The organism is Rhizobium indigoferae (assembly GCF_034554815.1).
GTDB classification, from domain to species: Bacteria; Pseudomonadota; Alphaproteobacteria; order Rhizobiales; family Rhizobiaceae; genus Rhizobium; species Rhizobium leguminosarum.
The window spans coordinates 898,547-953,844 of sequence record NZ_CP140635.1 but is presented as its reverse complement, the minus strand read 5'-3'; the positions used below and the strand labels follow the sequence as shown (position 1 = coordinate 953,844).

General features: G+C 61.2%; 54 protein-coding genes and 5 pseudogenes (2 of these 59 running past the window's edge). 18 read left to right on the top strand and 41 right to left on the bottom strand.

Going from position 1 to position 55,298, the window contains the following annotated elements; translation table 11 throughout:
• A protein-coding gene (locus U5G49_RS04875) for an MDR family MFS transporter (protein WP_193444785.1) crosses the window boundary here: on the bottom strand, positions 1-1,368 show its 5' portion. It extends 252 nt beyond the left edge of the window; only the first 1,368 of its 1,620 coding nucleotides appear in the window; the start codon lies at positions 1,366-1,368; its stop codon lies off the left edge, out of view.
• A gap of 98 nt (positions 1,369-1,466) precedes the next feature.
• Complete coding sequence (locus U5G49_RS04870) at positions 1,467-2,768, bottom strand: HlyD family secretion protein (protein ID WP_182565369.1); 1,302 nt, start codon at positions 2,766-2,768, stop codon at positions 1,467-1,469.
• 138 nt (positions 2,769-2,906) lie between these two features.
• Between U5G49_RS04870 and U5G49_RS04865 the strand changes: the two genes are divergently transcribed.
• Complete coding sequence (locus U5G49_RS04865; RefSeq protein WP_018446283.1) at positions 2,907-3,809, top strand: LysR family transcriptional regulator; 903 nt, start codon at positions 2,907-2,909, stop codon at positions 3,807-3,809.
• A gap of 115 nt (positions 3,810-3,924) precedes the next feature.
• Here the strand turns inward: U5G49_RS04865 and U5G49_RS04860 are convergent, their stop codons facing one another.
• Positions 3,925-4,812: a branched-chain amino acid aminotransferase gene (locus tag U5G49_RS04860; protein ID WP_193444786.1), complete on the bottom strand. Its 888-nt coding sequence runs from the start codon at positions 4,810-4,812 to the stop codon at positions 3,925-3,927.
• A gap of 247 nt (positions 4,813-5,059) precedes the next feature.
• Between U5G49_RS04860 and U5G49_RS04855 the strand changes: the two genes are divergently transcribed.
• Positions 5,060-6,103: a zinc-dependent alcohol dehydrogenase family protein gene (locus tag U5G49_RS04855; RefSeq protein WP_193444787.1), complete on the top strand. Its 1,044-nt coding sequence runs from the start codon at positions 5,060-5,062 to the stop codon at positions 6,101-6,103.
• Between the two features lie 66 nt (positions 6,104-6,169).
• Here the strand turns inward: U5G49_RS04855 and U5G49_RS04850 are convergent, their stop codons facing one another.
• Positions 6,170-6,988: a sugar phosphate isomerase/epimerase family protein gene (locus tag U5G49_RS04850; protein ID WP_193444788.1), complete on the bottom strand. Its 819-nt coding sequence runs from the start codon at positions 6,986-6,988 to the stop codon at positions 6,170-6,172.
• A gap of 445 nt (positions 6,989-7,433) precedes the next feature.
• On the opposite strand from U5G49_RS04850, the gene U5G49_RS04845 reads away from it, so the two are divergent.
• Entirely contained in the window at positions 7,434-7,901 is a 468-nt protein-coding gene (locus U5G49_RS04845; RefSeq protein ID WP_193444789.1) for a cupin domain-containing protein, read from the top strand.
• A gap of 18 nt (positions 7,902-7,919) precedes the next feature.
• Here the strand turns inward: U5G49_RS04845 and U5G49_RS04840 are convergent, their stop codons facing one another.
• From U5G49_RS04840 to U5G49_RS04820, 5 genes are all read right to left on the bottom strand, one after another.
• On the bottom strand, positions 7,920-8,558 hold the full coding sequence (locus tag U5G49_RS04840) for a TetR family transcriptional regulator (RefSeq protein ID WP_193444790.1): 639 nt from the start codon (positions 8,556-8,558) through the stop codon (positions 7,920-7,922).
• Between the two features lie 66 nt (positions 8,559-8,624).
• Complete coding sequence (locus U5G49_RS04835) at positions 8,625-9,914, bottom strand: alpha/beta hydrolase (RefSeq protein WP_193444791.1); 1,290 nt, start codon at positions 9,912-9,914, stop codon at positions 8,625-8,627.
• Position 9,915: 1 nt separating this feature from the next.
• Positions 9,916-12,966, bottom strand: coding sequence for an efflux RND transporter permease subunit (locus U5G49_RS04830; RefSeq protein ID WP_193444792.1), 3,051 nt, complete (start codon positions 12,964-12,966; stop codon positions 9,916-9,918).
• Positions 12,963-14,060 carry an efflux RND transporter periplasmic adaptor subunit gene (locus U5G49_RS04825; RefSeq protein ID WP_193444793.1) on the bottom strand — a complete coding sequence of 366 codons (1,098 nt, stop codon included), beginning with the start codon at positions 14,058-14,060 and terminating at the stop codon, positions 12,963-12,965. Before U5G49_RS04825 ends, U5G49_RS04830 begins: the two co-directional genes overlap by 4 nt.
• A gap of 1 nt (position 14,061) precedes the next feature.
• The gene (locus tag U5G49_RS04820; RefSeq protein WP_193444794.1) at positions 14,062-15,126 is read right to left on the bottom strand and encodes an efflux RND transporter periplasmic adaptor subunit; all 1,065 of its coding nucleotides are present in this window, start codon (positions 15,124-15,126) and stop codon (positions 14,062-14,064) included.
• Between the two features lie 121 nt (positions 15,127-15,247).
• Here U5G49_RS04820 and U5G49_RS04815 point away from each other — a divergent pair, with 121 nt between their 5' ends.
• Complete coding sequence (locus U5G49_RS04815; protein WP_246289034.1) at positions 15,248-15,931, top strand: TetR/AcrR family transcriptional regulator; 684 nt, start codon at positions 15,248-15,250, stop codon at positions 15,929-15,931.
• A 111-nt stretch (positions 15,932-16,042) separates the two neighbouring features.
• On the opposite strand, the gene U5G49_RS04810 is transcribed toward U5G49_RS04815, so the two are convergent.
• The 5 genes from U5G49_RS04810 to U5G49_RS04790 all read right to left on the bottom strand — a co-directional run bounded on the left by U5G49_RS04810 (position 16,043) and on the right by U5G49_RS04790 (position 20,965).
• A complete protein-coding gene (locus U5G49_RS04810) occupies positions 16,043-16,777 on the bottom strand; it encodes a hypothetical protein (protein WP_246289037.1) in 735 nt (244 codons plus the stop codon).
• A gap of 380 nt (positions 16,778-17,157) precedes the next feature.
• A complete protein-coding gene (locus U5G49_RS04805; RefSeq protein WP_193444795.1) occupies positions 17,158-18,054 on the bottom strand; it encodes a DUF2092 domain-containing protein in 897 nt (298 codons plus the stop codon).
• A 136-nt stretch (positions 18,055-18,190) separates the two neighbouring features.
• Entirely contained in the window at positions 18,191-18,973 is a 783-nt protein-coding gene (locus U5G49_RS04800; protein WP_193444796.1) for a 3-hydroxybutyrate dehydrogenase, read from the bottom strand.
• Between the two features lie 26 nt (positions 18,974-18,999).
• Positions 19,000-19,758, bottom strand: coding sequence for an acetoacetate decarboxylase (locus U5G49_RS04795; RefSeq protein WP_028733823.1), 759 nt, complete (start codon positions 19,756-19,758; stop codon positions 19,000-19,002).
• Positions 19,759-19,786: 28 nt separating this feature from the next.
• Entirely contained in the window at positions 19,787-20,965 is a 1,179-nt protein-coding gene (locus U5G49_RS04790; RefSeq protein WP_112906313.1) for a patatin-like phospholipase family protein, read from the bottom strand.
• Positions 20,966-21,148: 183 nt separating this feature from the next.
• Between U5G49_RS04790 and U5G49_RS04785 the strand changes: the two genes are divergently transcribed.
• Positions 21,149-21,835 (top strand): TetR/AcrR family transcriptional regulator, encoded by a 687-nt coding sequence (locus tag U5G49_RS04785; RefSeq protein ID WP_193444797.1) that lies wholly within the window; start codon positions 21,149-21,151, stop codon positions 21,833-21,835.
• Positions 21,836-21,962: 127 nt separating this feature from the next.
• On the top strand, positions 21,963-22,412 hold the full coding sequence (locus U5G49_RS04780) for a hypothetical protein (protein ID WP_018484320.1): 450 nt from the start codon (positions 21,963-21,965) through the stop codon (positions 22,410-22,412).
• A 251-nt stretch (positions 22,413-22,663) separates the two neighbouring features.
• Here U5G49_RS04780 and U5G49_RS04775 read toward each other — a convergent pair whose 3' ends face one another.
• From U5G49_RS04775 to U5G49_RS04750, 6 genes and pseudogenes are all read right to left on the bottom strand, one after another.
• Entirely contained in the window at positions 22,664-23,239 is a 576-nt protein-coding gene (locus tag U5G49_RS04775) for a histidine phosphatase family protein (RefSeq protein WP_193444798.1), read from the bottom strand.
• A gap of 53 nt (positions 23,240-23,292) precedes the next feature.
• Positions 23,293-23,787 (bottom strand): AAA family ATPase, encoded by a 495-nt coding sequence (locus U5G49_RS04770; RefSeq protein WP_193444799.1) that lies wholly within the window; start codon positions 23,785-23,787, stop codon positions 23,293-23,295.
• A 67-nt stretch (positions 23,788-23,854) separates the two neighbouring features.
• Positions 23,855-24,331 carry a GNAT family N-acetyltransferase gene (locus U5G49_RS04765; RefSeq protein WP_193444800.1) on the bottom strand — a complete coding sequence of 159 codons (477 nt, stop codon included), beginning with the start codon at positions 24,329-24,331 and terminating at the stop codon, positions 23,855-23,857.
• Positions 24,306-24,739, bottom strand: a pseudogene (locus U5G49_RS04760) (AAA family ATPase). The gene U5G49_RS04765 and the pseudogene U5G49_RS04760 overlap by 26 nt, the downstream one beginning before the upstream one ends.
• Positions 24,740-24,968: 229 nt before the next feature.
• A complete protein-coding gene (locus U5G49_RS04755) occupies positions 24,969-25,820 on the bottom strand; it encodes an alpha/beta hydrolase (protein WP_193444801.1) in 852 nt (283 codons plus the stop codon).
• A gap of 111 nt (positions 25,821-25,931) precedes the next feature.
• Positions 25,932-28,313 (bottom strand): methyl-accepting chemotaxis protein, encoded by a 2,382-nt coding sequence (locus U5G49_RS04750; protein WP_193444802.1) that lies wholly within the window; start codon positions 28,311-28,313, stop codon positions 25,932-25,934.
• Between the two features lie 210 nt (positions 28,314-28,523).
• Here U5G49_RS04750 and U5G49_RS04745 point away from each other — a divergent pair, with 210 nt between their 5' ends.
• From U5G49_RS04745 to zwf, 4 genes are all read left to right on the top strand, one after another.
• A complete protein-coding gene (locus U5G49_RS04745; protein WP_193444803.1) occupies positions 28,524-28,973 on the top strand; it encodes a hypothetical protein in 450 nt (149 codons plus the stop codon).
• A gap of 209 nt (positions 28,974-29,182) precedes the next feature.
• Positions 29,183-30,457 (top strand): hemolysin family protein, encoded by a 1,275-nt coding sequence (locus U5G49_RS04740; protein WP_018241201.1) that lies wholly within the window; start codon positions 29,183-29,185, stop codon positions 30,455-30,457.
• Positions 30,458-30,540: 83 nt separating this feature from the next.
• Positions 30,541-31,311: a trans-aconitate 2-methyltransferase gene (tam, locus tag U5G49_RS04735; RefSeq protein ID WP_193444804.1), complete on the top strand. Its 771-nt coding sequence runs from the start codon at positions 30,541-30,543 to the stop codon at positions 31,309-31,311.
• A 112-nt stretch (positions 31,312-31,423) separates the two neighbouring features.
• The gene (gene zwf / locus U5G49_RS04730) at positions 31,424-32,941 is read left to right on the top strand and encodes a glucose-6-phosphate dehydrogenase (protein WP_193444805.1); all 1,518 of its coding nucleotides are present in this window, start codon (positions 31,424-31,426) and stop codon (positions 32,939-32,941) included.
• A 15-nt stretch (positions 32,942-32,956) separates the two neighbouring features.
• Here zwf and U5G49_RS04725 read toward each other — a convergent pair whose 3' ends face one another.
• Both U5G49_RS04725 and U5G49_RS04720 read right to left on the bottom strand, forming a co-directional pair.
• The gene (locus tag U5G49_RS04725) at positions 32,957-33,280 is read right to left on the bottom strand and encodes a hypothetical protein (protein ID WP_193444853.1); all 324 of its coding nucleotides are present in this window, start codon (positions 33,278-33,280) and stop codon (positions 32,957-32,959) included.
• Between the two features lie 189 nt (positions 33,281-33,469).
• Positions 33,470-33,580 (bottom strand): annotated as a pseudogene (locus U5G49_RS04720) (DNA mismatch repair protein MutT); the annotation flags it as partial.
• A gap of 124 nt (positions 33,581-33,704) precedes the next feature.
• On the opposite strand from U5G49_RS04720, the gene U5G49_RS04715 reads away from it, so the two are divergent.
• Complete coding sequence (locus U5G49_RS04715; protein WP_018241196.1) at positions 33,705-33,971, top strand: type II toxin-antitoxin system ParD family antitoxin; 267 nt, start codon at positions 33,705-33,707, stop codon at positions 33,969-33,971.
• Positions 33,972-33,974: 3 nt separating this feature from the next.
• A pseudogene (locus tag U5G49_RS04710) lies at positions 33,975-34,288 on the top strand (type II toxin-antitoxin system RelE/ParE family toxin).
• 171 nt (positions 34,289-34,459) lie between these two features.
• On the opposite strand, the gene U5G49_RS04705 reads toward U5G49_RS04710, so the two are convergent.
• Positions 34,460-34,852 carry a hypothetical protein gene (locus U5G49_RS04705; RefSeq protein ID WP_003546502.1) on the bottom strand — a complete coding sequence of 131 codons (393 nt, stop codon included), beginning with the start codon at positions 34,850-34,852 and terminating at the stop codon, positions 34,460-34,462.
• A 222-nt stretch (positions 34,853-35,074) separates the two neighbouring features.
• On the opposite strand from U5G49_RS04705, the gene U5G49_RS04700 reads away from it, so the two are divergent.
• The gene (locus U5G49_RS04700; protein WP_193444806.1) at positions 35,075-36,640 is read left to right on the top strand and encodes a helicase HerA-like C-terminal domain-containing protein; all 1,566 of its coding nucleotides are present in this window, start codon (positions 35,075-35,077) and stop codon (positions 36,638-36,640) included.
• Between the two features lie 195 nt (positions 36,641-36,835).
• Complete coding sequence (locus tag U5G49_RS04695) at positions 36,836-38,428, top strand: ABC-F family ATP-binding cassette domain-containing protein (protein WP_193444807.1); 1,593 nt, start codon at positions 36,836-36,838, stop codon at positions 38,426-38,428.
• 7 nt (positions 38,429-38,435) lie between these two features.
• Here the strand turns inward: U5G49_RS04695 and U5G49_RS04690 are convergent, their stop codons facing one another.
• Positions 38,436-38,933: a metal-dependent hydrolase gene (locus U5G49_RS04690; RefSeq protein ID WP_028733809.1), complete on the bottom strand. Its 498-nt coding sequence runs from the start codon at positions 38,931-38,933 to the stop codon at positions 38,436-38,438.
• Between the two features lie 382 nt (positions 38,934-39,315).
• On the opposite strand from U5G49_RS04690, the gene U5G49_RS04685 reads away from it, so the two are divergent.
• Positions 39,316-40,836, top strand: coding sequence for an ABC-F family ATP-binding cassette domain-containing protein (locus tag U5G49_RS04685; RefSeq protein WP_193444808.1), 1,521 nt, complete (start codon positions 39,316-39,318; stop codon positions 40,834-40,836).
• A gap of 203 nt (positions 40,837-41,039) precedes the next feature.
• Here the strand turns inward: U5G49_RS04685 and U5G49_RS04680 are convergent, their stop codons facing one another.
• From U5G49_RS04680 to U5G49_RS04670, 3 genes are all read right to left on the bottom strand, one after another.
• Positions 41,040-41,819 (bottom strand): VOC family protein, encoded by a 780-nt coding sequence (locus U5G49_RS04680; RefSeq protein WP_018241191.1) that lies wholly within the window; start codon positions 41,817-41,819, stop codon positions 41,040-41,042.
• A 78-nt stretch (positions 41,820-41,897) separates the two neighbouring features.
• Positions 41,898-42,365 (bottom strand): DUF1579 domain-containing protein, encoded by a 468-nt coding sequence (locus tag U5G49_RS04675; RefSeq protein ID WP_193444809.1) that lies wholly within the window; start codon positions 42,363-42,365, stop codon positions 41,898-41,900.
• Positions 42,366-42,450: 85 nt separating this feature from the next.
• Positions 42,451-43,179: a DUF899 domain-containing protein gene (locus U5G49_RS04670; protein ID WP_193444810.1), complete on the bottom strand. Its 729-nt coding sequence runs from the start codon at positions 43,177-43,179 to the stop codon at positions 42,451-42,453.
• Positions 43,180-43,267: 88 nt separating this feature from the next.
• Between U5G49_RS04670 and U5G49_RS04665 the strand changes: the two genes are divergently transcribed.
• Entirely contained in the window at positions 43,268-43,714 is a 447-nt protein-coding gene (locus tag U5G49_RS04665; RefSeq protein ID WP_193444811.1) for a MarR family winged helix-turn-helix transcriptional regulator, read from the top strand.
• 91 nt (positions 43,715-43,805) lie between these two features.
• On the opposite strand, the pseudogene U5G49_RS04660 reads toward U5G49_RS04665, so the two are convergent.
• Positions 43,806-44,227 (bottom strand): annotated as a pseudogene (locus tag U5G49_RS04660) (organic hydroperoxide resistance protein).
• Positions 44,228-44,564: 337 nt separating this feature from the next.
• Between U5G49_RS04660 and U5G49_RS04655 the strand changes: the two are divergent.
• Positions 44,565-45,053 (top strand): MarR family winged helix-turn-helix transcriptional regulator, encoded by a 489-nt coding sequence (locus U5G49_RS04655; RefSeq protein WP_193444812.1) that lies wholly within the window; start codon positions 44,565-44,567, stop codon positions 45,051-45,053.
• A 44-nt stretch (positions 45,054-45,097) separates the two neighbouring features.
• Here the strand turns inward: U5G49_RS04655 and U5G49_RS04650 are convergent, their stop codons facing one another.
• From U5G49_RS04650 to U5G49_RS04600, 12 genes and pseudogenes are all read right to left on the bottom strand, one after another.
• On the bottom strand, positions 45,098-45,322 hold the full coding sequence (locus tag U5G49_RS04650) for a hypothetical protein (RefSeq protein WP_003546479.1): 225 nt from the start codon (positions 45,320-45,322) through the stop codon (positions 45,098-45,100).
• A gap of 230 nt (positions 45,323-45,552) precedes the next feature.
• Positions 45,553-45,789, bottom strand: a complete 237-nt coding sequence (gene rpsU, locus U5G49_RS04645) for a 30S ribosomal protein S21 (protein ID WP_018241185.1) — start codon at positions 45,787-45,789, stop codon at positions 45,553-45,555.
• 59 nt (positions 45,790-45,848) lie between these two features.
• Positions 45,849-46,133 (bottom strand): hypothetical protein, encoded by a 285-nt coding sequence (locus U5G49_RS04640; protein ID WP_018241184.1) that lies wholly within the window; start codon positions 46,131-46,133, stop codon positions 45,849-45,851.
• A 275-nt stretch (positions 46,134-46,408) separates the two neighbouring features.
• Positions 46,409-46,618 (bottom strand): cold-shock protein, encoded by a 210-nt coding sequence (locus U5G49_RS04635; protein ID WP_003546468.1) that lies wholly within the window; start codon positions 46,616-46,618, stop codon positions 46,409-46,411.
• A gap of 306 nt (positions 46,619-46,924) precedes the next feature.
• Positions 46,925-47,659 carry a L,D-transpeptidase family protein gene (locus U5G49_RS04630; RefSeq protein WP_047619579.1) on the bottom strand — a complete coding sequence of 245 codons (735 nt, stop codon included), beginning with the start codon at positions 47,657-47,659 and terminating at the stop codon, positions 46,925-46,927.
• 176 nt (positions 47,660-47,835) lie between these two features.
• Positions 47,836-48,642, bottom strand: a complete 807-nt coding sequence (locus tag U5G49_RS04625) for a L,D-transpeptidase (protein WP_193444813.1) — start codon at positions 48,640-48,642, stop codon at positions 47,836-47,838.
• Between the two features lie 99 nt (positions 48,643-48,741).
• A pseudogene (locus U5G49_RS37325) lies at positions 48,742-48,873 on the bottom strand (nucleotidyl transferase AbiEii/AbiGii toxin family protein); the annotation flags it as partial.
• Between the two features lie 37 nt (positions 48,874-48,910).
• On the bottom strand, positions 48,911-49,135 hold the full coding sequence (locus U5G49_RS04620; RefSeq protein WP_193444814.1) for a hypothetical protein: 225 nt from the start codon (positions 49,133-49,135) through the stop codon (positions 48,911-48,913).
• Between the two features lie 49 nt (positions 49,136-49,184).
• A complete protein-coding gene (locus U5G49_RS04615; protein ID WP_018449444.1) occupies positions 49,185-50,105 on the bottom strand; it encodes an alpha/beta hydrolase family protein in 921 nt (306 codons plus the stop codon).
• Positions 50,106-50,218: 113 nt separating this feature from the next.
• Complete coding sequence (locus tag U5G49_RS04610) at positions 50,219-51,844, bottom strand: cisplatin damage response ATP-dependent DNA ligase (protein WP_193444815.1); 1,626 nt, start codon at positions 51,842-51,844, stop codon at positions 50,219-50,221.
• 51 nt (positions 51,845-51,895) lie between these two features.
• Positions 51,896-52,906 carry a ligase-associated DNA damage response exonuclease gene (locus tag U5G49_RS04605; RefSeq protein WP_166480327.1) on the bottom strand — a complete coding sequence of 337 codons (1,011 nt, stop codon included), beginning with the start codon at positions 52,904-52,906 and terminating at the stop codon, positions 51,896-51,898.
• 87 nt (positions 52,907-52,993) lie between these two features.
• Entirely contained in the window at positions 52,994-53,800 is an 807-nt protein-coding gene (locus U5G49_RS04600; protein WP_018241178.1) for an alpha/beta fold hydrolase, read from the bottom strand.
• A gap of 114 nt (positions 53,801-53,914) precedes the next feature.
• On the opposite strand from U5G49_RS04600, the gene U5G49_RS04595 reads away from it, so the two are divergent.
• Complete coding sequence (locus U5G49_RS04595; RefSeq protein ID WP_193444816.1) at positions 53,915-54,886, top strand: glycerophosphodiester phosphodiesterase family protein; 972 nt, start codon at positions 53,915-53,917, stop codon at positions 54,884-54,886.
• 105 nt (positions 54,887-54,991) lie between these two features.
• On the opposite strand, the gene U5G49_RS04590 is transcribed toward U5G49_RS04595, so the two are convergent.
• Positions 54,992-55,298, bottom strand: partial view of a sensor domain-containing protein gene (locus U5G49_RS04590; RefSeq protein WP_193444817.1) — the final stretch only. Its footprint extends 1,991 nt past the window's final position; only the last 307 of its 2,298 coding nucleotides appear in the window; its start codon lies off the right edge, out of view — the gene reads right to left on this strand; it ends in the stop codon at positions 54,992-54,994.

Sequence of the window (55,298 nt, the reverse complement as noted above, 5' to 3'; positions counted from 1 at the left end):
GACCGAGTTGGTGAGGATGTTCGAGTGGAACTGTTCGCGCTTCGACAGGAAGGTCTGCAGCGAGGCGATGCCGACGGCGCCGCCGAGATTGCGCATCATGTTGAAGAGTGCCGAAGCCGAACCGGCATTTTCCTGCTCGATGCCTGCGGTAGCGATTGCCGAGAGCGGCGTGAAGACGAGCGCCTGGCCGATGGCGCGGACGATGTTCGGCCAGAACAGCTGATCGCTCGCATAATCGCCGGTCATATGCACATTCATGAAATTCGAGGCGGCGAAAAGGGCAAAGCCGACGACGATCAGCAGGCGGACGTCGAAACGCTTCATCAGGCGCGGCACCAGCGGGATCAGCAGCAGCTGCGGGATGCCGGTCCAGGCGAGAACCATGCCGATCTGCTCGGAATTATAGCCCTGGATGCGGGTCAGATAGATCGGCAGCACGAAGACCGAGCCGTAAAGCGCGATGCCGAGCAGGAAATTGGCGACGATGCCGAAGCCGAAATTGCGGCGCACCAGCAGGCGAAGGTTCAGCAGCGGATTGGCAGTCTTCAGCTCGATGATCAGGAACAGCGTCAGCGAGACGGCAGCGATAACAGACAGGCGGACAATGAAATCGGAGCCGAACCAATCTTCCTTGTTGCCCTCTTCCAGCACGGTCTGCAGGGCCGCAAGGCCGATCGCCATGGTGACGATGCCCGGCCAGTCGCCCTTGGCAAGCAGCTTCAGGTTCATCGGCGCGCGGTCGAGCGAGACCCAGAGCAGGCCGACCATCAGCGCGCCGGGCACCAGGTTGACGTAGAAGATATGTTCCCAGCCCCAGTTCTCGGTGAGATAACCGCCGATCGTCGGGCCGATCGCCGGCGCGAAGGTGGCAGACAGGGCAAAGAGCGCGAGACCGATCGGCTGCTTGGCCTTGGGCAGCAGGGTGATGATGATGGTGAAGGCCATCGGGATCAGCACGCCGCCGGAAAAGCCCTGAATGGCGCGCAGGATGATCATCTGCTGCAGATTGGCCGCGAAGGCGCAGGCGACGGAGAAGATGAGAAAGAGGATGGCGTTGACAAGCAGATAGTTACGGACCGAGAAGACGCGCGCCAACCAGGCGCTCAGCGGAATGACGACAATTTCGGCGATCAGATAGGAAGTCGAAATCCAGCCGCCGTCATCCGTGCCGGCGCCGATCGCGCCCTGGATATCGGCAAGCGAGGCGTTGACGATCTGGATGTTGAGGACGGCCATGAAGGCGCCGAGCGTCGAACCGACAACGGCTGCCCACATGCGCAGAGGGCTCATGACGGCAGGTGCCACGGGCGCTGCGGCGGCGGGGCGCGTCAGCGAATTGCCGTTTGCGGCGATCTGAAGAGTGGCCATGGCTTATCTCCTTCCAGCTCTCGCGGGAAACTTTCTCATGACGGGAATCGGGTGATCATTCGGAAATGATCGGGATCATTGGGCGAAGAAGGGAAGGATCATCCAGCGTGGCTGGATAATCCCTCTTCGGCCGCCCCAGAGGCTTGGGCAGGCTTGGTCTCGCCAACCTTGGTCTCGGCAGCTCGGGTTTGGGCAGCCTTGGTATCGATTTCAGGCTCGACCGACATGCCCGAGCGCAACAGCCCGCTCGGCGCTTCGTCGTCGATGACGATCTTGACCGGGATACGCTGAACGATCTTGGTGAAATTGCCGGTGGCATTGTCCGGCGGCAGCAGCGAGAATTCCAGGCCGCTTGCCGGCGAAACGCTGTCGACATGTCCCTTGATCGAGATATCGGGAAAGCTGTCGACCTTAATCTCGACCGACTGGCCGGGGCTGATATAGGTCAGCTGCGTTTCCTTGAAATTGGCGACGACATAGACCGCATGCAGCGGCACGACGGCCATGAGCTGCGTGCCCGAGGTGACATACTGGCCGACCCGGATCGACCGGGCGCCGACCGTGCCGTCAACGGCAGCGACGATGTCCGTATAGGAGAGGTTGAGCTCTGCTTGGTGGGCGGCGGCGGCCGCACGGTCGCGCTGGGCAACGGTCTGTTCGCGCTGGGTCTGAAGCACCGGCACCTTATTCTGAGCCGTGACGAGGGCTGCCCGGTCGCGCTCGACGGCAGCAGCGGCCTGGTCACGGGCCGACTGGGTCTGTTCGGCGCGAGACTGGGTGCCGGCGCCGTTGGTGATCAGGCGGGCCGAGCGGGCGGCATCGGACACGGCAAAATCCAACGACGCCTGCGAGGCATCGATCGTCGCCCTCGCCTGCTCGATCACCGATTGCTGCAAGGAGATCTGGGCGTCGATATTGGTGATGGCGGCTTCGGCCGCCTTCACATCGGCTCTGGCCTGCGACAGTGCAGCCTGGAAGTCGCGATCGTCGATGCGGGCGAGAACCTGGCCGGCCTTGACCGCGTCATTGTCGTTGACCAGCACCTGGCTGATATAGCCGGCGACCTTCGGGGCGACAGTGGTGTAATCGGCCTTCACATAGGCATCGTCGGTGGTTTCGATGAAGCGGCCGACCGTCCAGTAGCGATAGCCGAAATCGCCCGCGAAAGCGACGCCGGCAAGCAGCGCGGCGGCAATGACGGCGCGCTTGACGATCCGACGGCCGGTCTTTTTGGGCGCTTCCGCGACTGATGCGTCCGCAGCCGGTACTTCGACGACCGGCGCTTCAGAGACAGGCATGGCGGGCGCCTCGGCGGCCGGCGCCCTGGCGGCTTCCTCGGCCAAGATCTGCTCGGCCTGCTTCGCACTTTCGAAAACTTGCCTGTGGGGTAACTCGACCATCGCAATTCTCCTTCACCGTTGGCCTCCTCCGTGAGAGGCCATGTTCGATGCGCAGGAAAATGCACCCTGACATTTATTTTGATAATCTGCTTAAATCGGGAAGGATCATCAACTCTCAGCGGATAATCCGAGGGCAATATGGATCGGCTGACAAGCCTCACAGTCTTTGGCCGGGTGGTGGAATGCGGTGGTTTTTCCGCCGCCGCGCGCCGGCTCAACATGTCCGTCACCATGGTCGGCAACCACGTGCAATCGCTGGAGGACCGGCTCGGCGTGCGGCTGCTCAACCGCACGACGCGCAAGGTCAGCCTGACCGAAACCGGCAAATATTACTATGAGCGCTCTTTGCAGATCCTGGCCGAGCTGGAAGAGGCGGACCGGACGGCGGGGGCGCTGAGTTCGACGCCGCGCGGCACGTTGAAGGTCTATACCAGCAGCGCCATCGTGCGTTTCCTCTCGCCTGTCGTCAGCGAATTTATGGAGCTCTATCCCTCGATCTCACTCGATTTCAGCGTCGGCGAGCGGATGGTCGACATGATCGAGGATGGCTACGATCTGGTGATGCGCACCGTACTGCCGCCGGATTCGTCGCTTGTCGCGCGCAAGCTGACGCCCTGGCGCCATATGCTCGTCTGCTCGCCGGCCTATTTCGAGAGCCGTCCGATGCCGAAGACGCCGGCCGAGGTCGCCGATCACAATTGCCTGCAATATGCCTATTACCCCTATGGCGACGAATGGCGCTTCGAGGATGGCGAGGGCAAAAAGGAGAGCGTCAAGATCAGCGGCAATGTCGTCTCCAACAGTGCCGAGATGCTGCGCTTCCTGACGCTGACCGGGCGGGGCATCTTCCTGGCGCCGAGTTTCGTGGTGTTCGACGACATCGCCGAAGGGCGGCTGGTGAAGATCATGCCGGACTACCGGCCGATCGAGTTCAACATCAACGCCGTCTATCCCAACCGCAGCCATTTGCCGACCAAGGTGCGGCTGTTCATCGATCTCTTGGCGGAGAGATTTGCGGAGCATCGGAAGTGGATGACGTGAGGGGCAGACTGGCTGCTGCTTCGCGGGACCGCGCCGGCCCTGCGCTTGCGCTTCGGGCGTTCGCCACTGCAATCGATTCACTGGATCGATTGCTCCCGCTTCGCGGGATCGTGGCTCACTCCTCGCTTTCGCTGCGGCCGTAGGCCCAGTCCATGTAAAGTTCCAGCGCCTTGCGGGTGACCGGGCCTTCCTGGAAATCGCGGTCGTCGAGGCGGGTGACGCTGACGACTTTGGAATAGTTGCCGGTGGTGAAGATCTCGTCGGCTGCAAGGAAATCCTCGACGGAGAGCGTTGCTTCGTGCACGTCGAAACCGGCGTGGCGCAGCAGGCCGATGACGCGGGCGCGAGTGATGCCGGCGAGGAAGGTGCGGTTGGCGGCGGGCGTCATCACCACGCCGTCCCTGACCATGAAGATGTTCGAGGAAGCGGTCTCGACGACATTGCCGTTCAAGTCGCGCACCAACGCATTGTCGAAACCGCGGCTGCGCGCTTCGGCGATCATGCGGCCGCTGTTTGGATAGAGCGAGCCGGTTTTCGCCTCGGTCATCGCGGTTTCCGGCGAGGGGCGGCGATAGGGCGAGACGGTGAGGCTGGTGCCGCCATGGCCGCCCATCGGCGCCTCGAACAGGCAGAGCGCGAAGCGGGTCGATTCCCCGTCGACGGCGACGACGCTGCCGGGCGAACCGTGTTCGCCCCAATACATCGGCTTGATATAGATTGCCGTCGCACCGTCGAATTTCGCAACGCCTTCCCAGGCGAGTGTGGCAATCTCCTCGGCTGATTTTACCGGCTTCAGGCCCATGGCGAGCGCCGAGCGGTTGATGCGCTGGCAGTGCAGGTCGAGATCCGGCGCGATGCCGTCGAACCAGCGGGCGCCGTCGAAGACCGTCGAGCCCAGCCACATAGCGTGCGAAGTCGGCCCGATCAGCGGCGGATTGCCGGGGAGCCATTCTCCATCGACATGAGTCCAGGTGGTTGAACGGGGTGTTGTATCGACGGCCATGATGGTTTCCTCCTGAAGCCGGAGAAGGAAAAACCGCCGCGGCAAGCCGGGTCAAGGACAAATCCCGAGCGGAAACGCGGAAGCAAGAAAATGCCGGGGAATGGCGGCAGGCCGCAATATTCGTGCGCAGCACGGCGGCTTCATCGATGGGTGCATCAGCAAAAATGATGGAATGGAATGTTGGAATGGCTAACTGCTGCATGTCATCATGCGCGCAATCGCGGATAGACAGCAAGGGAAGACGCCGATGAAAGCCATGTTCTACGAAGCCTTCGAACAGGCCCCCGAAATCCGCACCCTGCCCGATCCGACGCCAACCGAGGACGGCGTCCTCATAGCGGTCGGGGCCAGCGGGCTCTGCCGTAGCGACTGGCACGGCTGGATGGGCCACGACCCGGATATCCGCCTGCCGCATGTGCCGGGACACGAGCTTGCCGGGCGGATCGTCGCCACCGGCCGCGGCGTGATGCGCTTCAAGGTCGGCGACCGGGTGACCGTGCCCTTCGTTTCCGGCTGCGGCCATTGCAGCGAATGCCATTCCGGCAACCAGCAGGTCTGCCCGAACCAGTTCCAGCCGGGCTTCACCCATTGGGGGTCGTTCGCCGAATATGTGGCGATCGATTATGCCGACACCAATCTGGTGCACCTGCCCGACACGATCGACGATGCGACGGCGGCAAGCCTCGGCTGCCGCTTCGCCACTTCGTTTCGCGCCGTTGCCGACCAGGCGCGCACCGGGCCCGGCGAATGGATCGCCGTGCATGGCTGCGGCGGCGTCGGCCTGTCGGCGATCATGATCGCCACCGCACTCGGGGCGAATGCGATCGGCATCGACATTTCCGAGGAGAAGCTTGCCTTTGCGCGGGATTGCGGGGCGGTGGCGACGGTCAATGTGTCAGGCGTCGCCGACGTAGCGGAAGCGGTGCGCGAAATCACCAAGGGCGGCGCGCATGTCTCGATCGATGCGCTCGGCCATCCTGTCACCTGCTTCAACTCGATCAAGAATCTGCGTCGGCGTGGACGGCATGTACAGGTGGGGCTGATGCTCGGTGAACACGCAACGCCGCAGATTCCAATGGCGCAGGTGATCGGCCACGAGCTGGAAATCTACGGCAGCCACGGCATGCAGGCCTGGCGTTACGACGCCATGCTGTCGATGCTTTCGGCCGGCAAGATCGCGCCGCAGAAGCTGATCGGACGGCGGGTCAGCCTCGAGGAGGCCGTGCCGGCGCTGATGGCGCTCGACAAAGCTGAGGCCACGGGGATCAGCGTGATTACCCGGTTTTCATGAGGGAATTCCACCCTCCCCGCCCGTGGCCAGCACGGGAATGAGGGAGGGCGGGACGAGCAACAGACCCTACTGAGCTACGCCGATCGAGGCGAGAAAAGCTGATGAAGCCGGGATCTTCGACTTATCCTTGATCTCGATGATGAGGCGCGGATTGCTTTCGAGCTTGGCAAGGGCCCTAAAGACGGCGTGCCAGTGGATCGAGCCCTCACCGAGGCTCCAATGGCGATCGGCATATCCGTCTGCATCCTGCAGATGGACATGCTGCAGGCGATTGCCGGCGGCCTTGACGTAATAATCGACCGGCGGAGCACCGGTATAGCCATGGGCATAATGGGCATGGCCGGTATCGATCGAGACGGCGACGGCGGGCGAGTTAAAGCTCTCGGCAAGCGCCACGCGAATATGCGGATCCTTGTCCTCGATGTTCTCGATGACCATGGTGCAGCCGATATCCTCGGCGCGCCTGACGGCGTCGCGCAGGGTCATGTGCGTACGCTCGACCAAGGCCTCGCGGGCGCCGGCATTGTCGTCGAGATTGTTGTAGGACCAGGACGTATAGGGGCTGTGGATGACCATTTGGGTCGCGCCGATGGCGGCGCAGACATCGAGCCCCTGCAGCAGACGCCGGGTGACAATGGCGCGGATATCGGGATCTTCCGAGGCGATGGTGAAGCCCCAGAACGGGCCGTGAATGCCGAGGCGGCCGTCATGACCGTCGAGAAGCCTTCTGGCGCGGGCGGCGCGCGGCGCCCAGTCGCCGTTCAGAATCTCGGCATCGACGAAGCTCTGCAATTCGAGATCGCGGGACTTTTCGAACAGCCAGTCACGGTGAAGTTCGACTTCATCGAGCGTCATGGCGGCGCCGACGACGGGAAGAGTAGACATGGATGCGCTCCATCAATGTGAATTGATCAATGTGAATGCCGGGACGGCGTGGAATGACTGCCCCCAAAGAACGGCTAAGAACGGCCGCCGCGTTCTATGCGCTCCTTCTGTGTCGGCGGTATTACAGGCGCCGAGCCTTTCGAACTCTCCGGCCTCAGTCATTTCCGCATAGCTGATGCGGCATTGGCGGCCCTTGCGGAAACGCCCCGAAGTACCGATATCGGCCCCGACAGTCTCGCGACGCAGTGGCGCGCGAGCGGCGCTGAACCCCTGGCAACGGAGCCGTTTGTTCATCGCTTCGACCGATGTAGCGCGTTTCTTTGAAAGCGTTCGGCGATGTTACCCCCAACAACAGGGCGGGTTGTCAAAGGCGTCGCAAAGTCTAACGGCTGCGCCCGCAAGAAAAAGCCCATAAGAAGAAGCCCTGTAAGAAAAAGAAAGAGACATGATGTCCAACTCATTTGTGAAAATGCCTGCGAGCGACGAGGCAAAGCGGTTTTTCGTCCTCGGCGACCGGGTCGAGCGGCGGCTTAGAATCAGCGGAGCTTGGCTCAATATCTTCGACGTCACCGTGCCATCAGGCAGCCGGACGCCGAAACATGCGCATCCGAGCCCGGAAGTGTTCCGCATCATCGAGGGACGCCTGACGATCTGGCGCCTGAGCGACAGCGGCCCCGAAGAGATCGAAGCCAGCGCCGGCGACATCGTCACCATCCCACCCTTCATGGTGCACGGCTATTCCAACCGAGGAACCGTTCCCGTGGTCTTTTCCGCGGTCGTCGATCGAGACATGGCCGAGTTTATCGAAGCGGAAGGCACGACCGAGCCACCGAAGGCCAGCCCTTCGGCCGAAACCATCGCCCGCATGACGACAGCCGCCAACGCCTACGGGATCACCATCCTCGCGGCCTAGCGGCCGCATCTGGGGGCGTCATTCCGCGGCCATGCTCTCCACGCCTGGGGAACTTGGCCGGAGAGCTGCAACTGCAAAGGAAGCGAGTTCATGAGCTGATAGCTCACAGTGGCTCCAAGGCAGGGCGCCAATAATTCTGGGGTCCCATAAGGAGATGATTGAGGCGCAAAAGCAGGATGCGGCCGCGTCAACATTCCTCGGAACGAACTCTTCAGTCGCGATGCCGGCGCAAACGAGCTCCCTCACATGCGCCTCAAGTCGTTTCAGATGGTCTCTGAATGATGGCCAATTGCCCTCTGCGGCGAGAACAACGAGGTCGAACATCTGGCCGTCGCCGTGACGTGCCTGCAGCATCAGGCGGTGTTGTCCGAGCGCGGTTTCTTTCAGGCGGCTCGCCGCACTGGTGAGCTCGCCGTCGGCAGACGGAGTGAACCGGAGGTCAGTTTCGAAAAAATTCCCGGCGATGGCATCCCAAATCGCCGCCTTGGAGGGGAAGATTTTGTACACACTCGCCGGCGACTTCCCCAGCAGTCGCGCGATATCGACGACGTTTGTTTTCGTGGGCCCGTACAGCCGGCACGCTGCCGTGCCGGCTTCGACGATCGAGGAGATGTAATCAGCTCGCGGCTGGTTTTTTACAGTCGTGCCAACTTCCATTTTCCAATCCTATCTAGTCAGCATGCTGGACGGGTCTCAGACCGCTCTGATCGAGGCGGCTGACGATCAGTACGCAATCTGACCATCCACCATCTTTCCCCCATTCGAGGAGAGTTCCCGCTTCAGGATTTCTCGCGCCTCCGGGCTGATCACCGCGACTGGAGCCGCAACCGCTACGCGCGCTGCCGTGCCGGCGAAATTGGCCGCTGTCATCCCGATCTCATCGGCAACGCTTGCCTTTCCGCCCTCGAGACTCTGCCCTGCCAGCCGCCTCCCGAGCAGGCGCACGATCTCAGGACTGTCGGCGAAGGCATTGTGGCCGAGCGGATCGTTCGTCGCGATGGCGCTGGTGTCGATAACGGAAACGCCGAGTTGGTCGAGAAGAGGCGCATAGGGCCTGAGATCGGACCCGCCGACGCGGCTGACGCCACCCGATAGCCAGCTCGACATCTCCAGTGCTTTGTCACGTGTCGATGTCAGGATCACAAAGTGCGGCCGCTTCGGCCCCATCTCGGTGAACTGGCGACGGAACACGTCGATGTCGATGTCCGGCGATGCGAGAACGACGTTCTTCACCTTCGTCGGGATTGATTTCTCGCGCATGGCGACGCCGCGCAGCGCCTCGGCCGCAAGCCAGCCGCCCATGGAATGGGCGAGGATCGTCACATCGGAGACATCGGGACTTTTCACAGCCTGCAGGATCAGATCCTCCAGAGCGCGACGCGAATAGTTGGCGCTCTCCTTGTCGTAGAGGTAGTCGAAGACACGGCCCCTTGATGGCCAGGTGAAGAGGATCGGTGCGGCGTCAGTTCCCGAGTCATGGACGATCTGCGCGAAGCGGAAGACAGCATCGGCGTAGGTGTTGTTGAAGCCATGCACGAAAATGATGACCTGATGCTTGGTGTTTCGATTCTTCCGGTACCAGTCGAACGCCTGGCCCTCGGATTGCACCTTGGCAACCTGCGTGACCGCAAACTGCTTTTGCGGGTTGGGCGGCATGCGGGACGGCCACTGCACCTCTCCGATCTTGCGATTCCGATCGGGCGGGATGGATACGTCGACGCTGTTAAGGGAAATCGCCGTCCCGCGGTCGCCGGAAAAGAGTTTGCCGGGATCCTCCGAAGGCTTGCGTGTCGTGGCGACGAGCATGGTGACCCGGCTCGTGCCGGCCGGGGCCACGGCGAGAGGCTGCAGGACATCCTGCACCCGGTTGGCGCAACCCGATGTAACGAGTGACAGGGCCACAAAGACCAGGACAGCTCGACCCACGCGGGCAGCGGTCGCCTTGCCGAATCCAAACCCAAAGCTGGTGAGACCCTGGGCGATGCGCCCAGGGAGTGAGAGGGATGTGGTCATCTCAGTGCTGCTCGGCTTCGCGAGGAATCCGGAACCAGGCGACGTAAAGCGCCGGCAGGAAGAGAAGCGTCAGCGCCGTTCCGACGACGATCCCACCCATCATCGCGTAAGCCATCGGACCCCAGAAAATCTCATGCGAGATCGGGATCAGGGCCAGAGTCGCGGCCGCGGCAGTGAGCATGATCGGCCGCATGCGGTGTTCGGTCGCCTCCACCACCGCCTTCCATGCCGACATTCCCTCTGCACGCAGTTCCTCGATCTGCACAATCAGGATCACGGAGTTGCGGATGAGGATTCCGACCAGCGCGAGCACACCCAGGAGTGCGACGAACCCAAGCGGCGAGTTGCTGGCGAGCAGTGCCACGACGACGCCGATGAGAGCCAGCGGCGCCACCGAGAAGACCAGGAACAGCCTGTGGAAGCTCTGAAGCTGGATCATCAGCAGCGTCGCCATGATGACGAACATAGCCGGCGCCACCTTCGCGATCGGACCTTGCGACTTGGCGCTTTCCTCGACCGCGCCGCCGATCTTGACCGAATACCCGGCCGGCATCGTCTTTTCGAAAGCCGAAACCTTGTCGGAGAGTGCCTTCACCACCGTCGCCGGCTGCGTCGCATCGCCGATCCCGGCCTTGATCGTGATGGTCGGAATTCTGTCGCGGCGCCAGATTGTCGGCTGTTCGAGCTCGTAGTGGAAGGTTGCGACCGATGACAGCGGGACAGATTGACCGCTGCTGCTCTGCAGTTGCAGGTCAAGCAGGGTGTCGATCGAGCCGCGCTCCTTTGCCGCGGCACGGCCGATGACATCGACCAGATAGATGTCGTCCCGGACCTGCGTTACGGCATTTCCTTGTACGACAGTGTTGAGCGCCATTGCGATGTCCTGGGACGAGACGCCGAGCTGTCTGGCCTTGTCCTGCAACACGTCTATCTTCACGACACGGGCCGGCTCGTTCCAGTCGAAGGCAATGTTCCTGAGGGAAGGATAAGTGCCGACAATCGAGCCCAGCTTCTGTGCCAGGTCGCGCACCGTCTGCAGATTTTCGCCGGACACACGGTACTGGATCGGCTTGCCAACCGGAGGCCCGATGTCCAGAAGCTTCACGTAAGCGTCCGTTCCCGGAAACGTCTTCTGAAGGTAGGTTTCCATCTGCTGCTTCAGCTTGTCCCTGACGTCCAGTCCCTTGGTGACAATGACCGTCTGGCCGAAAGAAACGTCAGCCGGCTGCACGTCGAAGGAAAGAACGAAGCGCGGCGCACCCCTGCCAACGTATGTCGACCAATGCTCGATGCCAGGGTTGTCAGTCAGCATCTCATGCTCGAACTGGGCCATCTGGCGGCTCGTTTCAGCGATCGAGCTGTTCTGCGGCAGGTTCCAGTCGACGATCAGTTCCGGACGGTCAGAGCTCGGGAAGAATTGCTGTTGCACCATCGACAGGCCAACGATTGATCCAGCGAAGAGAAGGACTGTTGCGATGATCGTCATCCAGCGCCAGTGTAGGCAGAATTGCAGCACGTTCGAAAACGCCTTCGCAAACCGACCCTTGTGCTCAGCGTGCTTCTTCATTGTCTTTGGTAAAATGGTCACCCCGATCAGGGGCGTGAACACGACCGCGACCACCCATGAAACGACGAGCGAAACCGCAATGACGACAAAGAGCGTGAAGGTGAACTCGCCGGCGTTGCTCTTGTTGAAAGCGACGGGGATGAAGCCCGCGACCGTAACCAGAGTGCCGGTCAACATGGGAAACGCAGTCGATGTGTAGACGTAGGTGGCGGCCTTCGTGAGACTGTCGCCCGCTTCCAGCCGTGCAACCATCATCTCGACGGCGATCATGGCGTCGTCGACGAGGAGGCCGAGCGCGATGATCAGCGCTCCAAGCGAGATGCGCTGCAGCGATATGCCGGTGTAGAACATGACCATGAACGTGATGGCGAGAACGAGCGGGATCGCGATTGCCACCACCAGGCCGGCCCTCATCCCCAGACTGATGAAGCTGATCGCGAGCACGATCGCGACTGCCTCGAACAGAGCTTTCGTAAAGCCGCCGACTGCCTCCTCAACCACCTTCGGTTGGTCGGATACCTGTTCGACGGAGACGCCGACCGGAAGCTCCTGGGTGATTTTGTTCATCGTCTTGTCAAGCGCTTCGCCGAAGGCAAGCACATTGCCGCCCGTCTTCATGCCGATCGCGAGCCCGAGGGCAGGCTTTCCGTTGAAGCGGAACAGCGACGTCGGCGGGTCGACATAGCCGCGGGTGATGGTGGCGACGTCCGTCAGCGGGAAGAAGCGGTCGTTTACTCGAAGATTGATCCCACGCAAGGTGTCCTCGGAGATGAACCGCCCGCCGACCCGCAAAGCGACCCGCTCCGGTCCGGTTTCGACAAATCCGGACTGGGTTACGGCGTTCTGCGCCTGGAGCGTGGCAATGATGGCGGAGCGGTCGATGCCGAGAGCGGCGATCTTGCGGGTGGAGAACTCGAGGTAGATCACCTCGTCCTGCGCACCGACGATGTCGACCTTGCCGACGTCGGGGATGTTGAGGATCTGCGTTCGGGCACCCTCTGCGAAATCGCGCAGTTCTCTCTGACTGAGGCCGTCCGCCGTGAAGGCAAAGATATTGCCATAGACGTCGCCGAACTGGTCATCGAAGAAGGGGCCGACCACGCCTTGGGGGAATTCGTGCTTGATATCGTCAATCAAGTTGCGGACGCGCGACCAGGTGGGCTTTACGTCCCGTGCGTTCGTATCCGGCAGCAAATCGACGAAGACGATCGTTTGACCGGCAGTCGTAATGCTGCGGGTATGTTCCAGTTTGTCGAGTTCCTGGAGCTTCTTTTCGATGCGGTCGGTAACCTGCTGCGTCACCTCCTGGGCAGAGGCACCTGGCCACTGGGCCTGGATCACCATCGTCTTGATCGTGAAGGACGGATCCTCCTCGCGGCCGAGCCCGAGATAGGCAAAGGCGCCCGCCGCCGCGAACATGATCATGAAGTACCAGACGAGAGAACGATGCTCGAGCGCCCAGTCAGAAAGGTTGAATTTGTTCACGGGCGTGGCTCCTGTCCGAGTTGCACTTTCTGTCCATCGGTGAGTTCATCGACTCCGGCGATGACGATCTCTTCCCCTTCCCGCAGGCCCGCTTGAACCAGGACGGAACGGGGGGCGGACGCCGGACCTTCCAGTTCAACCGCTCTCGCAGCGACAGTGGCTGTCGAGCGATCTACCACCCATACCTGGCTGGTACCGCCTTCATGGCGAATGGCAGAGAGCGGCAGCGTGATCGCCTGCTTCCCTTCTCCGACAAGCGGCGTCGCAGTGACCACGGCGCCAAGGCGGAAGATGTCCTGCGCCTGATCGATCCCGATTTTCAGCCGATAGGTGCGGGTATTGGGATCGGCCTGCGGTGCGATCTCGCGGACCACGCCAGTCGCCTGGATCCTGCCGTCGAGCTGGAGGGCGACGTTGAAGCGGTCGCCCAGGCGAATGCGACTGAACTGCGCTTCCGGCACGTCGACGACCACGTCGCGCTGCTCGAGGCGTGCCAGTTTCAAGACCGGTTGGCCGGCCGAAACGGTCTGGCCCATTTCTGCGGACGTGGCGGTCACGACGCCATCGAACTCGGCTTTCAGCTCGGCGTAGCCTAGCTGCTCGCGCGCCTTCGCAAGGCTCGCCGTCGCTTTCGCAGCATTGGCAATAGCCGATTTGAGCTGCTGGTCGGCAAGATCGTGATCGGCAACGCTCGCCGCATTGCTTTGGACGAGCCTTCGCTTGCGCGTTTCCGTCGTCGCTGCGTTCTCCAACTGCGCCTGAGCGTTGCGGAGTTCGGCCTCCGCGCTCGTGACCGCGAGCTGCAGAGTGAGCGGATCGATTTCCGCCAGGACATCGCCCTTGTGCACAAGGTCACCGACATCGACCTTGCGAGACACCATTCGCCCCAGCGTCCGAAACGCCAGGTCGGTCTCGATGCGGGCTCGCACCACGCCGGGCAAACTTACGATTTTGTCCTGTTCGGCCGCGGCCATGACGACTTTGACAGGACGGGGGACCGTCTCCTCCCCTGCGACGGAGCTCTGATCGCAACCTGCAAGCAGCGACACTGACAGAAGAAGCGGGAGAGAGGTACATATGCGATTGAGGGTCATCTCACTTGCCTTCCCAGGCGACAGCCTGGCCTTCCTTGAGGAACTTTCCGCCTTCGGTGACGATCAAGTCTTGTGCGGCGACGCCGCCGGTGACGACGAAATCGCTTTGGCGATATCGGTCGACCGAGATCTTACGGAGCGAAACGGATTGGTTTTGAGTGTTGACGAGCCACACGGCAGGTTCGCCCCCGGCTGATGCGATCGCGGTATAGGGCAGCACGATTCCGTCGCGCGGCGAGGCGCGCAGCTTGCCCACGACAGGCGTTCCGAGCGGCCATGGCGCGCCGTCCTGCAGTCCCACCTTGATCCGGATCGTGCCTGCCTTCGCGTCTATGACGGGAGAGACCTCGCGAATGCTGGCGTGGACGTCGCTCGCAAGGTCGGAGACCGGTGCGACCTCGACGTCGTTCAGCGGCCGGCCATCCAGAAAGAACGCCTCGAAGACGTCGAACACTGCGTCTCGTGGCCCGTCATGGGCGAGCGTGAAGGCCGACTGAGCTGCTGACACCACCTGCCCGGCTTCGATGCTGCGCGCCGTGATGATGCCGTCTGCGGCGGCCTTCAGCTCGGTGTAGGTCAGAGCGTCCTCTGCCGTCGCGAGCGCGGCCTCGGCGGCCTCGACGGAAGCCTGTGCGCTCAGCAGCTCCTTCTGGGCATCATCAAAGACCGCCCTCGGAACGGCCTGCGACTGCAGGAGTGACTTCGCCCGGTCGAAGGCGAGCGTCTTCTGCGCAACGACGGCCTGCGCCGACGCCAGCGCGGCACGGGCGACGCTGACGTCCGCCTGCTGTTCCGTGTCGTTGAGCCGGGCGAGGACGTCGCCGGCGCGGACATGCGACCCGACGTCGACCCTTCTCTCAAGAACCCGGCCACTGACGCGAAAGGAGAGTTCGGTCTGGACCCTCGCCTTCACCTCGCCGGTGATTTCCGCACCCGGCTGATACTGAGCCTCGGCTGCCGCGACGACGCGGACCTGCTGCGGCGGCGGCGCAACTTCAGCTTTCTCTTCGCAGGCAGCCAGGACTGCGCAGGCGAGACCAATTCCCAGCAATCGAAAGGACTGCATTTTTTGCTCCTAACAGGCCATCGCCCAATGTTGACAACGCCCACTTAATAGCTAAAGTAGACGCTGTCAACATCTCCGTCAGAAAATGTTGACACACGCAACATGGGCATAGGTGAAGCAGATGCGGTTAGCCGCCGGACAGCCGAACAATTCCAATTGGATGATCGACCGAGTTATTAAAAAGACATCGCGGGCGGAACGGAAGGCGCGGCGTCCCCATGAAATACTGGAGGCCGCGTTCGAGGAGTTTGCGGCAAAAGGTTATGCGGCAACCCGAGTTGAAGATGTCGCAACCCGACTGCGGATAACAAAGGGAACGGTCTACCTCTATTTCCCGACCAAGGATGTTCTTTTCCAGGAGATGTTTCGTCACGCGTCGACGTCATCCGCAGACCTGTCGACCGCCATCGGCAGCCTTCGGGGATCCTGCGCCGATAGGATCCGCGACCTGCTGCTTATCGCTTATGAAAATACGGCCAACGACCGAAAGACGAGAGAACTCCTGCGCTTGTCCGTCGCCGAAGGAACTCGTCTTCCCGAAATGGTCGATTGCCGTCATGAGCTATTCATCGCACCGACGCTTGCAGCCCTCACGGCCTTGGTCGAGGAAGGCGTGAAATCGGGAGAGTTGAGACATGATACGGCCACCGATACGCCTGACGTGCTCGCGAGTTCGATTTTTCAGATTGCCGTCTGGCATCTCATGCTTGCCGATCGAAAGCCGATCGACGGCAGGGCGCTTATGGAGGCGCACATTAACCTCGTTATGAACGGGCTTCTGCGGCGTTCGAAACGAATGGCCTGATTTGGCGAGGTGCGTCAGAGCGGACGGAGCTGTGCAGTATTCGATGCTGGCAAAGGCCGGATACGTCGTGCGACGTATCCGGCCTTTGCCTCTTCCCATGCTGAGCTGAATCTAATTGCCGCTAGGAACGCGATTGTCATCCGACGGCGGGACTTCGCCCGTGACCGTGATGTTTCCCTGGATCTTATAGACGATCCGTAGATTGGCGGCCGCAGCCTGAAGCCAACCGACCGCATCTTCCGATGACCATGCCGTGCCCTCCGGTGGCAGGCTCTCAAACAGGCCGGCAATCAGCGGATTGACAGACTGGGACCTGCCATTGCCGCCGCTCTGGTTCGACCCACCCTCTCCGCTGCCAACGGGCCGGTCGGAGCGGCTCTGATCGGAAGAGCTCGCATATTCCCCGCCAGATGAGCCTGAAGACCTGGCGTGAGACGAACCTGAAGAGCCCGCCTGGGACGAACCCGACGACGACGCGTCGGCAGAACCCGAAGAGGTGCGGTGGGACGAACCCGAGGACGCTGTGCCAGAGGAACCTGTTGTGGATCCAGACTGGTATCCGTCGGAAGAATATGTCGTTCCGCCGGTGCTGGAGGCGGCTGCCGCACCGGTGACGACGCCTGCCGCATACCCGCCCAGAACATAGGCTCCGCGGCGATAGTATCCACGACCATAATCCCCACCGCCATACTCTCCGTCACCGTAGTCGCCGACGCCGTGGTCTCCACGACCATAGTATCCACGGCCAAAGTATCCGTTGCCGTTGCCGGAGACTTTGACATCGCCGGAATTGTTGACGGTGACATTGCCCGAGTCCTTTGCGGCGATGTTGCCGCCGGAGTTCATGAAGGTGCGGTTCCCGTTGATGTTACCGCCCGAGTTCAGCGTGTTGCGGATATTTCCAGACGCGTTACTCCCCCCGCGGCCAGGCCCTTCCGCCAATCGCCCCCTTGCGCCGCCGACACCTGGCATACGAGTACGTGGGTTCGCCGGAGGGCGGTTCTGAGCGCTCACCGGCGGCCGACGGTGGCTCGCCATTGGTGGACGCGGAGTGCGGCCTATCTGCGGACGTGGGCCCCCGCTTGGCCCGCCCGACGGGAGATGCGGTGGCCCTCCAGACGGCAGGGACGGCGGGCCGCCGGGGGGCGGCGCAAACTGACCGAAGGCAACGTCCGATGTGATGGCCGTTAAAGCGAGAAAAGCAAGGCAGGTGCGCTTGAGATGGTTCACCACTTCCTCCCCTCGGTTCCCGACGCGACGGCTGGTGTCGGGTCGATCTTTTTCACATCAGCAGGAGGTTCAAAGGTGAATTCGGAGTCGGACAGAGGGGGCTCGGTCGTCCAACTGGTGAATTCGGCAACAAAGCTTGGTTGGCCCTGCAGCAACGGGTAGGTGACGACCAAGCGATGCGGCGTCGCCGCGTCATTCTTCTCGAGCCACAATTCCACATCGATGCCGGACTTCTGTGAGAAAAGCAGATGCCGGCACTCGACCCCGTCGATGGTAGCCATGCCCACCTGCTCGGCCGCCATGGCATCGCCCAGCAGCACTTCGTCCGGAGAGCCCGCAAAAAGGACGCCGAGCGGAAAATCGAGGTCCAGCTTGTCTGCGATCTCGTCGAGCGCGGACGATATGTCGCCCGACGCGGGGATCGTCATGTATTTCTTTCTGTCGGGAAAGAAGACCGAGCCCGCCTTGCCGTCGTAGAAGAGATCGTGTCTGCCGTCATCGCCGATAAACTCGACGGCGATCCGATCGGGCCGGCGGGCGGCGATTTTGATCGTATGGAAGATGTGAAGCGGTTGTCCGAATTCGTCCAGATAGACGCTGATCGTTCTTGCCGTGACCGACAGGTCCCTGGCGTGCAGCGTCTTTCCCATCTGCGAAACGGCGGTCGCGGCCTCGTCGCTGATCGCTGGCTTGAACGGAGGTGTCGGTTCATCCGCGCGGGCTGTCGGCAGTGTGGCGAATCCCACAAGAATGCCGAACGCGGCAGTCTGCCCGACATTCCCCAGTATCGCAGTCACTCCACGCACGCTTACGCCGTCGACAGAGCGGTTCGTTGCCACCGAAGGTCGCCGGGCCTTCGCGAGGGCCCGCCGCAAACCATTACAGACTTCCATGTTCATTTCCTTTGATATTAATCCAGATAGCGCGAGCCTACTGCGGCTCGTCGCGAGGTAGAGTTGGTCAGGGGTGTTGGAGCGTTTCTGTCGCACGGCGCCGCAAAGGGTGTCGTCCGTCTGTCCGCAATCGATCCTACTGCATGAACCAGCCGTGGCTCACGACCAGCGACTGACCCGTCACGGCATTGGACTTGGCCGCCGCGAAATAGAGAACAGCGTCGGCCACATCATCGGTGCTGGTAAACTCGCCGTCGACCGTATCCTTGAGCATCACCGCCTTGACCACCTGCTCCTCGCTGATGCCGAGCTCGCGTGCCTGCTCGGGGATCTGTTTGTCGACGAGCGGCGTGCGCACGAAGCCGGGACAGACCACGTTGGCCGTGACGTTGTGCTCGGCTCCCTCCTTTGCCAGTACCTTGGCCAGTCCGATCAGTCCGTGCTTGGCCGTGACATAGGGCCCCTTCAGCTTCGAGGCTTCCTTGGAGTGCACGGACCCCATGTAGATCACCCGGCCATAATCGGCGGCATACATGTGTTTGAGGCAGGCGCGAGTGGTCAGAAAGGCGCCGTCGAGATGGATCGAAAGCAGCTTTCTCCAGTCGGCAAAGGGAAAGTCGACCAGCGGCTTGACGATCTGGATGCCAGCATTGCTGACCAGCACGTCGATCTTGCCGAACCTGGCGATCACCTCGACAACGGCCTTTTCCACCTGCTCTTCGTCGGCGACGTTCATCGCCACCGCGAATGCATCGCCGCCCTTGCTTTTGACCTCGGCGGCCGTTGCGTTCGCGGCGTCAAGATTGAGGTCGGCGATCACGGGAATGCCGCCTTCGGCTGCGAAGCGAAGCGCGATCTCCTTGCCGATGCCGCTCGCGGCTCCGGTGACAATCGCCACTCTTCCATCAAATCGAGACATGGATAGTTCCTTTCAGTTGCGGGAGATCAGTCGTTTTGGAGGTAGTCGAACACGACCTCGCCGAGGCCGAGCGTCAGGTCGGCGATGTAATGGCTGGCCGACGTGACCTCCCGCACGGGCAGCCGCGCGACATCGCACATCGCGTGTTCGAACAATTGCAGGGCTGCCGGGCCGGCCCATGCGCCCTTCAGGGTCACATCCTCGAGATAGTAGCGCACGAGTTCGCAAATCCGGGGCGAACCGTCTACGTGCGGGATGATCTTCAACATGAAGGCGGGCTTCGCCATTGCCTTGGCCAGCGGCTCCAGCGGGAATTCGCGATGCTTGTAGCCCATGGTCGCCCTGACGCAGAGAACCGAGCCATAGTGCAGCGTTCCGACGAGCGTCTCCTGCTCGTGCGACAGTTTCGGCGTTGCCAGCTTCTTCGGAAAGCCCCAGATCTCACGGCCGCCGGCGATCGGAGAGCTGTCGTCAAGGTACATGGCATGCACGTAGCTGCCTTCCTGCACCTTGCCCGATGGCGTCGTGAAGCGCACCGGAATGACCTGCCCGGTTTCCGTATAGTCCCCGAAGCCGGTCGAATCCGGCATGCGGATGAATTCATAGGCGACGGTGTCGCCGATCACTTCCAGCGGCTCCGGCACGACGGCGCGCAGGGCCTCCGGATCGGTCCGGTAGTTGATGACGACAAATTCGCGGTTGTAGAACTTGTAGGGTGGCCTCGGATAGGCCGGATTGTTGAGCGGCATCGCGAAGGCATTTTCGCGGACTGCGGCGATCTTCATGGTCGTGCTCTTCTCTTTGGGTGAAATCTCAATCGAAGTCGAAAATGGCGACGCCGTCCGGCGTGCCGGGCCGCTGCAGCACCTCGGGGTGGCGCAATGTTTGAAGGGCGTCGTTGTAGCCGGAGGCCCAGTGCTCCTCCATCGTCAGCCGGGAGAACTCGTAATCCTTGGAGCTCGCTTCGTATTTCTTGGCGCGATATATGAGTTGGACGATGTTGTAGACCTTCTCGTCGGCCTGATCGACGAGCAGCTTGATCTCCGGATCGGCTTGCAGCAGAGCGTCCTGCGGGACGAGTTCGACCAGATGGCCGAGTGCGCGGCGCAGCCGCTGCTGCGTCTTGAAATGGTCGGTCGCCGCGCGCGTGCGGCTCGAGAAGCGGATATCCTTCTGCCGCAGTTCGATTCCGAGAAGGTCACGCGGGAACTCGCCACTCGCGCTCCAGAGATCGACTTGAAAGGCCAGGGTGTCCTGGCGCGGCGCGTTATCGAGGACCCATTGCAGCGGCGTGTTCGATATGAGGCCGCCGTCCCAGTAACACTCGCCGTCGATCCTCGTCGCCGGGAAGCCAGGCGGCAGGGAGCCGCTCGCCATGATATGTTCGGGGCGGATATCGTGGGTCGTGGTATCGAAATACTCGAAGTTGCCGGTGCGTACGTTGACGGCGCCGACGCTGAAACGCATGGCCCCTGTATTGATGCGGTCGAAGTCCACCAGCCGTTCCAGCGTCGCCTTCAGCGGTGCGACGTCGTAGAAGCTTTCCGCCTCGATGCTGCCGGCGGATGAAAAGAAAGGTGGCACCGGACGGGGCCTGAAGAAGCCCGCGGCGCCGTCCATAAGGGTGGCGAAGGCATGTGCCTGATTGAGCAGGCCACGCGCGAAATCACCCTGGAGCCCCATCGCCCCTAGCATTGCCGAAAACAGAGTGGGAAACCCGTGAGCCGGGGCGGTTACCGTCTCCCAGAAGCTCCTGAGCGCCTCCACTCGTCTTTCAGGCGGATTGCCGGCGATCAGAGCGCTGTTGATGGCACCGATGGAGATGCCGGCGACCCAGTCAGGATGCAGACCGGCTTCGGCCAGTGCTTGATAGACGCCGGCCTGATATGAGCCGAGCGCCCCCCCGCCTTGCAACAACAGCGCGATACGCTCGAATGGCGGACGCTCCGCTATGCGGTGCCTCTTGTTTATGACGGGATGTTGAGCGGCCATCAATGTACCTTTTTTGTTGTAGCGTCCGTAGGCGCCGATCGCGTGCTCGTATAGCGCCGAAATAGTAGGCGGAACGGGCACGCCACATGTTGACAACGCCCACTTAAAGATGAGAGTAGACAATGTCAACATCGTACAGTCAAAAATGTTGACACGAGCAACTTAAAAACCTAATGGACGAATATGACCAAAGATATTTCCACCATAGAGCAGCGCCCGTATCATCATGGCGACCTGCACAGGGCGATCGTAGAGGCTGCACTCGATGTCCTCAGCGAATCCCAGAGCACGGAATTTTCGCTTCGGGAGCTCGCCCGACGAGCGGGCGTCAGTCACAACGCCCCCTACAAACACTTCGCCGACAAGCGCGAATTGCTGGCCGCCGTCTCGGCAGTCGGATTTGAGCTCCTTGCGAAGCGGATGGCTGATGCGACGAAGGAACTCGACAGTCCGCGCGAGCGGCTGGCAGCTATAGCGCGCGCTTACGTTTGCGGCGGCGTCAACAATCCCGCGCTCTACAGATTGATGTTCGGCGGCTACCTTGGTGGCCAGGACAATGGGCGCCCTGCGATCGAGAGAACTGCGGCCTACAGCATGAAAGCCGTTGTGGTAGAGGCGGTATGCGACGGCGCTCTTGGCCGCCTCATTCCCAACACCGCGGCAAACACGCGTACGATCGATGGTGCCATTTTAATATTCTGGTCGCAAATGCATGGACTGACATTGCTGCTGGTAGACAGCCTCGTCGGCCCCAGCGGCCAGATGGAGGAGCTGACCGAGAGCGTCTTGCAAGGCATGCTCGACGGATTGGCGAATTGTATCCCGGAAATACCAGCCGGCGTATGGGTGGGGCCTCCGCCTGCGGAGTAGAACCTCCCTAGCCTCGCGCTGGCAACCTCTGAATTTTTGACCAGCACGCCTGGGCAATGGGGCGGTCGGCGATCCGCCCTGTCATCTACGTGTCGCGCGCGCCGGCTCGTTCCGAGAGGAGAATTTCATGGACGCATACATTTCTGCTCTGATGGGGCTCGCCGGCATCGCGATTGGCAGCCTGACCTCGTTTGCCACCACCTGGATGACGCATCGATCACAGGTGAAGGAAAAACAACGCGAGGCCGAGGCTGCCAAGCGCGAAAAGCTGTTTTCGGATTTCATCGCCGAAGCCACGCGGCTCTACGGTGACGCAATAAGCCACCAGAAAGACGACGTTTCCGACCTCGTGCTGCTTTATGCACTGGTCGCCCAGATGCGTCTGATCTCATCCCGTCCGGTCGTGGATGCAGCCGAGCTGGCAATGGCAAGGATCGTCGAGACCTATTTGACGCCCAATCGCTCACTCTCTGAAATCCGGGATCTTGCCCGTTCCGGCGCGATGAACTTTCTCCTCGATTTTGGTGAGGCTTGCCGGGCAGAATTGGCGACAGGACGCCTGTCTACCAGACGGTAGGATTTTACGGAAATCACCAGCAAAGCTACAATCAGCCACGTTCGGCGCAAGCCAGCCAAGTGAAGGAAGACGCGCGGCCGCGGCCACACCTCGACGTCGCCGGCGATCAGGCGCCACTACGAGCGCGGTTTTCGTCTAGCGTCAATCATCTCGAACGCGCGCGACTAATGGTTACGGGATCACCATCCTCGCCGCTTAGTGGAGCGCAAGCAACGCGGACGGAAGCTATGTTTGGGAGGTTGCCTAATCGGTCATCGGTCCGCCGGAGTGTCCGGTACATCGATAATCTTCATTTCGTTCCCGTCCAGCACTACGGCAGTCGGCATGGAAAGACTTCGCCAGAACGCCAGCGGATCGACCCTGAGAACCCGAGCGGCGTAGATCGACATGGCGGTGCCATGTGTTACGATCATTAAGTCGCCACTCGGTCGGGCTTTTCTCGCTCGGGCCACGGCTTGGTCCATTCTATTGAAAACCGCATCTGCGCTTTCGTCGCCAAATGTGAGCTGGTGAGGATGCTCCAACAGTCTGGTGATGCCTGCTTCAAAATCAGTTCGCGCAATATATCCTACCTTGGATCGGTCGTGTTCCCGCAAGTCAGAATCAAGACAAATGGGAAGAGCCAGACGATCAGCAATCAAGGCAGCGGTTTGGAGCGCTTTCTTTTCAGGACTGCTGCGTATTTCCTTTACGCGGAAGCCGGAGAGGTATTTTGCCAACTCGATCGCGGCAGCCTTACCCGGTGCACTTAGGCTCCAGTCGATAGACGGTATATCTCCTTCAATGGAAGGGAGACCGTGACGAACGAGAACGATCCGAGATTCCATGGTTTCGATACCGGTTCGTCGTTGATTGGTGGCAGGTTGGTGTAATTTCCTTCTCAGTCGCCAAGTCGGTCGATCAGTTCATCAACAGCCGCTTCCACCGTTTTCAAAGTGGTGTCGATGACGATTGTATCGGGCCAATCGTCATAGGCTCTTTCGCAAGTCGCCTGCCATGTCGGCTTCACCAGGCCCTCGACGTCGGTGAGGCGCGTTTCAACACGGTAGCGGTGCTCGGCTTTGTCCGAGCAAACGACCTCGACCTCCGCCGCCGTCACCCCAGCGGCTTGCGCGACCGAAAGCCACGCCGACCGGGTTATCCGAAGCGGGTTGACGGAGTCGGCGATAACAGTCCTGCCAAGGGTCAAATTGTCTCCGGCGATACCGTAGGCCACGATATAGCCTGCAGGCCCGGCATCATCGGCAATTCCGGAGGCACGGATTGCCTGCTCGATGGTATCGACGCGCACATGGACCGCATTCAACCGCTCAGCCAAAGCGCGGGCAATCGTCGTCTTTCCACTGCCAGGCAGACCACCGAAGATAATGAGCATCGTGACCTCGTCGTTTTTGGAGAGGCTCCACGAGAACGTCAGAGCAGCTCGCGGTCAGCGCAATACTTCACCATTGAGGCCTGGTTCGCAATTCCTTTGTCAGCACCGGGTTTTCATGACCGGCCTCAATGACAGCCCATCCGAGCGCTTCGTAAAACCCCACGGCGTCTCGCGCCGCATTCACAAGCAATCTCTTGACCCTGTGTTGTGATGCGAATTTTTCGAGGCCTGCCATGAGCATCCGGCCGTACCCCTTTCCCTGGCGTTCCGCCCTGATCGCGACGGTCCGCACCCATGCTGTCTGCTCGCTCATCAGATCAAGGCGAGCCGCACCGAGCGGAGTGTTTTCAAGCAGAAGCAGCAAAGGGAAATGTCCATCTCTTCGATCATCGGGATGGTTCGCATCATAGCCAATCAATCCGCGGGCCTCGAAGAGGACGGCGCGGCGGATGTCGTGGTAGGCATTCCAGTGTTCATCCGCAAACACCTGGACGACCATCCAGGCGTCCTCGCCCTCGTCATTCGGAAATCTGGACTCTTTCATCGGCGGCCTCGTGGATGCTGGTGGACAACCGGTCGGCAAAATCGGTGACGGACTCACGGCTCGATAACAGGAACTTCGGACGGGAAAAGACCGAGAACAAGCGCGCGTGCGTCTCGAAGGAATTCCAGTTGTTCGTTCTATTCCGGTATTCGGCCACCCACTTCAAAAGGCCATCGAATTGCGTTTCGGTCTCGCCGCCTTGGATGCCTCGCAGCTTGATGTTGGCGATGCATTCCTCCTCCGGCAGATCAATCCAGACCAGGATCGTCGTGCGGTTGAGGACCATGTTCGCCAGTTGCCCGTAAACGCCCTCCATGACCAGGCGTGGCGCTCGGCCGCCGCCTTGACCATCTCGTCCCGCAACGCTCTGTCGCGATCGATGCCGTAGCGCCCCGGCTCCCAATGCATGTCATCAAGGTGGACAACCGGATGGAGAAGCTGCACACCGATACGACAGGCGAGCCATGTTTTACCCGCGCCGCCATTGCCCATGATGAGCATGCGGTCAAAGGTGGCTGAGGGATAGGGAAACGTCATCGGCAACTCCGAGGACTTTGCGCTGATGCTGGTTTGTGTGACCTTAGCGCGAGGTATTGAATGTTTTCAAATCAAAATTGAGCGTGGGCCATCCTGGCAGTTATGTTCGCTTGAGGAAAGCTGGCCGCAGAGCAAAGAAATTCGCGGTCGCCATCACCAGCGCATCGAGAGCTTCAGTGCCGCGCAACGTATTGAAGGCGTGGTCCATCGGACTGATCCGAAGCTCGTTGTCCCCGTTATGGGCCGACACGAATTTTCGTCCTGTGCCCGCCGGAATGGCAGTATCCAAGGACCCTTCCGCCACAAAAAGCGGGCCATCATAGGCCTTGATTTCATCGAACGGATCGTGCGTTGCCACCTCTTGAAAGAAGGGGTGCCTGAGCTTGAGCCTGGCGCCCCACGGCATCACGATCTCGGTCGCAATGCTCTCTTCCGCCAAACCACGAAGATAGGTTTCCCGACCGACCAGAGCGGGAAAGGAAACACTTGGCTCTCCAATAGCAGCCCAAAGAGCAATCCCCGACGGTCTATTGGTTCGGCCGCCTATCGCAGCAGCGACCAATCCACCCTGGCTCCACCCCAGCAGGAAGATGCGGCGTCCATCGACGCGGGGGTCGGACCTGAGAAACTCCATGGCGGCAATGCCATCGGCTATTTGGCTCGAATATGTCGTGTTCTCAAACAGGCCGTCGCTTTCGCCGCTTCCACGGAAATCGATACGAAGACTGGAAAACCCTAGGGATGCAAAAGACCTGGCTATGTAGGCGAAAATTCCTTTGCCTTGGCTTGGAATCTGAAGCTCATCGCGAACTCCGCCAAACCCCGGGAAAAGCAGGATCACCGGCTGTGGTTTTCCGGCAGCAAGGCGCAACGTGCCGACAACACGCTCTCCCTGAACGCCAAAGGCTACGACCTCCTCTAACGGTTCGTTACTGTTGCGGTCCTTTGGCAATTTCCACCACCGAGATACAACCAAACACAGAGCTGAGACGGCAACAAACGCGCGTGGGTGCTATCTGCTTGCCAAGGGGAGCGGCGCTCGGCGGCGTCGCACGCCGTATGTTTAGAACTCTTCCCAGTTGCCCTCGGTCGAAGCTGGTGCGGCTGAGGTGCTGAAGGCGGCTGTGAGCTTGCCGCCGAGCGCACGGGCCGGTGACGGAGCGGGCCTGGCATGGTCGGTGGCCGAGGCGGGAACCGGTCTGCGCATCGAAAGCATCGCCCCGACCGGGCGTGCCAACGGCTTGGCAGCCGTCCGGGCGGCAGGGGCCGCCTTTGCCACCTGGCCGAGATTGAACTGTGCCAGACGCTCCGAGAGGGCAGACACCTCCGTCACCAGCGTGTGCGAGGCGGCGTTCGATTCCTCGACCATCGCGGCGTTTTTCTGGGTCGACTGGTCCATCTGGTTGACCGCCGTGTTGATCTCCAGGAGACCCGTCGACTGTTCACGGGCGGCCTGGACGACCGCCTGGACATTGCTGTTGATCTGCTGCACTTCGGCAACGATCGCCTGCAGCGCCTTGCCGGTCTGGCCGACGAGATCGACGCCACGCTTGACCTGGTCGCCGGACGAGGTGATCAGCGCCTTGATCTCCTTGGCGGCGGTGGCCGAGCGCTGCGCGAGTTCACGCACTTCCTGGGCGACGACGGCGAAGCCCTTGCCGGCCTCCCCCGCACGCGCTGCTTCAACACCTGCATTGAGGGCCAGCAGATTCGTCTGGAAGGCAATATCGTCGATCACGCCGATAATATTGGAGATCGACTGCGAGGATTGCTCGATGCCGGTCATGGCGTCAACGGCATTGCGTACGATCTCTCCGGACTTTTCCGCACCATCCTTGGTGCGGCTGACGAGCGTTCCCGCCTCCTCGGCGCGAAGGGTGGAGTCCTTGACCGAGGTGGTGATCTGCTCCAGCGCAGCGGCGGTCTCCTCGACGGAAGCGGCCTGCTGTTCGGTGCGGCGGGCGAGATCGTCGGCGCCCGAGCGGATTTCTTCGGAACCGGCCTGAATGACGGCAGCGTTTTCGGAGAAGGAAATCAGGGCTGCCTGGAGCTTTTCGACAGACGCATTGAAATCGACGCGGATTTCGTCAAGGGAGTCGGTAAATGGCTTTTCCAGCCGGATGGTCATATCTCCGTTGGAAAGGCTTGCCAGTCCGTTGCCGAGTTCGCTCACCGCAAACTTGATCGAATCCTCACGGGCGGCATGGAGGACGGAACGTTCCTGTCGTTCGATCTCTTCGCGGGACCGGGAGCTTTCCGCATCGGCCTCGAGTTTGATCTTCTGGCGATTGCTTTCCAGCAGGATGGCGAGGGAGCGTGAGAGGTCGCCGATTTCGTCCTTGGCATTCTTGTCGTTCAATTGCACGTCGAGCTGGCCATGGGCGATACGATCGGTCTCGGCAATCACGCCCTCTATGCGGAGGACGAATTTGCGGGCAATGAGCCAGCCGGCGAAACCGAGCAGCAGTGCAGCGATGGCGGTGATCGCAACGGCGCTCCAGGCCATGTTATTGAGTTGGGCAAAGACGGTGGATTTGGGCACCGAAACAATGGCGTACCAGTTGAGGTCATTCGTGAGCTTTACCGGATAGGCGACCGAGAAATAGCTCTGACCGTCCGGGCCCGCGATCTCCTGCTCGACGCCGGGCTTGGCGATCATCTGATCCCAGCCGGCGGTAAGCTCACCGCCGTCCTTGATATTCTTGCCTGCGAGCGCAGCGGAGGGATGGCTGATGATGCTGCCGGCACCCGTCACGAGGCTGAGATAGCCGGTCTCCATCGGGTGGACTGCGGAGATCGCCTTGTTGGCGTCGTCGAGCGAAATGTCCATGCCGGCAACGCCAAGCGCCTTGCCATCGACCATGATCGGCTTGGCGACCGAGGTCATCAGCACATCCTTGCCGTCGACCGCGTAGACATAGGGTTCGATGACGACGGTCTTTTTCTGGGTAAAGGGAAGCTGGTAGTAGTCGCCGGCACCCGACACGCCATAATCGACCAACGGCGTGTGCTGGATCTTGTCGCCACTGCGCACCCAATAGGGCACGTAGCGGCCGGTGGTGTCGTGGCCTTCCTTGCCGACGAAATCCTTGTCCTTGCCGTCGAAGGCATTCGGTTCCCAGCCGGTCCAAACACCGAGCGCCATCGGATTATCCTGCAGCATGTTCTTCAGCAGGTCGTCGGCGGTCGCACGACTGGCGTTTCCGCTTTCCTTCATCGTCGACAGCGACGTCTCCAACGCATTGACGATGCCGAGCGCCACGCTCATGGATTTCTCGACGTTGAGCGCGTTGGTGGCAGCGATCTGGAGCATCTGATCGAGGCTCGATTTGCGCATATCGTTATACGCGATGTAAAAAAGAACGCCCGATGCCGCGATCGTCGCGACGACACCGCAGGCCGCCACGGAAAAAATGTTGCGTCCGGTAGCCGATTTGAACTGCATGCGCGTACCTCCTCGAGCGGGCATGTCGTCGATCGAGCCGGGACGTGGCTGCACGTCGCGGAAATCGTTCGCAATTTGAAGAAAATACGAGGAGGCTGTTAATTTACGGTGTATTGCGCCAGCTTTACTTATGAGCTGGGCAGCTGTTCACGGGCTTACCTTGATTTGTCATAGGCTACAGCGCCGCGCGTCTCTTCATATGTGTAAACAATGCTGCAGCACTTTGAATTTATGCATAATTTTGTCCTTGGCACCACCTCTTCACCGGCTCTCCATTACAGCTCGTGGGACGCGCCGCAGTGCCGCTGCTACACCCTAAAAATTCCATCTGCCAATAACTCGATCATTATAAAGCGCTCGTTGCAGAAGCGCGGAAAATCCACCGAAATCCTCAATCAGAACGAGGCGCTGCTGTCCTTTTCAAAACTGTCACATCAAGACGCTATAAGGATTTTCGCCCGGCGCCTCTTGCGCCGAAAGCGTTTCACCGCCAAAATTGCGACATGCCTGACAGCGACCCATCCAGTACAAGCTCCGCCCGCTCCAACCGGGATCTCCCGGCCGAAGAAGCTGGCGACCACTGTAGGCGGTGCGATGACGTCCGCCTCGCCTCAGGCATATCAGGTTCCAGCAGAGAGCGTTCCAGACCATCGCGAATGACGGGCGGCCGCTGCAGGTCGACTGGATTTCCAACCCTTCCGGCTGGGTCGGGCTTGCCACCTCAAGGAAATCTGAGGACTGATGGAACCTGTACTGATGTTAACACGATGATGGAAAGACGATGGGCGATGCTGATATAGCGTCACTTCGAACGCCTTGCCGCGTCGCCTCATCCATGCGGCACTAAAACCTCAACGAATAGGGTCCCTGTGTTTCTGGAAATTGGAATTGTGGCGTTTCTCACCATCGTAAATGGTGTACTCGCCATGTCGGAGTTGGCTGTTGTGTCTTCTCGAACAGCCCGCCTAAAGGTTCTCTCTGACAATGGGAGCAAAGGTGCAGCTCAGGCAATCAAACTTGCCGAAAACCCCGGTCGCTTTCTCTCTACGGTTCAGATCGGCATCACGCTGGTCGGCGTTCTCTCCGGCGCTTTCTCAGGTGCCACGCTCGGCGGCCGCCTGAGCGGATGGCTGGAAGCCCAGGGGCTGTCATCGACGGCCGCCGATGCCATTGGCGTAGGTTCAGTCGTTGTGGCAATCACCTATCTTTCGTTGATCATCGGCGAACTTGTTCCAAAGCAGATCGCATTGCGGGAACCCGAAGCGGTTGCGGCCAAGGTCGCCCCAGCTATGGCGGTACTTTCAAAAATCGCGCTGCCACTCGTGTGGCTTCTAAACGCCTCCGGAAATCTTGTGCTTAAGCTTTTGGGCCAATCAGGAAAAGGTGGCGACAATGTCTCTGACGCAGAGATCAAAACCGTACTGGCCGAAGCGCAGTCGGCAGGCGTGATCGAAAGCGAAGAGTCCGCGATGATATCAGGTGTTATGCGGCTGGCGGACCGCACTGCTCGAGCGCTTATGACGCCCCGACGGGACGTCGAAATTATTGATATTGATGACAGCCTTGATGAAATTCGAACCCAGTTGCACCGGACGAAACGGTCTCGGTTGCCCGTTCGGAAAGGCAGTTCGGACGAGGTGATCGGCATCCTTCCGGTCAAGGACTTCTACGACTCGATGTCCGAACACGGCAGTGTCGACATCAAGGCTCTGACGCAAGACGTCCCGGTGGTTTCAGACCTCTCAACCGCCATAAACGTGATCGAAGCAATCAGGAAATCGCCCGTCCACATGGTGCTGGTTTTTGACGAGTACGGTCATTTCGAGGGAGTTGTTTCGTCAGGTGACATTTTGGAAGCGATCATGGGAGCTCTCCAGGAGGGACCTATCGATGAGCAGGCCATCGCTCGCCGAGACGACGGTTCTTACCTCGTGTCCGGCTGGACGCCGATTGACGAATTCGCTGAGTTCTTAAATCTCAAGCTCGATGACGATTTGGAATATCAGACTGTGGCTGGCCTGGTGTTGGAAGAGTTGAAACATCTGCCGGAATTGGGTGAGAGCTTCACGCGAGATGGATGGCGCTTCGAAGTCGTCGATCTCGACGGGAGGCGCGTGGACAAAATACTTGTGTCTGCGGATTGAAGGTCGGCACGCTCGACGGCAGCAACATCAAAGATCCGCATCCGCCACATGGAGGATGTGGCCTGATATCAGGAGTGATCGCCATGGCATGGTCCGCCAACCAATATGTGAAATTCGAGGACGAACGCACGCGACCGGCGCGTGACCTGTTGGCACAGGTGCCACTGCAAAACATTCGTCATGCCGTCGACCTCGGCTGCGGACCGGGCAATTCGACAGAACTGATCATCGAGCGCTACGGGGCGGCCGGCGTCTCCGGCGTCGACAGCGACATGAACATGCTGGAGGCAGCGCGCAAGCGACTTCCGGACACTGCCTTCGTCGAAGCCGATCTCACTCGCTGGCAGCCGGACGAACCCGCAGACCTTTTGTTTGCCAATGCCGTCTTCCAATGGCTGCCCGATCATCTCGATATTCTCGACCGGCTGATGGACGGGCTTTCCGAAGGCGGCGTGCTTGCGGTGCAGATGCCCGACAATCTCGGCGAACCCTCGCACCTGGCTATGGAGGAGACGGCGCATGCCGGACCGTGGAAATCCGTCTTCGAAGCGAAGACCGTGCGCCGCAAGGGGCTGCCGCCGCCGTCCACTTACTACAGCCGGCTGATCGCCAAATCCTCGCGCGTCGATATCTGGCACACCATCTACAATCACCCGATGGCGGATGCGGCTGATATCGTCGAATGGGTGAAGGGAACCGGGCTGATGCCCTATCTCGCCCATGCCGGCGAAGAGCATCGCGAGGCATTCCTGGCGGATTACCTCAAGCGGGTGGAAAAGGCCTATCCAAAGATGTCGGATGGGCGGGTGCTGCTGAGGTTTCCGAGGATTTTCATGGTGGCGGTCAAAACGTAACCGACCTCGGGCGCACGTCAGATGCTGTCAAATGCCTGTTACCCCTCACCGCCTATGTTGCGGCGAAACCGGCACGCAGTATAGTCGGCCGCAAATTGCAAGGAGATGACACATGGACGCTGCCCCAACCCCGCCGGTCACCCTCGTCATCTTCGGCGCCACGGGAGACCTGACGCGCCGCCTACTGGTGCCGGCGATCATCAATCTAACGCGCAGCCGCCTCGTCGGCGACGATCTCCACATTCTCGGCATCGGCATCGAGCCGGGTGACGATGAATTCCTGCGCGGGCGGCTCGACCAGTTCCTCAACCATCTGAGCGGCGAAGAGCCGACGGTGAAGGACGAAGCCTGGGAAAGCCTGCGCCGGCGTATTTCCTATACGTCAGGCGATTTCACCAAGGACGATATTTTCATCGAGATCGGCAAGCGGCTGGGGCCGAATGCCAATGCCGCCTTCTATCTCGCGGTGCCGCCATCCTTCTTCGGGACAATCGTCGAGAAGCTCGCGGCCCACGGGCTGACCGATGAAAGCGATGGCGTCTTCCGCCGTGTCGCGATCGAAAAACCGTTCGGCACCGATCTCGCCTCGGCGCAGGCGCTCAATGCGCAGATTCTCGCGCAGGTCGGGGAAAGCCAAGTCTACCGGCTCGACCATTTCCTCGGCAAGGAGACGGTGCAGAACCTGATGACGGCGCGTTTCGCCAACATGATGATCGAGTCCTTGTGGAACAGCCGCTACATCGACCATGTGCAGATCACCGCCGCCGAGATCGTCGATGTCGGCAGCCGCGGCAAATTCTACGATGCGACAGGTGCGCTGCGCGACATGGTGCCGAACCATCTTTTCCAGCTGCTGGCGATGATCGCCATGGAGCCGCCGAACAGCTTCGATGCCGAGGCAATCCGCAACGAGAAGAGCAAGGTGCTGAAGGCGCTGCGCATCTATACGCCGGATGAGGCCAAGACGCACGGCGTGCGCGGTGCCTATGGCGCAGGCCCGCTCAATGGTGCTCAGCTTCCCGCCTATCGCGACACCAAGGACGTTTTGCCCGACAGCAGGACTGAGACTTTCGTGGCGCTGAAGCTCTATGCCGATACCTGGCGCTGGGCCGGCGTGCCCTTCTATCTCAGAACTGGCAAGGCGCTGACGGCGCGCGACACCGAGATCGTCATCACCTTCCAGCCGGTTCCCTTCGCACAGTTTCGCGAGACCGATGTCAAGAGCCGCCTGCCGCCGAACCGGCTGGTGATCCAGGTACAGCCGGACGAGGGCATGAGCATGGAAATCTCGATCAAGTCGCCTGGGCTTTCCGTCGATACCGTGCCGGTCTCTCTCGATTTCCGCTATGCCGACAAATTCGATATCGCCAAGACGACCGGCTATGAATCGCTGCTCTACGATCTCTTTATCGGCGACCAGACGCTGTTCCAGCGCGCCGACGGCATCGAGGCCGGCTGGGCGGCGGTGCAGCCCTTCCTCGATATCTGGGCTGGGGATCAGAGCGTGCCTGACGCTTACGCGCCGGGCAGCATGGGACCGGCCTCAGCCGACGAACTGATCCAGCGCGACCGGCGGCAGTGGCATGAACTCGGCGTCATCCTGCATCACGACAAGAAGGACGGCAAATAGCGCCCTCCCCTGGTGTTACTGGTTTCCGTTATTACGGCATGCGGCGCTGACCGAGGCGCCGCTCTTGCCGCCTTCGGTGGCAAGCGCTCCGCGTGCCTTGCGCGGCGGGCAGCGCGCCCAGTCGACCGGACCGCTTAGAGGCTCGTTGTCGATGCTGCCGGTTTCGATCGAGTCGAGCGGGATTATCAGCCCGCTTTGCGTTTCAACTCCCGGCGCGGTGCCGAGCGGCGGCGTGCCGTCGATCCGGCCGCTGGCATCCATGCCCATGTTCGACTGGGCAAGAACCGGGGCGGAGAGGCTGAGGAGAGCGATCGAAGTTGCTGCAATAAACCTGCGCATGATGCTATTCCTTCTGGTTTCAGCGATCGTTTTTGTTTCACGCAATTCCGGACGCAAAACCGCTGCACACTTTTGCTGGAATTGCTCTAGCAACAGGCGATGCCAGCTCATTGTTCCCCCGGGAGCGGGCCGCAGACGATCAAAGTTTGGCGATCGGCCGAAGCCACCTCAAAGCGGGGGATATCAGGCTCAATCGCGCCAGCGCGACAGGAGTTTGTCGAGACCTATTGGATAGAGATCGATGCCAGCGTCGCGCAGCCTGTCGCGGCCGAACCAGCGCGCCGTCGCCGCAAGGCGATCAGGGCCACCGCGGCAGATCACCAGACGATCGGAGGATCGTACCCGCCCCGTCTGAGGTCAAGGATTGACATCTATTGCCATATGCATGTCACAACTCCATATTGACGACAACGAAAGGAAAACCATGCCCAACGTCGCGCTCGGGAACCACTATGAAGAATTTGTGCGGAAGCAGCTGGAGTCCGGCCGCTACAACAACGCCAGCGAGGTTGTCCGCGCAGGCCTGCGGCTGCTGGAGGATCATGAGGTGGCTCGCGAGCGCTGGCTCAATGAGGAGATTCCGGCGCGCTACGACGAGCTGGTGAACAAGCCGGGCATCGGCATCCCGGCCGAGACAGTGCGCGCCCGCTTTGAAACCAAGCGGCGGAATGACGCGGCGAAAGCCAAGTAGGGCATGGCCTACCGCATTGTCTACCATCCGAAGGCGGAAGCCGAACTCGACAAGCTCTATGCCGATATCGCTCTTGAGGCGGGACGGGCATCGCCGGCGACTTCGTCCACGCCGTGATGACCTTCATTGAGGCCCTGGAGACGTTCCCGGAACGGGGAACGGTGCGGGAAAGCCGAATTCCCGGCCTTCGTGTTATCGGCTACCGGCGCAGCGTCAGCGTGGCGTTCTCGGTCAGTGGCGGTGACGTCAACATATTGGGCGTGTTTGCGCGTGGGCGTGATATCACTGACGAGGTTCTGGAAGAACGACACGGGTGAGCCGACAGGCGAGCCTCCTCCGCGTGAACGGTAGGTTGCAGGCATCTTCGGCTCAGCTCGCCGTGCTGCTGACCGGCCATTTCTTCAAGTGGAACGGGCCTTTGCCTCGGCGATTTCACTGCAAATATGAGGTGCCCCGCAACGACGCGAGGCTCCTGCCGATCAATCATCTCAGACGAACTGGCTGAGGCCCGGGACGGAAGCGACGACCTCGTCGACGACTTCCTCGCCAGCATATTGCTTGGCGATCGCGATGGTTTCCTTGGCAAGCGAGGTGATCTCGCCCATGCCGAGGCCTTCGCCCATCAACTGCTGGCCGAGCCCCATGATGCCGCCGCCGCCGAGCGAGCTCATCAGCCCGCCGAGCAGACCGCCGCCACCGGCACCTGCGCCGTTGAACTGGGCGACGAGATCGGCGCCACCGGGGATCGCTTCGATCATCTTGGCAACCGGGCCATCGGCGGCCTCGCGCTGCAGGAAGCCGAGCATCATGCCGAGCGCCTTTTCGGCCAAATCTGGCGCAATACCCACACGATCGGCGATCTGGGTCACAATTTCATTCATCGTCAGCCTCCTGTTTTTTTGACGTTAACGTCAACGTTAATCGATATTCCACAGCAACTCAAGCCGGCCCTCCCCGGGCGGCGCTTTGTCCGGTTTTGCTTTCAATGCAAACAGTTGTCCGCATGCGCCTGCCTGCTTATAACAGGGAAACGATGGTTCGATGAAGGTAGCTGAAGCAAGCCTTCTCATAAATGGCGGCAGAGCCCCAAGGGAGCATTCCGAATGATCGAGGAAGGCAAGATTTTCATCGGCGCGAGCCGCAATCCCGATGACAGCATCAACAAGCCGGAATATCTCGACCTGAAATTCGGCAATCGCCACGGCCTCGTCACCGGCGCTACCGGCACCGGCAAGACGGTGACGCTGCAGGTGCTGGCCGAAGGTTTCTCCCGCGCCGGCGTTCCGGTGTTTGCGGCCGATATCAAGGGCGACCTTTCCGGCATCGCCGCCAAGGGCGAGCCCAGGGATTTCCTGACGAACCGCGCCGAGCAGATCGGCTTTGCCGATTACGAATTCGACCAGTTTCCGGTGATCTTCTGGGATCTGTTCGGCGAGAAGGGCCATCGGGTGCGCACCACCATCGCCGAGATGGGACCGCTGCTGCTCGCCCGCCTGATGGATGCCTCCGAACCGCAGGAAGGCGTCATCAACATCGCCTTCAAGATCGCCGACCAGGGCGGGCTGCCGCTGCTCGACCTCAAGGATTTCAGCTCGCTCTTGAACTATATGGGCGAGAACGCCAACCAACTTTCCAACCAATACGGCCTGATCTCAAAGGCTTCAGTCGGCTCGATCCAGCGGGCGCTGCTCGTTCTCGAACAGCAGGGTGCGGAGCATTTCTTCGGCGAACCGGCGCTAAAGATTTCCGACATCATGCGCACCAGCAATAATGGCTACGGCCAGATCTCGGTGCTGGCCGCCGACAAGCTGATGATGAACCCGCGGCTTTACGCCACTTTCCTGCTCTGGCTGCTCTCGGAGCTGTTCGAGGAACTGCCCGAGGTGGGCGACCCCGACAAGCCGAAGCTCGTCTTCTTCTTCGACGAGGCGCACCTGCTCTTCAACGATGCGCCAAAGGTGCTGACCGAACGCGTCGAACAGGTGGTGCGGCTGATCCGCTCCAAGGGTGTCGGCGTCTATTTCGTGACGCAGAACCCGCTCGACGTGCCGGAAACGGTGCTCGCCCAGCTCGGCAACCGGGCACAGCATGCGCTTCGCGCCTATTCGCCGCGTGAACAGAAGGCGGTGAGGACGGCGGCCGATACATTCCGTGCGAATCCGGCCTTCGATTGCGCCACGGTCATCACCAATCTCGGCACCGGCGAGGCGTTGGTCTCCACGCTGGAGGCCAAAGGCGCGCCTTCGATCGTCGAGCGCACGCTGATCCGCCCGCCATCCGGCCGCGTCGGCCCGGTGACGGATGACGAGCGCCGGCAGATCATGGACAGGAGCCCGGTTCTCGGCATCTATGACGAGGATATCGACCGCGAATCCGCCTTCGAGCTGCTGGCCGCACGGGCGAAGAAGGCGGCCGATGCCGAAGCCGCCAAGCGAGCCCAGGAAGAAGCGCCTCAGCAACAGGGCGGCACGACCTCCGGCTGGAACCTGCCGGGCTTCGGCGGCGGCAATGACGACGACAACCAGGGCCGCGGCCAATCGCGCGGCCGGACTTCCGGCTACCAGCGCGAAACAGTGGTGGAAGCGGCAATGAAGAGCGTGGCGCGCACGGTGGCGACACAAGTCGGCCGGGCGCTGGTGCGCGGGATCTTGGGTAGCTTGAAGCGATAGGATTGCGGACTGTCGGCAGGCAGAAAAGGGGTTGCAGGATCGCTGCCTGCCGCCCCATTGCCTGCTTTGCCTTGAACCTTCAGCCTTTATTCCCTAAATTCCCTGCCATCGACCATTTCAACAGGATGTGTGCCGCAATGGATTTTAACCCGATCGCAACGCCAGTTCGCCTTGCCAACCGGGAAATCCATATCCATGCCTGCATCCATCACCCTCTCCCAAGTTTCGTGGTCCGCGCCTGACGGGCGGCCGCTTTTTTCCAATCTCGACCTGAGTTTCGGAGCCGAGCGTACCGGTCTCGTCGGGCGCAACGGCGTCGGCAAGACGACGCTGCTGAAGCTCGTCTCCGGTGAAATCCAGCCGCATTCGGGCACCGTATCCGTCAACGGCAGCCTTGGCGTGCTGCGGCAGAGCGTTCAGGTAGCATCTGACGAAACGGTTGCCGATCTCTTCGGCGTCACCGATGCGCTCGCTGTTCTTCGCCGCGCCGAAGCCGGCGCGGCAACGGCCGACGAGCTGGCATCCGCGGACTGGATGCTGGAGGCGCGCATTGCCGCAGCGCTCACTCGGACCGGGCTCGACGCGTCACCGGAAACCCCACTTGCGGCACTCTCCGGCGGGCAGCGCACACGTGCCGGGCTGGCGGCGCTGATCTTTACCGAACCGGATTTCCTGCTGCTCGACGAACCCACAAACAATCTCGATCGCGAAGGCCACGAGGCGGTGATCGCGCTGATGTCAGGCTGGCGGGCCGGCGCCCTCATCGTCAGCCATGACCGCGAACTGCTCGAAAGCGTCGACGCGATCGTCGAACTGACCTCGCTCGGCGCCACGCGCTTCGGCGGCAACTGGAGCCATTATCGCGAGCGCAAGGCCCTCGAACTCGTGGCGGCACAGCATGATCTCACTGAAGCCGAAAAACGCATGGCCGAGGTGGCAAAGAAGGTGCAGGCGACAGTGGAGCGCCAGGCGCAGAGGGACAGCATCGGGCGGAAGATGGCCGCCAAGGGCGGCATACCGCGCATCATGCTCGGCGGCATGAAGGAGCGGAGCGAAACGACGGGCGGCGACAATGCCCGCCTCGCCGAACGCCGGCGCGCCCAGGCACTGGAAGAGGCAAGGGCAGCGCGCGATAAGATCGAGATCCTGCAGCCCTTGTCGGTGACCTTGCCGCCGACCGGGCTGCCCGCCAGCAAGATCGTGCTAAGGATGAATGACGTGACATCGGGCTACCAGCCGGGTGATCCCGTCATCCGCGATCTCTCCTTCGACGTGACCGGACCGGAGCGTATCGCCGTCACCGGCCGCAACGGCTCGGGCAAGACGACATTGCTGGCGCTCATTACCGGCGAGTTGAAACCCTGGGCCGGCACGGTCGGCGTCATGACTGCCTTCTCGATGCTCGATCAGACGGTCAGCCTACTCGATCCGTCGGTCTCGATCCGCGACAATTTCCGCCGGATCAATCTGCTGGCCGATGAAAATACCTGCCGGGCCGCCCTTGCCCGCTTCATGTTCAGGGCGGATGCGGCGCTGCAGACTGTATCGACGCTGAGCGGCGGGCAATTGCTGCGAGCCGGCCTTGCCTGCGTGCTCGGCTCGGCACCGCCGCCGCTGTTGATCCTCGACGAGCCGACCAACCATCTCGACATCGACTCGATTGCCGCCGTCGAGGCCGGATTGCGCGCCTATGACGGCGCGCTCATCGTCGTCAGCCACGACGAGACATTCCTCAGGAGTATCGGGATAACGCGGCGGCTGGATTTGTCTGCCGGCCACCCGGGATAATTCCGCCTCATGCCTGCTGCCGGCCTCCGACGCGACGATTCCGGCAGACGGCGACGATCAACGCGGTGACGCAGATCAGGAGTTCGAGAACGAAGGTCCAATGCAGCATGAAACTCACGATCCAATTGCTGTAGGTCGCCGGCACCGTCGTCAGCTCGAATTTCGACCAATCGAATGGCGCGAGCCAAAGCATCGGCGCAGCGACGGTATCCATAACCATATGAAGCGCGACGGCTGCGAAAAAGACGGCGGCCGTGGGAAGCCAGTCCGGCGCCAGTCGACTGATCGCCGGCAGGGCCGTGGCGGCGAAGCCGAGCCAAAAAAGCGGCCAGTGGGAGACATAGTCGTGATGGTGGACTTTGCCGCCGGTCAGGAAGAAATAGACCATATCGAAATCCGGCAATACGCTGCCGATCAAGGCTACGGTCATGATGCCGGGTGCGGCGGACCGTTGCCGCGCGGCGCTCCCGAGAAGGTAGCCTGCAGGCAAATGGGCAATGAGCATGCGTCTTATTCTCCCGGTCGGTCCCGAAGAATCCTCTATGCGCGGTTTATGGCTAGAATCGGCGCAGGTCCGGCTCTCTTGCCTCTTTTTGCGGGCAATGTTATTTGGGTCTTGCAAGCTTTTGAGAAAGGAGGATCACGCAATGCAATATTATTTTCGGTTTAATCGCCAGCGTGGTCCCGTCAACGCCCTGCAAATGCGTTTGCAGGGCTGACCAGAGACCGTTTCTCGACATCTCTTCCTGGTCTGCCCTTCGTGGCCAATGCGGCGCCGTAATTGACAGCGCGCATTCCTCTCATTTCCCGGGCTCGAACCGCGCAATCCCGTGATGGCTGAATGCCCCGGATCGTGCCGACCACCCGGTCAAGACCAGAGAACGATCATGACACTCATCACTATCCGCAATCTCGGCGTGACGCTGGGCAATCCGTTGTTTTCCAAGCTCAATCTCGTCGTCAACGCCGGCGACCGCATCGGCCTCGTCGCCGCCAACGGGCGGGGGAAATCGACGCTGCTTGCCTGCATCACCGGTACGCTGGAGCCGAGCGAGGGCGAGATCACCAAGGCGCGCGGGCTGACCATCGGCCATGTCGCGCAGAATGTGCCGCCTCCCCTTTTCGACACGCCGTTCTACGATGCGGTGCTGCAGGCGCTGCCGGCCGATCAGGCCGAAAGCGAGAGCTGGCGCGTCGACGTCGTGCTGGAATCACTCGACGTGCCGGAGCTCACGCGGAGCCGGCCGCTGAAGCAATTGAGCGGCGGCTGGCAGCGGCTTGCCATGCTTGCCCGCACCTGGGTGAGCGAGCCCGACGTGCTTCTGCTCGACGAGCCGACCAACCATCTCGACCTTGAAAAGATCGCGCAGCTGGAGGGCTGGCTGAATGCGCTGCCGCGCGACGTGCCGGTTATCCTGTCCAGCCACGACCGCGCCTTCCTCGATGCGACGACCAATCGGACGCTGTTCCTGCGGCCGGAGCAATCGCCGGTCTTTGCCCTGCCCTACACACGGGCGCGCGCTGCCCTCGACGAGGCCGATGCGTCAGAGGCCCGGCGCTACGAGCGCGACATGAAGGTGGCGGAGCAATTGCGCAAGCAGGCGGCGAAGCTCAACAATATCGGCATCAATTCCGGCAGCGACCTGCTCGTCGTCAAGACGAAGCAGCTCAGGCAACAGGCGGAGAAGCTAGAGGACGCGGCAAAACCGGCGCATCTGGAGCGCTCGGCCGGGGCGATCCGGCTCGCCAACCGCGGCACCCATGCCAAGGTGCTGGTGACGCTGGAGGATGCGGTGGTGACGACGCCGGATGGAACGCTGCTGTTCAAGACCGGCCGGCAGTTCGTCTGCCAGGGCGACCGCATCGTGCTGCTCGGCCTCAACGGCGCCGGCAAGTCGCGGTTGGTGTCGATGCTGAAACAGGCGATCGAAAGACCCGAGACGGCACGCGACGGCATCAAGGCGACGCCGTCGCTCGTGCTTGGCTATGGCGACCAGGCGCTTGCCGATCTTGCCGACACCGACACGCCGATCGGCACGATCATCCGCCGCTTCGATGTCGGCGACCAGCGGGCGCGGGCCTTGCTGGCGGGCGCCGGCATGACGATCGACATGCAAGCAAAACCGATCGGCCAACAGTCCGGCGGCCAGAAAGCGCGGCTCGGCATGCTGGTACTGAGACTTGCGGAGCCGAACTTCTACCTGCTCGACGAGCCAACCAACCACCTCGACATCGAGGGCCAGGAGGCGCTGGAGAGCGAGCTGATGGCGCACGAGGCGAGCTGCCTGCTGGTATCGCATGACCGCAGTTTCGTGCGGGCGGTGGGAAACCGGTTCTGGCTGATCGAGAAGAAGCGGCTGGTGGAGGTGGAAGGTCCGGAAGGGTTCTTTGCTTCGGTTGGAGGGTGATGGTGGTGGGGGTGGTGGGATCCGGAGCGTAATAGTTGTTGACGGTGTGCCGTGAGGCCTCTCATCCGGCTGCCGCCACCTTCTCCCCGCTGGGGAGAAGAGACTCGTGGCGACGTCTCGATTCCCCCTTCTCCCCTCGGGGAGAAGTGCCCGTAGGGCGGATGAGGGGGCTGCACGGCACACCGCCAACGTCGCTCCCAAACCTACCGCTTCGGTGCGACCAGACAGAAGAAGGCACCTTGCGGGTCCGTGGCCTGGACGATCCAGCTGCCGCCAGGGACTTCCATCGGGCCGTGGACGACCTTGCCGCCGCCCGATGTGAGGCGTTCGGTTGCGGCGTCGAGGGTCGGCACGATGAAATAATAGCACCAGAAGGGCATCGGAAGGTTTTCCGGCTTGGTCATCATGCCGCCGATCTGCCTGCCGTTATGGGCGAAGAGATAATAGACGCCCATCGGACCCATGTCGAATTCGCTGTGCTTCGTCCAGCCGAACCGCTTGGAATAGAAGGCCAGCGCTTCCTCGCCATTGCCAGCATAGAGTTCGCGCCAGCCGATATTGCCGGGCGCGTCGAAGGCCAGTTCCGGCATGGGATTTTCCATCGGCGCCGGCGTCATGATGCAGAGCACCGCGCCATGCGGATCGGCGACGACGGCGAAGCGACCGATGGTCGGGATGTCTTCCGGCGGACGGCGGACCGAACCGCCATTGGCGGCAAAATCCTTTGCCGACTGGTCGACGTCGTCAACGTCGACATAACCCGTCCAGTTCGGTGGAATGCCCTTGCCCTCGAGTTCGGCCGGAAATTCCATCAGGCCGGCGACACCGATGCCGTTCGCCTCGAAGATCGTGTAGGTCGGCATGCCCTCCATTTTCATTTCGGAGGTCGTCCAGCCGACGACCGAGCTGTAGAATTTCGCGGCAGCTGATGTGTCGGGGGTCATCAACTCGCACCAGATGAACTTTCCATGCGTCTCAGACATCATACTCTCCCTTTTTCGACGCTCCTCTTCGGAAGCCTCTTTGCAAGGCCTCTATTTCGAGGGTGAGCGCCGTGATTGTCATATCCTGCGGGCGTAATGCGCTTCCATGAACTGCTTCCAGGAGCCATCCGGCTGCTTGGCGCTGGAGACGAAGGTGCGGTGATCGGCATCGACGAAGATGATCTGCTCGCGGTACTCGGCAAGTCCCTCGCCGTTGAAGTCGGGCCCTGTCGTATAAAGGTCCAGCACATTGCCTGACGCGTCGACCTCGCCCTCATAGACCCACATATAGTCCATCATGCTGCCGATCCAGCTGCCGACGTACTTGCCCTTTGCGGCGTTGTAGCCGAGCGTCAGGATGCTGGTGGCCTGCTTACCATCAGGCATGCGGCCGGTCCCTTCGGCGACGAACCAGATCCCATGCAGCGAGCGGACGGTCTCGGTCCAGGGCTCACCGCCACTCATGTCGGGTGCGGTGACGGTCCAGTCGCCGATCAGTCTTTCCAGAAAGGAATGTTCCTTCAGCACTTCAGCGGTCTTCATCATCCTCTTCTCCCTTGAGTGATGGTGGCGCTTGTTTTCCGCATTCCGGACGCAAAACCGCTTACACTTTTCGGCATCATGCTCCGGCTCAGTGACAGCAGGATGGCGCCTTGGCGGCCTCCTCATATTCGTCGTGGCGGCGCACGAAATTCATCGTGCTGTCCTCGTTGCGGCCCTTCGGGGCGCGGTCGAGGATCATCAAGGTGCCGATCAGTTCTTCCGGCCCGCGAGCATAGCTCGAATAGGTATGGAAGATCTCACCCTTGTCGTTGCGGTAGAAAGCGCTGAGGCCCGGCAGTTCGTCATTGGCATCGGCCGGCTGCATAGGCGTGAAATTGTAGAAGACCTTATCTTTGGCAAGATCCTCGGGGCTAAAAGAAACGTGATAATCGAAATTGAAATCGCTGCCGAAGGAAGAGACCCAGGGAAATTTCCAACCCATGCGCCGCTTGTAGGCGGCGATCTTGTCAAGCGGCGCGCGCGAAACGGCGACCCAGGTAACGTCATGATGGTTCAGATGCGGCAGGGCGCCATCGACATGATCCGACAGGAAGGAGCAGCCGGTGCAGCCGGCATCCCAATCCGGGCCGAGCATGAAATGGTAGATCAGCAACTGGCTGCGACCGTCGAAGAGATCGGCGAGCGACTTCCTGCCCTCGAGCGTTTCGAAGACATAATCCTTGTCGACCTTTACCCAGGGCAGCGCCAAACGGGCGGCGTTGACGCTGTCGCGCAGCCGCGTCGCCTCCTTCTCCTTTGCCAGCAGGGCACGGCGGGCCTCCAGCCACTCTTCGCGGGAAACAACGTCATTCTGCATGGAGTGCGCCCTCCTCCGGCGCTTGCCGGTGAAGCCGGCTCATCTCCTTCTCCTTGACTAAATACATTGATATCAATAGAAATGAAGCATGTCAAATTCGATCGAGATTCCCTTTTCCACGACGCTGATGGTGCGCGACACCTGCCTCTGCCTGCATGTGCAGCGGGCAGCGCGCGCGCTTGCCCGGCTGTTCGACGACGCGCTGAGGCCGGCCGGGCTGACCAATGGGCAGTTTTCGCTGATGATGTCGCTGAACCGGCCGGAGCCATCGCCAATGGGGCCGGTCGCCGCCCTGCTCGCCATGGACCAGACGACGCTGACGGCGGCGCTGAAGCCGTTACAGCGCAAGGGCTGGGTGACGGTGATGGAGAACCCGAGGGACAGGCGCGGTCGGCTGCTGAGCCTCACCACTGAGGGCAAGGCGGTGTTGGTGAGAGCGCTGCCGATCTGGGAAAGCACGCATGCGATGATCGACGGAAAGCTGCCGGATGGCGGCGTCGCAAGGCTGCGGCAGGATCTGCTGGCGCTGTCATGAATGGCGGCAGAAACGCCGAAGCCGGCCGGATAGCACCCTACCCGACCGGCAGATGGCGGCAGCCGATACGGCTGCCAGCTTTTTAAATCGATCAGGCGACGGTGACCGGAACCTCGGTCGAGGTGCGCATGGCGTGGCTGTAGGGGCAGACGATATGGGCTGCGGCTGCGAGCTTTTCAGCCGTTTCGCGGTCGAGACCCGGAATGTCAACCGTCAGCGCCACTTCGATGCCGAAGCCGCCACCATCTTCCCGCGGGCCGATGCCGACCTTGGCGGAGACCGTCGTGTCTTCCGGAATCTTGACCTTCTGCTGGCCCGCGACAAATTTCAATGCCCGAGGAAGCAGGCGGAGTAGCCGGCAGCGAAGAGCTGTTCGGGATTGGTGCCGGTCGCACCGTCGCCGCCGAGTTCCTTGGGGACGGTCAGGGTCACGTCCAGAACGCCGTTTTCGGAAACGGCGCGGCCTGCGCGGCCGCCGATGGCAGAGGCTTTGGTCGTATAGAGAATAGGCATGACGATCTCCTTTGGTTGGCCCTTCGATGGGGTTGGATTTTTAGTATCGTACAATTAAATTGTACGCAAGTGAATTTTGCAAATTGCATTTCGAATTCGAAAGGAGGACAATCGGGCCTTAGAACAGGATGATCTTAGCCGCGCCGGCCTAAAATCTGAATCCTGTTCTAAATTAAAGAGTTAGAGCATGATGTCGCCCGAAAACCGCTGACACTTTTCGGCATCATGTTCTAGAGCAATTCCAGCAAAAGTGCGCAGCGGTTTTGCGCCCGGAATTGCGTGAAAACAAAGGGATAGAGCATTTCGTGATTCGAAGAAAAACGGGAATGCTCTAGGGATGATGGAAATGAAAGCGCACACGACGAAGACGATGGAGATACCGCAAGAGGAGAAGCGGCTGGAAAAACAGCTGTGCTTCGCGGTCTATGCGACGGCGCATGCTTTCACCCGCGCCTACAAGCCGATCCTCGACAAGGTCGGCCTGACCTATCCGCAATATCTGGTGATGCTGGTGCTCTGGGAACGCGGCGAATTGCCGGTCAAGACGATCGGCGAGCAGTTGGATCTCGATTCCGGCACGCTGTCGCCGCTGTTGAAACGGCTGGAACAGAGCGGGCTGATCAAGCGCATCCGCGACCTGCGCGACGAACGGCAGGTGATTGTGTCGCTGACCCCTAGAGGTGAGGCTATGAAGGGGGAGATCGACACGATCATGATGGCGATCGGGCAAGCCGCAGGCTGCACGCTTAAGGAAATGGCCGAGATGCGCGACATGCTGCATCGGCTGCGGGGTAATCTCGGGCGGGCCGGCGCGGACGGAGGCTGAACGCGTCCACCCGGTAGACCCTCATCAGCGTGCGCTCCGAGAGATCAGGGCCGCGGCTTAGCCGGCGACCGACGCTTCTTTGCAGGAGCCGCCTTAGGTTCGGCCTCGGCCTCCTGCTGCAAACGCAGCGCCTTCAGCTTCTCCGTCTTCTTGTCACGGGCCGACGCCTCGGCGGCGATGATGGCACGCGCCGTATGATCGGTCGCTTCTGCCTTGTCGCGAGACGAGAGCTTGGCGGGATTGAAGAATTCTCCCTTGGTGGCGGTCATGTGCCCCTTTCCCAGGTGATGGCGGCGCTACAGCATAATTCCTTAAATCGGAATTGGCTCAAGGAATTATGCAGAAATTCAAAGTGTTACAGCGTCCATTGCGCGTCTCAAAAGACGCGCAGCGCTGCAAGCCATGAATCCGCGGCTGAAAGCCGTGATCTCACGGCTGAAACCATGATTCCGCGGTCGGACCGTGATGCCACAGCCGGACCGCGACTCCCCGGCCGGGATCAGCGGGTGCGGAGAACTTTCTTCGGTGCCGGCAGCAGACCTTCGCGCTGCAGCTTCTTGCGGGCAAGCTTGCGCTGGCGGCGAATGGCCTCGGCCTTTTCGCGGGCGCGCTTCTCGGACGGCTTTTCAAAGGCGCTGCGCGCCTTCATTTCCCGGAACAGGCCTTCCCGCTGCATCTTTTTCTTGAGCACGCGGAGCGCCTGATCGACATTGTTGTCCCTGACGAGTACCTGCAAAACGATATCCTTCCTGTCGCGGCGGCGAGGCCGCACTGTCCATATTAAAAAGCGCGGGACTACTTCCCGATTTTGATGCTCGAAAACTTCAGCCAGGGTTCGGCGCCATCGGACTTGGCCGCCGCTTGGGGGGAAACCCTGGATGGCGTTTCCCCGGTATCGATGTCGGCCTCAGTGATGCGGCGTTCGAAATTCTCTGCGTCGAACTGGACGCGGTATTGCACATGCCCATGGTCGTTGGGCAGGATGCTGGAGATCCGGCACCGCTTGTCGGCTTTCGCCGTGCGGGTGAGGCCGGACTTCAGCACGATCATGTCGCCGACTTTATAGTTTGGTCTGCCCATTTCAGCGTCCCTTCGACTCTTCGGCTGCTCAATCGGTCAATCAGAACGACCAGGGGCCATTCAGGTACGACCGAGGGCCATTCCGGAAAAGCCTGCGATCAAAGCAAAAAGGCCGGGCTCGGACCCGACCTCTTCCAGTCACTCAGCCCGCTGCCCGTATGGTCAGCTCACCGCCACCCCTGGTCAGCTCGCTGCCAGTACATCCGTGGTCAGCTTGCCGCCAGCACATGGCCAGCCCGCTGCCATATTCATGGTCAGCAGAGGCGAATGACAAATCATGCGGCCTGAAGATTATCAGCCGAATTCTTGCCGGACTTCTTGTCGCGGACGAGATCGTAGCGGATCTTCTGACCTTCAACGAGTTCGCGCATGCCGGCGCGTTCAACCGCTGAAATATGGACGAAAACGTCCGTAGAACCATCATCCGGCTGAATGAAGCCAAAACCCTTGGTGCCATTGAACCACTTGACGACGCCTGAATTCATAACGATCTCCTTTTCAACCGTTTGTGTTCGCCTGCGGAGAGATATCCGACAAGCCGTATCGATGTTGAGAGGATATCTGACGGTGCGCTCAAGCGCGTGGACAAAGGTCGCAAGCAATTCGATACGCACCATGTAGGATATTTACCGAATTAAGCAATGGTATTTCGGAAAATAATTCTCTTGCGGGCGCAGAATGAAGCTCTTGCCCCGGGGGCAAAGCATCTGCTTCCCCGGGGCAAAGCAGGTGCTTGCCCGGGGCAAAGGAATTGATCCCAGGCGACCGGATTGCGGCCGCCTGGGTGAAAACTACTGCCAGACGACGATCGGCGCCTTTGTCGGAACGCGATCGTAGAGATCGATGATATCCTGGTTCAGCAGCCGCACGCAGCCCGATGAGACGGCCTTGCCGATCGAGCGCCAATCGGGATTGCCGTGCAGGCGATAAAGCGTGTCCTCTCCATTCGAGAAGATGTAGAGCGCGCGGGCGCCAAGCGGGTTTTTCAGGCCAGGCTCCATGCCGCCGTTGTCGATCGAATATTTGACGAGTTCCGGCTGGCGGGCGACCATCTCGTTCGGCGGTTTCCAGCGCGGCCATTTCTGACGCCACTGGATGACGCCCGAGCCCTGCCAGGCGAAACCCTCGCGGCCGATGCCGACGCCGTAGCGCATCGCCATGCCGTCGCCCTGGACGAGATAAAGGAAACGCGACGGCGTATCGACGACGATGGTGCCGGGCGGCTGGCCGGTGGGATCGACGACGCGCTGGCGATAATAGCGCGGATCGATCTGCTCGTAGGGAACGGCGGGAATGAGAAAGCCGCCATCCTCAACCGGGCCATACATGACGGCAAGCTCGGGCCCGCTCGGCACGCTTGACGCGGCCGGGGACTGGAACAGGCGCATGGGCGAACGATAGATGATCGACGTATCGCCCGATGTTACCGTATTGGCTGAGGAGGCGCAGCCGGTGAGCGCGGAGGCTGCGGTCAATGCCGAAAAGGAAAGAAAGCTGCGGCGGGAAAGATGTCTATCGAAGCTCATGACGCGGGACTGATTTCCTCTGATGCGGGAAGCCGGACGAAAGGGCTGATAAACCAGCGATTCGCCCGATGCCGATAACAACAAGAGAAGATCTATCGGCTTGCGCCAAATAAACCATAGCTTCACGCAGACGTGTCCGGCCTGAAGCGGACGATATGAGCAGCGCTGTTGCAGCGCTACATCACAACGATCTCGGCCCTGGCAGGAACGCGGTCGTAAAGATCGATGACGTCCTGGTTCAGCATGCGCACGCAGCCCGACGATGTGGCCTTGCCGATCGATTGCCAGTCGGGCGTGCCGTGGACGCGATAGAGCGTATCCTGCCCGTCCTTGAAGATATACATGGCGCGCGCGCCGAGCGGGTTCATCAGCCCCGGATTCATGCCGCCATTCTCCGCCCCGAATGGGCGAACCTCAGGCTGGCGCGAGACCATTTCGACCGACGGCGTCCAGCGCGGCCATTTCTGCTTCCACTGGATGACGCCGCGGCCCGACCAGGCGTAACCGTCGCGGCCGAGGCCGACGCCGTAACGCATCGCCTTGCCGTTGCCCTCGACGAAATAGAGGAAATGCGCATTGGTATCGACGACCACGGTGCCGGCACGCTCGGTCGTCTGATAATCGACCTCCTGGCGCAGGAACTGCGGCTGCACGCGGCTGACCGGGATCGCCGGCAGGGTGAAATCCGCGTCGCGAAGCTCCCCATACATCGCCATATGCACGGGATTGGTGACCGGCAGGCCGTAGGTCTGGTGGAACTGGGTCTTGTAGAGTTCGCGCGTCTGCGGCACCGGCTGATCGGGGATAGGCCGCACCCGGCGCGGATCGACGCCAGGCGGCTGATAGAAGACCGGCGAGGTTTCCTGGACGAAGCGGGCGGGCGAATCGGCGGCGACATCGGGAATGAGGATGTTGCACCCGCTCAGCGACGCAACCGCAATCACGAGCCCGGCAATCGGGAAGACCCGGCGCAGAAAATTCATGGAACCACCCTTATCAACGATCGGCAGACAACGACATCTGCCGGGACGATGGCATCCGCGGCTGGCGCGAGGCTGGCGTTGGGGTGGAAAAGGCAGGCGCTAAGACGACCAGAGCCGCTGCGCTTCGCCGCGAAGCGCAGCGATCGCCCGCACTGCAAGGTCGCCGTCCATCTGCAGAACGCTTGCGGCATCTCTCAATTCGGTCTCGTCCTCAAGTCTGGCGAGGACCCAAACGTGCACTCAAAACAACGGATAAAGAAACGGAAAATCAGGAAACGAGCAGGACGCCGTTGCCATAAGTGGCAGCCAGATCGCGGATCAGTTGCACCTCCCGCTCAGTCAGCCTACGAGTATCGACGAAACTCCAGTTTCGTTCATAAAGCGCGAAGGCCTCGCAGGCAGGCATGGCGCGCGCGGGGTCGCGATTCCATTCGAGCGATTTCAGCTCGGGAAAGTCGTTCGGCACAATCATGCTCTCTGCATTCGTCGTCATTCCGGCAATATAGGGCCGATCGCCCTTTTTTTTGAAGCGGCGGCGAAACTCAGGCCGCCACCCCGTGGAAGAAGCGAATGCTCTGTTCGATCTCGGCCGGCAGCGCCGAGGTATGATTGCCGGCGACGGTTTCGGTCTCAATATGGATGCCGGCGGCGCGGGCGCGGCGGGCAAGCAGATCGGCGCGGTCGTTGAAATGCGGCTCCTCCGTGCCGTGGACGACACGCACCGGGCATTTGAAGCTCTGGGCGTAACACAGAGCAGAGCGCACCTCGAATTCATGCTCATTGCTGTCGTCGAAGCGGATATCCTGGGGATAGCGGCTGAAAAAGCGGAAGGCGTTGGGGTTGCCCGAAATCGGCGCGGCGGCGCGGAACTTGTGGGTGGTCATCGCCGTCAGCATGGTCAATGTGCCGCCGATGCTGTGGCCGGCGATGAACAGCCGTTCGGGGTCGACGCCCGGCAGATGCGCCAGGCGCTCGGTGGCGGCCAGCACGTCGTCGACCTCGTCGTAGAAGCCGGAGAAATTGCCCATCTGGCCGTTTTCCCCGCGCAGCGACGGCATCATCACGACATAACCGGCATCCATATAGGGCTTCATCAACTGCCAGTGGCCGATGCCCATGGCATTGCCGCCGTGCAGGAAGAGCACGGCCGGTTTGGCGGCGCGCTCGCGCTTGTATTTGGAAACCCAGGCCGCCAGTTCCAGCTCGCCGTAGCCGGAGCGGTAGAAGATTTTGTCGGCATCGGCAGGCGCATTCAGCGGTTCGTATTTGTCGGGCGCCGGGCCCTTCTGCAACAGCTTGGTGCGGAAATGGTGGCGGACCTTGGCATAGTCGTGCTTGGCGAGGCGCGGCTCGTCCGGGACATCAAACGCGGCTGCCATGCGCGGCAGGATGAGTGCACCGGCAAGACCCGCCAGAACGGCACGGCGTTGACGGAAAAAGGAATTTTGTTCAAGCGAGCTCATAACGCACCCATCATTTCCCCGGCACGCAGAATCTGCACCGGAAGATCGTTGCCGCCAATACACATGATGTTGAAAATATTGCCCTGCGTCATTGTTGCGCAGGGCATGCAACCTCATTCCGGCTTGGCGTCGATCATGGCGATCAGCGTGCGCAACCGGTCGGCCTCGTAGGAGGGCTTGTCGGGGCGAAGGCGGGCGATGCGGGGGAAACGCATGGCGACCCCCGATTTGTGCCGGGTCGAGCGGTTGATGCCCTCGAAGGCCACTTCGACGACGAAGCCGAAATCCTTGTCGGCGCGCACGGCGCGCACCGGGCCGAAGCGCTCAGTGGTATTGTCACGCACGAACTTGTCGAGCACCTCGAGTTCGGCATCGGTGAAGCCGAAATAGGCCTTGCCGACGGGCACCAGCTGTTCGCCGTCCTCGTCATCGGCCCAGACGCCGAAGGTGAAATCGGAATAGTAGCTGGAGCGCTTGCCATGGCCGCGCTGGGCATACATCAGCACCGCATCGACATTATAGGGGTTGCGCTTCCACTTGAACCAGGGGCCTTTCATGCGGCCGGCCTGGTAGATGCTGTCGCGGCGCTTGATCATCACGCCTTCGATGACCGGATCGGGCGGCGCGGCGCGGAGAGCGTCGAGCTCTTCCCACGACGAGAACGGCACGAGCGGCGAGAGATCGAAACGGTCATGGGCGGCGCGGTCGATGATCTCGGTCAACCGCTCGCGGCGATCGATGTAGGTCCGGCCGCGGACATCCTCCTCGTCGTCGAAGAGCAGGTCATAGGTGCGGATGAAGGCGGGATAGTCGCCGAGCATCTTCGCCGTCACCGTCTTGCGGTTCAGGCGCTGCTGCAGGTCGGAGAAGGTCCGGGTCGGGCTGTTGGAGCGGGCGGTGCCGCCAACCAGCAGCTCGCCGTCGACGACGCCGGAAAAACTGATCGCGTCGAGAATATCGGGAAAGGCACCTGATATGTCGTCGCCGGAGCGGGAATAGATCTTGCGCCTGTCGCCGGAGCGGGAGAGCTGCACGCGGATGCCGTCCCATTTCCATTCGGCGACATAGTCGGCTGGATCGAGACCAGTGAGATCGCCCTCCTCCACCGCATTGGCGAGCATGACGGAGTGAAAGATTGCCGGTGTGGCCAACACCGGTTTTTCGCCGCCATTCGCCAGCCATTCAAACAGCGTCTCATAGGGCGGCTGCAGACCGTGCCAGAGGGTTTCGATCTCGGTGACGTCCTTGTCGCCGAGATCGGCCAGCGCCTGCTTGGCAAGGCGAGCGGAAACGCCGATGCGCATGGCGCCGGTCGCCAGCTTGATGAAGGCGAAACGGCCGGACGAATCCAGCCGGTCGAGCAGGTCACGGACGAAGCTGCGCACTTCTGTGCGGCCGAGTGCGTTCATGCCGGTGACGACCTCGCCGAGACGCGGCTGGGCGAGCGCTGAACGGTCGATATCCCTCTCATTGTCCCAGACAAGCGAGATGGTTTCGGCGAGATCGCCGACATAGTCGTAGGAATAGCGGAACAGCACCTCGTCCATGCGTTCGAGCACCAGCTCACGCAGCATGGCGGGCTTGACGTTGCGCACCTCCAGCGTGCCGGCAATGGCGGCAAGGCCATAGCCGCGGTCAGGATCGGGCGTGTCGCGGAAATAGTCGGTCAGCAGCTTCAGCTTGCCGTTGCGGCTGGGTGTGAGCACCAGGCGGTCGAGGAGGTCGGCGAAGGCTTTCATGGGCGCCTCCCGACTTCGGAGGGGTTTTGACGCGGGATATTGCTCATCTCCTCAATCGCCCTCATCCTCATAACCTACCAGATGCAGCGGTTTCGCCTTGATGCCCTGCAATTGGCACCAGCGCACCAAGGCCTCCTCGCGGCCATGCGTCACCCAGACCTCGGCCGGGTGCAATTCTCGGATCGTTTCGGTCAGCTCCGGCCAGTCGCAATGATCGGAGATGACGAGCGGCAGTTCGACGCCGAGCTGTTTGGCGCGCTGGCGCACCATCATCCAGCCGGAGGCGAAGGCCGGCAGCGGCTCGTTGAAGCGCCTGGCCCAGCGGTCGGCGAAGGCCGATGACGGGCCGATGACGACCGCACCCTTGAAGACTGACTTGTCGCGGCTTTCGATCGTCGCCGGCAGCAGCTCGCCGAGATCGATGCCCTGCTCGATATAATAGTCGCAGAGCCTTTCCATGGCGCCGTGGATATAGATCGGTTCGGCATAACCGGCATCGCGCAGCAGCCGGATGACGCGTTGGGCCTTTCCCAGCGCATAGGCGCCGACGAGATGGGTGCGCTCGGGAAATTGCCGCAGCGACGCCAGCAGCTTCGCTATCTCCTCCATCGGATCGGGATGATGGAAGACCGGCAGGCCGAAGGTCGCCTCGGTGATGAAGACATCGCAGGCAACCGGCACATAGGCGGCGCAGGTCGGGTCGGGTCGGCGCTTATAGTCGCCGGAGACGACGATGCGGGTGCCGTTCTTCTCAATGGCGATCTGGGCGGAGCCGAGCACATGGCCGGCCGGATGAAAGCTCACCTTGACGCCGTTCACCAGCAGTTCCTCGCCGAAGGCTGCGGCCTGCTCGCTGGCGCAAAAGCCGTCGCCGTAACGCAGACGCATGATGTCGAGTGTCTGGCGGGTGGCAAGCACGTTCACGTGGCCCGGGCGGGCATGATCCGAATGGCCGTGGGTGACGAGCGCCTGCTCGACCGGCCGCACTGGATCGACATAGAAGCCGCCCTCGGGGCAATAGAGCCCCTCCGGGGCGGGATAAAGCAGCGCATCAGGTCTCATGAAACGAGAGATAGCGGGAAATGGACGCGAGGCCAGAGGACGGGAAGAACGGACTATGGAATGGGGCGCGGCTCAACGACTGCGATGTCATGACCCTATCCCGTCGAGAAAGTTGACCACAGCGACATTAAACTCACCCGGCCGCTGCAGCGGCGCGAAATGACTGACGCCTGTGAGATAGATCATCTCAGCGTTCGGAATGCTGCGGGCAAGATATTCGGCATGGTCGGGCTTGATGAATTCGTCGCGCTCGCCGAGGACGATTGCGACCGGCACCCGGATCAGGCCCAAGTCGGCGGCCTGATAATTCGGCTCCGTCCGCATCATCAGGCTGACCGCCTCGACGAATGGATTAAAATCGTCAGGCGTGGTGGACAATGCGGCATAGTCCTTGGCGTGCCGGCTGAAGCATCGGTCGATGACCGGGCTCGGAACAAATTCCAGCGTGCCGCTCGGATCCATGTTGCAGGCGAAAAAGAAGACCCCCTCGACACGTGACGGCGCCGTCATGGCGAGAATCAGGGCAATGCAGGCGCCGTCGCTCCAGCCGACGACGGCCGCCTTGTCGAGATGCAGCGCGTCCATGACGGCGAGCACGTCGGAGGCCATCAGCTCATAGCTATAGGGACGGGCATCGCGGGTGCTTCTTCCATGGCCACGGCTGTCGATCAGCACGACGCGGCGGCCGCGGCGCAACAGTGCCGGGACCTGATAGCCCCAATTGCCGCTGTGACCAAGGCCGCCATGCAGCAGAATGACAGGGGGACCTGCACCGTAGGACGCATACCAGATGCGGGCACCGTCGCGCGCGACATGCCCTTCAACTGCTGCCGGCGGCAATGGGGCGCCGCCATGCGTCTCGAAATGGATGAGCTCGTCGTCTTGTGGTTCCATAGCGATGAGGCTCCCGTCCGGCGAATAGACCGATGGCATAGAAAAGCCGGAAAACAGCCTAAGAACAACCAGAATCGCTTTCTAGCCCTTGCGATGCAACCAGGGGGATCGGTATTGGGCAGGAAGTTTTTCTATTGTGCGGCGGCAATCGCGGTCGTCGCGGCGGGTATCTACCTCAACAATACCAGCCTGCTTGCCGAACATCGGCCGGGAAAACCGGTGCTGCTCGCCCATCGCGGCATCGCCCAGCGCTTCGACGAAACCGATCTGAAGAACGACACCTGCACGGCGAGCCGCATGCTGCCGCCGAAACACGATTATCTCGAAAACACCATCCGCTCGATGCAGGCAGGTTTTGCGGCGGGCGCCGATATTGTCGAGATCGACGTACATCCGACAACGGACGGGCAGTTCGCCGTCTTTCACGACTGGACGCTCGACTGCCGCACCGATGGACATGGCGTCACCCGCGAGCATTCGATGGCTGACATGAAGAGGCTCGACATCGGCTATGGCTATACCGCCGATGGCGGCAAGACCTTTCCCTTTCGCGGCCGTGGCATCGGCATGATGCCGACCCTTGCCGAGGTGCTGTCGACCTTTCCGGATCGGCGCTTCCTCATCAACATCAAGAGCCGCGATCCTTCCGAGGGCGAAAAGCTCGCCACCGTGCTCAACGGACTTTCCCAGGAAAGACGGGCCGAGATCATCGTCTATGGCGGTGACGAGCCGATCGACGTCGTGCGCCGGATGGCACCCGATATCAAGACCGCCTCGCGCAAGAGCCTGAAGGGCTGCCTGTTCGGCTATATCGGCTATGGCTGGACCGGCCTGCTGCCGGACGAATGCAAACATGCGATGATGCTGGTGCCGATCAACATCGCCCCGTGGCTCTGGGGCTGGCCGGACCGTTTTCTCAACCGGATGGCGGATGCCGGGACCGAGGTCTTCGTGCTCGGCCCCTATCGCGGCAGCGATTTTTCCACCGGCATCGATGACCCCGCGCAACTGGCGCGGCTGCCGCCAAACTATGCGGCGGGCATATGGACGAACGAGATCGAGGCGATCGGCAAGCTTGCGAAATAGAGCTTGAAAGACGCCGCATCGACCTGATCGATGCGGCGTCTTTCAATGTTTCCTTTTGTGCATGTCGTTCTCCCAAAACCGCTGCACACTTTTGGGCGACATGCACTAGAGGCTCCGCGCCCGCAGCAATGCCGGAATCTCCTCCGGGGAGACGGGTTTCGAGAAGCGGTAGCCTTGCGCCTCCTCGCAACGCGCCTGACGCAGGAAATCCATCTGGGCGTCGGTTTCGACACCCTCGGCGAGGACCGAGAGCTTCAGCGTCTGCGCGAGCGAGATGACGGCCGAGGCGATGGCGACGGCGGTCTTGTCGCCCGGCAGGGCCTCGACCAACGAACGGTCCATCTTCAGGCGGTCGAAGGGGAAGGTCTTCAGTGCAGCTAGGCTGGAATAGCCGGAGCCGAAGTCGTCGATC

What these genes read in the sequence shown, in the direction of transcription:
- U5G49_RS04870 (WP_182565369.1), bottom strand. Translation starts at nt 2,768, where the DNA reads ATGGTCGAGTTACCCCACAGGCAAGTTTTCGAAAGTGCGAAGCAGGCC.
- U5G49_RS04865 (WP_018446283.1), top strand. Translation starts at nt 2,907, where the DNA reads ATGGATCGGCTGACAAGCCTCACAGTCTTTGGCCGGGTGGTGGAATGC.
- U5G49_RS04860 (WP_193444786.1), bottom strand. Translation starts at nt 4,812, where the DNA reads ATGGCCGTCGATACAACACCCCGTTCAACCACCTGGACTCATGTCGAT.
- U5G49_RS04855 (WP_193444787.1), top strand. Translation starts at nt 5,060, where the DNA reads ATGAAAGCCATGTTCTACGAAGCCTTCGAACAGGCCCCCGAAATCCGC.
- U5G49_RS04850 (WP_193444788.1), bottom strand. Translation starts at nt 6,988, where the DNA reads ATGTCTACTCTTCCCGTCGTCGGCGCCGCCATGACGCTCGATGAAGTC.
- U5G49_RS04845 (WP_193444789.1), top strand. Translation starts at nt 7,434, where the DNA reads ATGATGTCCAACTCATTTGTGAAAATGCCTGCGAGCGACGAGGCAAAG.
- U5G49_RS04840 (WP_193444790.1), bottom strand. Translation starts at nt 8,558, where the DNA reads ATGGAAGTTGGCACGACTGTAAAAAACCAGCCGCGAGCTGATTACATC.
- U5G49_RS04835 (WP_193444791.1), bottom strand. Translation starts at nt 9,914, where the DNA reads ATGACCACATCCCTCTCACTCCCTGGGCGCATCGCCCAGGGTCTCACC.
- U5G49_RS04825 (WP_193444793.1), bottom strand. Translation starts at nt 14,060, where the DNA reads ATGACCCTCAATCGCATATGTACCTCTCTCCCGCTTCTTCTGTCAGTG.
- U5G49_RS04820 (WP_193444794.1), bottom strand. Translation starts at nt 15,126, where the DNA reads ATGCAGTCCTTTCGATTGCTGGGAATTGGTCTCGCCTGCGCAGTCCTG.
- U5G49_RS04815 (WP_246289034.1), top strand. Translation starts at nt 15,248, where the DNA reads ATGCGGTTAGCCGCCGGACAGCCGAACAATTCCAATTGGATGATCGAC.
- U5G49_RS04810 (WP_246289037.1), bottom strand. Translation starts at nt 16,777, where the DNA reads ATGAACTCCGGCGGCAACATCGCCGCAAAGGACTCGGGCAATGTCACC.
- U5G49_RS04805 (WP_193444795.1), bottom strand. Translation starts at nt 18,054, where the DNA reads ATGGAAGTCTGTAATGGTTTGCGGCGGGCCCTCGCGAAGGCCCGGCGA.
- U5G49_RS04800 (WP_193444796.1), bottom strand. Translation starts at nt 18,973, where the DNA reads ATGTCTCGATTTGATGGAAGAGTGGCGATTGTCACCGGAGCCGCGAGC.
- U5G49_RS04795 (WP_028733823.1), bottom strand. Translation starts at nt 19,758, where the DNA reads ATGAAGATCGCCGCAGTCCGCGAAAATGCCTTCGCGATGCCGCTCAAC.
- U5G49_RS04790 (WP_112906313.1), bottom strand. Translation starts at nt 20,965, where the DNA reads ATGGCCGCTCAACATCCCGTCATAAACAAGAGGCACCGCATAGCGGAG.
- U5G49_RS04785 (WP_193444797.1), top strand. Translation starts at nt 21,149, where the DNA reads ATGACCAAAGATATTTCCACCATAGAGCAGCGCCCGTATCATCATGGC.
- U5G49_RS04780 (WP_018484320.1), top strand. Translation starts at nt 21,963, where the DNA reads ATGGACGCATACATTTCTGCTCTGATGGGGCTCGCCGGCATCGCGATT.
- U5G49_RS04775 (WP_193444798.1), bottom strand. Translation starts at nt 23,239, where the DNA reads ATGGAATCTCGGATCGTTCTCGTTCGTCACGGTCTCCCTTCCATTGAA.
- U5G49_RS04770 (WP_193444799.1), bottom strand. Translation starts at nt 23,787, where the DNA reads ATGCTCATTATCTTCGGTGGTCTGCCTGGCAGTGGAAAGACGACGATT.
- U5G49_RS04765 (WP_193444800.1), bottom strand. Translation starts at nt 24,331, where the DNA reads ATGAAAGAGTCCAGATTTCCGAATGACGAGGGCGAGGACGCCTGGATG.
- U5G49_RS04750 (WP_193444802.1), bottom strand. Translation starts at nt 28,313, where the DNA reads ATGCAGTTCAAATCGGCTACCGGACGCAACATTTTTTCCGTGGCGGCC.
- U5G49_RS04745 (WP_193444803.1), top strand. Translation starts at nt 28,524, where the DNA reads ATGCTGCAGCACTTTGAATTTATGCATAATTTTGTCCTTGGCACCACC.
- tam (WP_193444804.1), top strand. Translation starts at nt 30,541, where the DNA reads ATGGCATGGTCCGCCAACCAATATGTGAAATTCGAGGACGAACGCACG.
- zwf (WP_193444805.1), top strand. Translation starts at nt 31,424, where the DNA reads ATGGACGCTGCCCCAACCCCGCCGGTCACCCTCGTCATCTTCGGCGCC.
- U5G49_RS04725 (WP_193444853.1), bottom strand. Translation starts at nt 33,280, where the DNA reads ATGCGCAGGTTTATTGCAGCAACTTCGATCGCTCTCCTCAGCCTCTCC.
- U5G49_RS04715 (WP_018241196.1), top strand. Translation starts at nt 33,705, where the DNA reads ATGCCCAACGTCGCGCTCGGGAACCACTATGAAGAATTTGTGCGGAAG.
- U5G49_RS04705 (WP_003546502.1), bottom strand. Translation starts at nt 34,852, where the DNA reads ATGAATGAAATTGTGACCCAGATCGCCGATCGTGTGGGTATTGCGCCA.
- U5G49_RS04700 (WP_193444806.1), top strand. Translation starts at nt 35,075, where the DNA reads ATGATCGAGGAAGGCAAGATTTTCATCGGCGCGAGCCGCAATCCCGAT.
- U5G49_RS04695 (WP_193444807.1), top strand. Translation starts at nt 36,836, where the DNA reads ATGCCTGCATCCATCACCCTCTCCCAAGTTTCGTGGTCCGCGCCTGAC.
- U5G49_RS04690 (WP_028733809.1), bottom strand. Translation starts at nt 38,933, where the DNA reads ATGCTCATTGCCCATTTGCCTGCAGGCTACCTTCTCGGGAGCGCCGCG.
- U5G49_RS04685 (WP_193444808.1), top strand. Translation starts at nt 39,316, where the DNA reads ATGACACTCATCACTATCCGCAATCTCGGCGTGACGCTGGGCAATCCG.
- U5G49_RS04680 (WP_018241191.1), bottom strand. Translation starts at nt 41,819, where the DNA reads ATGTCTGAGACGCATGGAAAGTTCATCTGGTGCGAGTTGATGACCCCC.
- U5G49_RS04675 (WP_193444809.1), bottom strand. Translation starts at nt 42,365, where the DNA reads ATGATGAAGACCGCTGAAGTGCTGAAGGAACATTCCTTTCTGGAAAGA.
- U5G49_RS04670 (WP_193444810.1), bottom strand. Translation starts at nt 43,179, where the DNA reads ATGCAGAATGACGTTGTTTCCCGCGAAGAGTGGCTGGAGGCCCGCCGT.
- U5G49_RS04665 (WP_193444811.1), top strand. Translation starts at nt 43,268, where the DNA reads ATGTCAAATTCGATCGAGATTCCCTTTTCCACGACGCTGATGGTGCGC.
- U5G49_RS04655 (WP_193444812.1), top strand. Translation starts at nt 44,565, where the DNA reads ATGATGGAAATGAAAGCGCACACGACGAAGACGATGGAGATACCGCAA.
- U5G49_RS04650 (WP_003546479.1), bottom strand. Translation starts at nt 45,322, where the DNA reads ATGACCGCCACCAAGGGAGAATTCTTCAATCCCGCCAAGCTCTCGTCT.
- U5G49_RS04640 (WP_018241184.1), bottom strand. Translation starts at nt 46,133, where the DNA reads ATGGGCAGACCAAACTATAAAGTCGGCGACATGATCGTGCTGAAGTCC.
- U5G49_RS04635 (WP_003546468.1), bottom strand. Translation starts at nt 46,618, where the DNA reads ATGAATTCAGGCGTCGTCAAGTGGTTCAATGGCACCAAGGGTTTTGGC.
- U5G49_RS04630 (WP_047619579.1), bottom strand. Translation starts at nt 47,659, where the DNA reads ATGAGCTTCGATAGACATCTTTCCCGCCGCAGCTTTCTTTCCTTTTCG.
- U5G49_RS04625 (WP_193444813.1), bottom strand. Translation starts at nt 48,642, where the DNA reads ATGAATTTTCTGCGCCGGGTCTTCCCGATTGCCGGGCTCGTGATTGCG.
- U5G49_RS04620 (WP_193444814.1), bottom strand. Translation starts at nt 49,135, where the DNA reads ATGACGACGAATGCAGAGAGCATGATTGTGCCGAACGACTTTCCCGAG.
- U5G49_RS04615 (WP_018449444.1), bottom strand. Translation starts at nt 50,105, where the DNA reads ATGAGCTCGCTTGAACAAAATTCCTTTTTCCGTCAACGCCGTGCCGTT.
- U5G49_RS04610 (WP_193444815.1), bottom strand. Translation starts at nt 51,844, where the DNA reads ATGAAAGCCTTCGCCGACCTCCTCGACCGCCTGGTGCTCACACCCAGC.
- U5G49_RS04605 (WP_166480327.1), bottom strand. Translation starts at nt 52,906, where the DNA reads ATGAGACCTGATGCGCTGCTTTATCCCGCCCCGGAGGGGCTCTATTGC.
- U5G49_RS04600 (WP_018241178.1), bottom strand. Translation starts at nt 53,800, where the DNA reads ATGGAACCACAAGACGACGAGCTCATCCATTTCGAGACGCATGGCGGC.